Source organism: Saccharothrix sp. AJ9571 (genome assembly GCF_021725495.1).
In the GTDB taxonomy this organism is placed as follows: Bacteria; Actinomycetota; Actinomycetes; order Mycobacteriales; family Pseudonocardiaceae; genus Amycolatopsis; species Amycolatopsis magusensis.
Genome location: NZ_CP091382.1, coordinates 8,122,427 through 8,177,980 on the forward strand (window position 1 = coordinate 8,122,427; position 55,554 = coordinate 8,177,980).

Annotated in this window: 52 protein-coding genes and 1 pseudogene (2 of these 53 only partly in view); 22 read left to right on the forward strand and 31 right to left on the reverse strand. The window is 70.8% G+C overall.

All coding sequences use genetic code 11. The features are described from left to right. Together L3Q67_RS36560 and L3Q67_RS36565 are read right to left on the reverse strand one after the other, a co-directional pair. A protein-coding gene (locus L3Q67_RS36560) for a class I SAM-dependent methyltransferase (RefSeq protein ID WP_499185985.1) crosses the window boundary here: on the reverse strand, positions 1-79 show its 5' end (the start). 641 nt of this gene lie to the left of the window's left edge; the window shows 79 of its 720 coding nt (coding positions 1-79); its start codon is at positions 77-79; its stop codon lies off the left edge, out of view. Next, entirely contained in the window at positions 76-1,005 is a 930-nt protein-coding gene (locus tag L3Q67_RS36565; protein WP_499185986.1) for an alpha/beta fold hydrolase, read from the reverse strand. Before L3Q67_RS36565 ends, L3Q67_RS36560 begins: the two co-directional genes overlap by 4 nt. A gap of 55 nt (positions 1,006-1,060) precedes the next feature. Here L3Q67_RS36565 and L3Q67_RS36570 point away from each other — a divergent pair, with 55 nt between their 5' ends. The 7 genes from L3Q67_RS36570 to L3Q67_RS36600 all read left to right on the forward strand — a co-directional run bounded on the left by L3Q67_RS36570 (position 1,061) and on the right by L3Q67_RS36600 (position 8,598). Next, a complete protein-coding gene (locus tag L3Q67_RS36570; RefSeq protein ID WP_499185987.1) occupies positions 1,061-1,591 on the forward strand; it encodes a helix-turn-helix domain-containing protein in 531 nt (176 codons plus the stop codon). Then, positions 1,581-2,573, forward strand: a complete 993-nt coding sequence (locus L3Q67_RS36575) for a sigma-70 family RNA polymerase sigma factor family protein (protein ID WP_499185988.1) — start codon at positions 1,581-1,583, stop codon at positions 2,571-2,573. The genes L3Q67_RS36570 and L3Q67_RS36575 overlap by 11 nt, the downstream gene beginning before the upstream one ends. A 57-nt stretch (positions 2,574-2,630) precedes the next feature. Beyond that, a complete protein-coding gene (locus L3Q67_RS36580) occupies positions 2,631-3,158 on the forward strand; it encodes a dihydrofolate reductase family protein (RefSeq protein WP_499185989.1) in 528 nt (175 codons plus the stop codon). A gap of 36 nt (positions 3,159-3,194) precedes the next feature. Beyond that, on the forward strand, positions 3,195-4,370 hold the full coding sequence (locus tag L3Q67_RS36585; RefSeq protein ID WP_499185990.1) for a cytochrome P450 family protein: 1,176 nt from the start codon (positions 3,195-3,197) through the stop codon (positions 4,368-4,370). Between the two features lie 39 nt (positions 4,371-4,409). Next, complete coding sequence (locus L3Q67_RS36590; protein WP_499185991.1) at positions 4,410-5,156, forward strand: IclR family transcriptional regulator; 747 nt, start codon at positions 4,410-4,412, stop codon at positions 5,154-5,156. Between the two features lie 1,150 nt (positions 5,157-6,306). After that, a complete protein-coding gene (locus L3Q67_RS36595; protein WP_499185992.1) occupies positions 6,307-7,311 on the forward strand; it encodes an Ldh family oxidoreductase in 1,005 nt (334 codons plus the stop codon). A 3-nt stretch (positions 7,312-7,314) separates the two neighbouring features. Further along, complete coding sequence (locus L3Q67_RS36600; RefSeq protein ID WP_499185993.1) at positions 7,315-8,598, forward strand: MFS transporter; 1,284 nt, start codon at positions 7,315-7,317, stop codon at positions 8,596-8,598. Here L3Q67_RS36600 and L3Q67_RS36605 read toward each other — a convergent pair. Next, a complete protein-coding gene (locus L3Q67_RS36605) occupies positions 8,577-9,068 on the reverse strand; it encodes a MarR family winged helix-turn-helix transcriptional regulator (RefSeq protein ID WP_499185994.1) in 492 nt (163 codons plus the stop codon). The two genes, L3Q67_RS36600 and L3Q67_RS36605, sit on opposite strands and share 22 nt — an antisense overlap. Positions 9,069-9,146: 78 nt before the next feature. Here L3Q67_RS36605 and L3Q67_RS36610 point away from each other — a divergent pair, with 78 nt between their 5' ends. Beyond that, positions 9,147-9,554: an organic hydroperoxide resistance protein gene (locus tag L3Q67_RS36610; protein WP_499185995.1), complete on the forward strand. Its 408-nt coding sequence runs from the start codon at positions 9,147-9,149 to the stop codon at positions 9,552-9,554. 23 nt (positions 9,555-9,577) lie between these two features. Here the strand turns inward: L3Q67_RS36610 and L3Q67_RS36615 are convergent, their stop codons facing one another. Beyond that, a complete protein-coding gene (locus L3Q67_RS36615) occupies positions 9,578-10,720 on the reverse strand; it encodes a PucR family transcriptional regulator (protein WP_499185996.1) in 1,143 nt (380 codons plus the stop codon). 141 nt (positions 10,721-10,861) lie between these two features. Here L3Q67_RS36615 and L3Q67_RS36620 point away from each other — a divergent pair, with 141 nt between their 5' ends. Together L3Q67_RS36620 and L3Q67_RS36625 are read left to right on the forward strand one after the other, a co-directional pair. Continuing rightward, complete coding sequence (locus L3Q67_RS36620; RefSeq protein ID WP_499185997.1) at positions 10,862-11,500, forward strand: LysE family translocator; 639 nt, start codon at positions 10,862-10,864, stop codon at positions 11,498-11,500. A gap of 56 nt (positions 11,501-11,556) precedes the next feature. Beyond that, positions 11,557-12,378 (forward strand): intradiol ring-cleavage dioxygenase, encoded by an 822-nt coding sequence (locus L3Q67_RS36625; RefSeq protein WP_499185998.1) that lies wholly within the window; start codon positions 11,557-11,559, stop codon positions 12,376-12,378. On the opposite strand, the gene xynA is transcribed toward L3Q67_RS36625, so the two are convergent. From xynA to L3Q67_RS36655, 6 genes are all read right to left on the reverse strand, one after another. Next, complete coding sequence (gene xynA / locus L3Q67_RS36630; RefSeq protein ID WP_499185999.1) at positions 12,379-13,071, reverse strand: glycoside hydrolase family 11 protein; 693 nt, start codon at positions 13,069-13,071, stop codon at positions 12,379-12,381. A gap of 197 nt (positions 13,072-13,268) precedes the next feature. Continuing rightward, on the reverse strand, positions 13,269-14,417 hold the full coding sequence (locus L3Q67_RS36635) for a mandelate racemase/muconate lactonizing enzyme family protein (RefSeq protein ID WP_499186000.1): 1,149 nt from the start codon (positions 14,415-14,417) through the stop codon (positions 13,269-13,271). After that, a complete protein-coding gene (locus L3Q67_RS36640; protein ID WP_499186001.1) occupies positions 14,414-15,361 on the reverse strand; it encodes a hypothetical protein in 948 nt (315 codons plus the stop codon). The genes L3Q67_RS36635 and L3Q67_RS36640 overlap by 4 nt, the downstream gene beginning before the upstream one ends. A 23-nt stretch (positions 15,362-15,384) precedes the next feature. After that, on the reverse strand, positions 15,385-16,215 hold the full coding sequence (locus tag L3Q67_RS36645) for an SMP-30/gluconolactonase/LRE family protein (protein ID WP_499186002.1): 831 nt from the start codon (positions 16,213-16,215) through the stop codon (positions 15,385-15,387). After that, the gene (locus L3Q67_RS36650; RefSeq protein WP_499186003.1) at positions 16,208-17,605 is read right to left on the reverse strand and encodes an aldehyde dehydrogenase (NADP(+)); all 1,398 of its coding nucleotides are present in this window, start codon (positions 17,603-17,605) and stop codon (positions 16,208-16,210) included. The genes L3Q67_RS36645 and L3Q67_RS36650 overlap by 8 nt, the downstream gene beginning before the upstream one ends. 39 nt (positions 17,606-17,644) lie before the next feature. Then, positions 17,645-18,247, reverse strand: coding sequence for an IclR family transcriptional regulator (locus tag L3Q67_RS36655; protein ID WP_499186004.1), 603 nt, complete (start codon positions 18,245-18,247; stop codon positions 17,645-17,647). Between the two features lie 91 nt (positions 18,248-18,338). On the opposite strand from L3Q67_RS36655, the gene L3Q67_RS36660 reads away from it, so the two are divergent. After that, positions 18,339-19,262, forward strand: a complete 924-nt coding sequence (locus L3Q67_RS36660) for an aldose 1-epimerase family protein (protein WP_499186005.1) — start codon at positions 18,339-18,341, stop codon at positions 19,260-19,262. A gap of 6 nt (positions 19,263-19,268) precedes the next feature. Here the strand turns inward: L3Q67_RS36660 and L3Q67_RS36665 are convergent, their stop codons facing one another. The 8 genes from L3Q67_RS36665 to L3Q67_RS36700 form a co-directional block, all read right to left on the reverse strand. Beyond that, positions 19,269-20,342: a glycoside hydrolase family 43 protein gene (locus L3Q67_RS36665; protein WP_499186006.1), complete on the reverse strand. Its 1,074-nt coding sequence runs from the start codon at positions 20,340-20,342 to the stop codon at positions 19,269-19,271. A 99-nt stretch (positions 20,343-20,441) separates the two neighbouring features. Further along, positions 20,442-21,218 (reverse strand): IclR family transcriptional regulator, encoded by a 777-nt coding sequence (locus L3Q67_RS36670; RefSeq protein WP_499186007.1) that lies wholly within the window; start codon positions 21,216-21,218, stop codon positions 20,442-20,444. Positions 21,219-21,284: 66 nt separating this feature from the next. Further along, positions 21,285-22,295 (reverse strand): zinc-dependent alcohol dehydrogenase, encoded by a 1,011-nt coding sequence (locus L3Q67_RS36675; protein WP_499186008.1) that lies wholly within the window; start codon positions 22,293-22,295, stop codon positions 21,285-21,287. Beyond that, positions 22,292-23,281 carry an ABC transporter permease family protein gene (gene yjfF / locus L3Q67_RS36680; RefSeq protein ID WP_499186009.1) on the reverse strand — a complete coding sequence of 330 codons (990 nt, stop codon included), beginning with the start codon at positions 23,279-23,281 and terminating at the stop codon, positions 22,292-22,294. Before yjfF ends, L3Q67_RS36675 begins: the two co-directional genes overlap by 4 nt. Next, positions 23,278-24,315, reverse strand: a complete 1,038-nt coding sequence (locus L3Q67_RS36685; protein ID WP_499186010.1) for an ABC transporter permease — start codon at positions 24,313-24,315, stop codon at positions 23,278-23,280. The genes yjfF and L3Q67_RS36685 overlap by 4 nt, the downstream gene beginning before the upstream one ends. Continuing rightward, a complete protein-coding gene (locus L3Q67_RS36690; protein WP_499186011.1) occupies positions 24,312-25,826 on the reverse strand; it encodes a sugar ABC transporter ATP-binding protein in 1,515 nt (504 codons plus the stop codon). The genes L3Q67_RS36685 and L3Q67_RS36690 overlap by 4 nt, the downstream gene beginning before the upstream one ends. A gap of 64 nt (positions 25,827-25,890) precedes the next feature. Then, positions 25,891-26,859 (reverse strand): ABC transporter substrate-binding protein, encoded by a 969-nt coding sequence (locus tag L3Q67_RS36695; RefSeq protein ID WP_499191725.1) that lies wholly within the window; start codon positions 26,857-26,859, stop codon positions 25,891-25,893. 105 nt (positions 26,860-26,964) lie between these two features. After that, positions 26,965-27,903 (reverse strand): LacI family DNA-binding transcriptional regulator, encoded by a 939-nt coding sequence (locus tag L3Q67_RS36700; protein ID WP_499191726.1) that lies wholly within the window; start codon positions 27,901-27,903, stop codon positions 26,965-26,967. Between the two features lie 224 nt (positions 27,904-28,127). Here L3Q67_RS36700 and L3Q67_RS36705 point away from each other — a divergent pair, with 224 nt between their 5' ends. Then, complete coding sequence (locus L3Q67_RS36705; protein ID WP_499186012.1) at positions 28,128-29,147, forward strand: glycoside hydrolase family 43 protein; 1,020 nt, start codon at positions 28,128-28,130, stop codon at positions 29,145-29,147. Positions 29,148-29,266: 119 nt separating this feature from the next. On the opposite strand, the gene L3Q67_RS36710 is transcribed toward L3Q67_RS36705, so the two are convergent. After that, complete coding sequence (locus L3Q67_RS36710) at positions 29,267-31,765, reverse strand: alpha-L-arabinofuranosidase family protein (protein WP_499186013.1); 2,499 nt, start codon at positions 31,763-31,765, stop codon at positions 29,267-29,269. 223 nt (positions 31,766-31,988) lie between these two features. Between L3Q67_RS36710 and L3Q67_RS36715 the strand changes: the two genes are divergently transcribed. After that, positions 31,989-32,321 (forward strand): hypothetical protein, encoded by a 333-nt coding sequence (locus L3Q67_RS36715; protein ID WP_499186014.1) that lies wholly within the window; start codon positions 31,989-31,991, stop codon positions 32,319-32,321. Here the strand turns inward: L3Q67_RS36715 and L3Q67_RS36720 are convergent. After that, entirely contained in the window at positions 32,302-33,276 is a 975-nt protein-coding gene (locus L3Q67_RS36720; RefSeq protein ID WP_499186015.1) for an NAD-dependent epimerase/dehydratase family protein, read from the reverse strand. The two genes, L3Q67_RS36715 and L3Q67_RS36720, sit on opposite strands and share 20 nt — an antisense overlap. Positions 33,277-33,352: 76 nt before the next feature. Between L3Q67_RS36720 and L3Q67_RS36725 the strand changes: the two genes are divergently transcribed. From L3Q67_RS36725 to L3Q67_RS36735, 3 genes are read left to right on the forward strand one after another with little or no spacing between them, the layout of a single operon-like run. Then, positions 33,353-34,552 (forward strand): serine hydrolase domain-containing protein, encoded by a 1,200-nt coding sequence (locus L3Q67_RS36725; RefSeq protein ID WP_499186016.1) that lies wholly within the window; start codon positions 33,353-33,355, stop codon positions 34,550-34,552. A gap of 39 nt (positions 34,553-34,591) precedes the next feature. Continuing rightward, positions 34,592-35,011, forward strand: a complete 420-nt coding sequence (locus tag L3Q67_RS36730; RefSeq protein WP_499186017.1) for a DUF4326 domain-containing protein — start codon at positions 34,592-34,594, stop codon at positions 35,009-35,011. Positions 35,012-35,044: 33 nt separating this feature from the next. Further along, positions 35,045-35,515, forward strand: coding sequence for a YkvA family protein (locus tag L3Q67_RS36735; protein WP_499186018.1), 471 nt, complete (start codon positions 35,045-35,047; stop codon positions 35,513-35,515). A 5-nt stretch (positions 35,516-35,520) separates the two neighbouring features. Here the strand turns inward: L3Q67_RS36735 and clpX are convergent, their stop codons facing one another. Together clpX and L3Q67_RS36745 are read right to left on the reverse strand one after the other, a co-directional pair. Further along, positions 35,521-36,759, reverse strand: coding sequence for an ATP-dependent Clp protease ATP-binding subunit ClpX (clpX, locus tag L3Q67_RS36740; protein WP_499186019.1), 1,239 nt, complete (start codon positions 36,757-36,759; stop codon positions 35,521-35,523). 82 nt (positions 36,760-36,841) lie between these two features. Further along, positions 36,842-38,476, reverse strand: coding sequence for an LTA synthase family protein (locus tag L3Q67_RS36745; RefSeq protein ID WP_499186020.1), 1,635 nt, complete (start codon positions 38,474-38,476; stop codon positions 36,842-36,844). Positions 38,477-38,595: 119 nt separating this feature from the next. Here L3Q67_RS36745 and L3Q67_RS36750 point away from each other — a divergent pair, with 119 nt between their 5' ends. Continuing rightward, positions 38,596-39,153 (forward strand): TetR/AcrR family transcriptional regulator, encoded by a 558-nt coding sequence (locus L3Q67_RS36750; protein ID WP_499186021.1) that lies wholly within the window; start codon positions 38,596-38,598, stop codon positions 39,151-39,153. Continuing rightward, positions 39,150-40,340, forward strand: a complete 1,191-nt coding sequence (locus L3Q67_RS36755) for an MFS transporter (RefSeq protein WP_499186022.1) — start codon at positions 39,150-39,152, stop codon at positions 40,338-40,340. The genes L3Q67_RS36750 and L3Q67_RS36755 overlap by 4 nt, the downstream gene beginning before the upstream one ends. On the opposite strand, the gene L3Q67_RS36760 is transcribed toward L3Q67_RS36755, so the two are convergent. The 4 genes from L3Q67_RS36760 to L3Q67_RS36775 form a co-directional block, all read right to left on the reverse strand. Next, positions 40,309-40,950, reverse strand: a complete 642-nt coding sequence (locus L3Q67_RS36760; protein WP_499186023.1) for a DUF998 domain-containing protein — start codon at positions 40,948-40,950, stop codon at positions 40,309-40,311. The genes L3Q67_RS36755 and L3Q67_RS36760 overlap by 32 nt on opposite strands. Positions 40,951-41,029: 79 nt before the next feature. Then, a complete protein-coding gene (locus L3Q67_RS36765; RefSeq protein ID WP_499186024.1) occupies positions 41,030-41,770 on the reverse strand; it encodes a GAF and ANTAR domain-containing protein in 741 nt (246 codons plus the stop codon). An 18-nt stretch (positions 41,771-41,788) separates the two neighbouring features. After that, the gene (locus tag L3Q67_RS36770; protein ID WP_499186025.1) at positions 41,789-42,625 is read right to left on the reverse strand and encodes a patatin-like phospholipase family protein; all 837 of its coding nucleotides are present in this window, start codon (positions 42,623-42,625) and stop codon (positions 41,789-41,791) included. Positions 42,626-42,734: 109 nt separating this feature from the next. Beyond that, entirely contained in the window at positions 42,735-43,151 is a 417-nt protein-coding gene (locus tag L3Q67_RS36775; RefSeq protein WP_499186026.1) for a nuclear transport factor 2 family protein, read from the reverse strand. A gap of 70 nt (positions 43,152-43,221) precedes the next feature. On the opposite strand from L3Q67_RS36775, the pseudogene L3Q67_RS36780 reads away from it, so the two are divergent. After that, positions 43,222-44,028, forward strand: a pseudogene (locus tag L3Q67_RS36780) (LysR family transcriptional regulator); the annotation flags it as partial. A gap of 8 nt (positions 44,029-44,036) precedes the next feature. On the opposite strand, the gene L3Q67_RS36785 reads toward L3Q67_RS36780, so the two are convergent. After that, positions 44,037-45,251: an MFS transporter gene (locus tag L3Q67_RS36785; protein WP_499186027.1), complete on the reverse strand. Its 1,215-nt coding sequence runs from the start codon at positions 45,249-45,251 to the stop codon at positions 44,037-44,039. Between the two features lie 113 nt (positions 45,252-45,364). Here L3Q67_RS36785 and L3Q67_RS36790 point away from each other — a divergent pair, with 113 nt between their 5' ends. Further along, positions 45,365-45,706, forward strand: coding sequence for a winged helix-turn-helix transcriptional regulator (locus L3Q67_RS36790; RefSeq protein ID WP_499186028.1), 342 nt, complete (start codon positions 45,365-45,367; stop codon positions 45,704-45,706). A gap of 4 nt (positions 45,707-45,710) precedes the next feature. Here L3Q67_RS36790 and L3Q67_RS36795 read toward each other — a convergent pair whose 3' ends face one another. Genes L3Q67_RS36795 through L3Q67_RS36810 form a run of 4 tightly spaced genes read right to left on the reverse strand, consistent with a single transcriptional unit; the run spans position 45,711 to position 52,962 of the window. Then, positions 45,711-46,949 (reverse strand): serine/threonine-protein kinase, encoded by a 1,239-nt coding sequence (locus L3Q67_RS36795; protein WP_499186029.1) that lies wholly within the window; start codon positions 46,947-46,949, stop codon positions 45,711-45,713. A gap of 54 nt (positions 46,950-47,003) precedes the next feature. Further along, positions 47,004-48,932, reverse strand: a complete 1,929-nt coding sequence (locus L3Q67_RS36800; protein WP_499186030.1) for an enoyl-CoA hydratase — start codon at positions 48,930-48,932, stop codon at positions 47,004-47,006. Further along, on the reverse strand, positions 48,929-51,796 hold the full coding sequence (locus L3Q67_RS36805) for an FAD-binding and (Fe-S)-binding domain-containing protein (protein ID WP_499186031.1): 2,868 nt from the start codon (positions 51,794-51,796) through the stop codon (positions 48,929-48,931). The genes L3Q67_RS36800 and L3Q67_RS36805 overlap by 4 nt, the downstream gene beginning before the upstream one ends. Continuing rightward, complete coding sequence (locus L3Q67_RS36810) at positions 51,796-52,962, reverse strand: pyridoxal-phosphate-dependent aminotransferase family protein (protein WP_499186032.1); 1,167 nt, start codon at positions 52,960-52,962, stop codon at positions 51,796-51,798. Before L3Q67_RS36810 ends, L3Q67_RS36805 begins: the two co-directional genes overlap by 1 nt. 198 nt (positions 52,963-53,160) lie before the next feature. Between L3Q67_RS36810 and L3Q67_RS36815 the strand changes: the two genes are divergently transcribed. After that, entirely contained in the window at positions 53,161-54,474 is a 1,314-nt protein-coding gene (locus L3Q67_RS36815) for an SLC13 family permease (protein WP_499186033.1), read from the forward strand. Between the two features lie 36 nt (positions 54,475-54,510). Continuing rightward, a protein-coding gene (locus tag L3Q67_RS36820) for an AAA family ATPase (RefSeq protein ID WP_499186034.1) crosses the window boundary here: on the forward strand, positions 54,511-55,554 show its 5' portion. 123 nt of this gene lie beyond the right edge of the window; 1,044 of the gene's 1,167 nt are visible here — the first part of the coding sequence; its start codon is at positions 54,511-54,513; its stop codon lies beyond the right edge, outside the window.

Sequence of the window (55,554 nt, forward strand, 5' to 3'; positions counted from 1 at the left end):
GTTCGGCGGCCGCGTCCTCCCCGGCGGAGAATTGCCGGAGTTTGCGCAGGAATCGCTGCGATTCATACCATGGTGTCATACCCCCAGATTATCAATTCCTGCCCCTGTTCCTCTTCTCCTGGAATTGCCGACGAGGTCCCCGATCGCTTCGGCGAGCACGTCGGCGTGTTTCACCTGGAGGTATTGGTGGGGCGCGTCGTCGAGCGCCCGATGTTCCCCGCGTGGCACGGAAGCGGCCATCGCCGCGTGCATCGCGTGCAGTCCTTCGCGCAGCCCCCGTTCAAGCTCTTCGGAAGCGAACTGCGCCCAATAGGGGTTGCGGCCCATCGCGGTGAACACGATCAGCGGCACGTCCGGCAACGCTCCCCCGGCCCGCAGTTCGCCGTACAGTTCGCTTTCGAAGTTGGCCGTCTCGTCCAGGCCGGTGCGCCAGAGCGCCAGCCGGTTTTCGATCAACGGCTCCAGCACGGCTCGCGGCCATTCGGCGTACAGCTCGGCGAGCGCGGTCCGTGACTGCTCCAATTGCTCCGCGGTCAATTCCGGGATGTCGGCGGACATCTGCTCGTTCAGTTCCGCGGCCTCGGCAGGCAGGTAGTCGAAGATGTCCTCGTGGCCGGGATCCAGCAGCAGCAAGCCGGCCACCTCACCGGGGAACAACTGCGCGTACCGGCGGGCGTAGAAGGCACCCAGCGAGTGACCGGCCAGCACGTACGGCGCCGGGATTTCGGCCGTACGCAACAGATCGCGCAGCTCGGTCGCGACCTCTTCCGCACTGCGAGGCAGCTCCACCGCATCGCTCCAGCCGGTGCCACCGCGGTCGTAGAGCACGCTCGTGGTCAGTTCCGCGGCGCGCTCGTGCACGTTGAGGAACTCCAGCCCGACCAGTCCCGCTCCCGGCAGGAACACCACCGCGGGCCCGCCGTCCCCCGAGCGGTACACGGCGAGCTTCCGCCCGCCGACTTCGTAGTGCGGCCCGAGCGGCGGTCTTCCGGCTTCGTAGGTCACGACTCCACCTTTCGCATGGTTTGAGAACGGTAGCACGGTATGAGATCGTTCCGGCGTGGATACCTTGGAACTTCTGGTGCACCCGGTGCGGTTGCGGATCGTGCACGCCCTGACCGGGGACCGGGCGCTGACCACGGCCGAGCTGTGCGACCGCACCCCGGACGTGTCGAAGGCGACCGTCTACCGGCACGTCAGCCTGCTGGCCGACGCCGGGGTGCTCGAAGTGGACGGTGAGACGCGCGTGCGGGGCGCGGTCGAGCGGCGGTACCGGCTCAGCCGCGAGCGGGCGGTGATCGACGCCGTGGTCACGCCGGAGGAGCACCGGCGGGGGTTCGCCGTCGCGATGACGATCCTGATCGCCGAGTTCAACGCCTACCTCGATCGCGAGCACGCCGATCCGGCGGCCGACTCGGTCGGCTACCGCCAGCACGCGATCTGGCTCGACCCGGCCGAACTCGCCGAGCTCATCACCGGCCTGCGGCAGGCGATCGTGCCGCACCTGCGCCACGATCCCGCGCCGGACCGGACGCAGTACCTGCTCAGCCCGATCCTCTTCCCCATCGAGGACGCCGCCGATGAACGCTGACGAGTTCACCGCGCTGGCCGAACAGCACCGCCGTGAGCTGCGCGTGCACTGCTACCGGATGCTCGGCTCGTTCGACGAAGCCGAAGACCTGGTGCAGGAGACCTTCCTGCGCGCGTGGCGGGGTATCGACGGTTTCGAGGGCCGCTCGACCGCGCGGGCGTGGCTGTACAAGATCGCCACGAACGCCTGCCTCGACGTGCTCGCGGGCCGGTCGCGCCGGGTGCTCCCCCACCACCGCACCGGCCCGTCGGATCCGCGGGTCTCATTCGACGAGCGCCACGACATCCCTTGGCTGCAACCGTTTCCCGACCGATTGTGGGAGCCCGTCGCGCCGGTCGACGACGAACCGGACGCGGCGGTGGTCGCCGGGGAGACCATCGAACTGGCGTTCCTGGCCGCGCTGCAGCACCTGCCACCCCGCCAGCGCGCCGCGTTGCTCCTACGCGACCTGCTCGGCTGGCCTGCCAAGGAGGTGGCGGCCCAGCTGGACACCGGGGTGGCCGCGGTCAACAGCGCGCTGCAACGAGCACGGGCCACGCTGCGAGAGCACCTGCCCGAGCGGCGGTCGGAGTGGCCGCGGCCGACCGAGCGCGAACGGGCCGTGCTGCGCAAGTACGTCGACGCGGTGGAGCGCGCCGACCTGGCAGCTGTCGCCGAAATGCTGGCCGAGGACGTGCGGACCACCATGCCGCCGTGGCCGATGTGGCTGCTCGGACGCGACGCGGTGCTCGCCGCGCTGACCGAAAGCTGGGATCCCGCCTCGCCCGAGTACATCGGCCGGTTCCGGATGTTGCTGATCGGCGCCAACCACCAGCCCGCCGTCGCGGGATATCTCCGGCGCCCTGGTGCGCCCGACTTCCGGCCGTTCGCGATCTCCGTGCTGCGGATCGAGGGCGACCAGGTGACCGAGGCCGACGCCTTCCACGACGCCGGCCTCTTCCCGGCGTTCGGCCTGCCGGAGAAATTGCCCGCGGACCGATGAGTCCGGGGCGCCGCGGTCGTCTCAACGCGGGTCAGCCCACCAACGAGGAGGCAGTTCGTGAGCAAGCTCCTGTATTCGGCCACCATGTCGCTCGACGGGTTCATCGCCGGTCCCGGCGGCGACCTGTCGTGGCTGACCGCGCACGCCGGGCCGGATCCCACGGTCGACGCCCTGATCCCGCAGGTCGGCGCGCTGCTGGTGGGGAACCGGACCTACCGCGGTGACGACCCGCACCGCGACGACCCGGAGAAGGCGGGCGAGGCGTTCGGCGGCGGGTGGTCGGGTCCGCAGGTCGTGCTGACCCACCACATCCCGGCGGTCCCCGTCCCCGATGTCACCTTCGCCGACGACCTCGGCAAGGCCGTCGCGCTGGCGAAGGCGGCCGCGGACGGCAAGTACGTCAACGTGCTCGGCGCCGACGTGGCCCGGCAGTGCCTCGCCGCCGGTGAACTCGACGAGGTGCTGGTGTTCGTCGCGCCGGTGCTGCTCGGCGACGGGATCCGCCTGTTCGACCACCCCGGCGCCACGCTCGTCCGGCTGGAGCACGTCGGCCCGGCGCCCCTGTGGTTCCGCGTGGTCCGCTAGCGGAACTCGGCACGCCCGCGGAACGACCTGACCGGCATGGGCCCGACGCGCAGTTACCCGTTCCGCGATCCGCACCGGCTCGACCTCGAACCGGAGTACGCCGAACTCCGTGAGCACGAACCGCTGAGCCGCGTCCGCCTGCCCCACGGAGGGGACGCGTGGCTGGCCGTGCGCGACGAGCACGTGCGCTCGGTGCTCGCCGACCCGCGGTTCAGCCGCGCGGCCCTGCTCGGGCGGGACGTGCCGCGCACCTCGCCGCGCCGGCTGACCGATCCGACCCTGCACACCATGGACCCGCCCGAGCACAACCGGCTGCGGCGGCTGGTGGCGGCCGCGTTCACCCCGCGCCGGCTCGAACTGCTCACCGCGCAGGCGCAGCGGGTCACCGACGAGCTGATCGACCGGCTCGAGGCGGCGGGACCGCCCGCCGATCTGGTCGGCGGGCTGGCGGTGCCGTTGCCGGTCACGATGATCTGCCACCTGCTCGGCGTGCCGCTGGCCGACCGCGACCGGTTCACCGGCTGGATCGACGTCGCGCTGGCCACCACGGCGTTCAGCCCGGAGGAGATCCACGAGGCGTTCGCGCGGTTGAAGCAGTACCTGGCGTCGCTGGTCGCGCTGCGCCGCGAGGAACCGGCGGACGACCTGCTCAGCGCGCTGGTCAAGGGACCGCTCAGCCATGACGAACTGGTGGTGCTCGGGGTGACGCTGCTCTACGCGGGACTCGAGACGACGTCCAACCACATCGGCAACTTCGCCTACACGCTACTGACGCATCCGCGGCAGTTCGCCGCGCTGGTGGCCGAGCCCGGGCTGCTCGACTCCGCGATCGAGGAGCTGCTGCGGTTCACCCCTACGGTGACCTCGGGCGGCTTCACCCGCATCGCCACCGAGGACGTCGCACTGGGCGGTGTGGTCGTCCGTGCCGGCGAGGCGGTGCTGGTGCAGATCGACGCGGCGAACCGGGATCCGCACCGGCACGCGTGCCCCGATGACCTGGACCTGGCGCGGAAACCCAACCCGCACCTGGCGTTCGGGCACGGGCCGCACTTCTGCGTGGCCGCGCAGCTGGCGAAGGCGGAGCTGCGCGTGGCGATCGGCACGCTGCTGCGGCGGCTGCCCGGTCTGCGCCTGGCCGCGGACCCGGCGGAGCTGCCGTGGCGGCGGGGCCGGATGGTGCGCGGGCTCGAGCGGTTTCCCGTCACGTGGTGAGCGGCGGCGGGGTGATCGCGCCTCGCCTACATTGGTGCCATGGCAGGTGAGGTCCCGCTGTCGGCGGCGGACAAGACGCTGGGCGTGCTCGAGGCACTGGCCGACCACTCGCGCATCGCCGACATCGCCGCGGCCGCCGGGCTGCCGAAGCCGACCGTGCACCGGATCCTGCAAACCCTGGTGCGCCACGGGTTCGCGCGCCCGGACGGACACGGCAGCTACCTCGGCGGGCCGCGGATCCTCAGCCTGGCGGGGCGCTTCCTGCAACGCCTCGACCTCGCCGAACAGGTCCGGCCGACGTTGCGTGAGCTCCAGGAACGCACTGGCTGGACCGTGCACCTGGCTCTCCTGTCCGGCGACGAGGCGGTGTACGTGGCGAAACTGGAGGGCGCGAAGCCGTACCACCTGGCGTCGCGGGTGGGCATGAGCCTGCACCTGCACTGCACGTCGATCGGCAAGGCCATCCTGGCCACCCTCCCGGACGACGAGGTCCGCTCCCTCGTCCGGCGTACCGGCCTGCCCGCCCGGACCGCGCACACCCTTACCAGCGAGGACGCCCTACTCGCCGAGCTCGCCCGAGTACGCGCGCAGGGCTACGCCGAAGACCACGAGGAAAACGAACCCGGCGTACGTGCCATCGGCGCCGCCTTCCGCGACCACACGGGCCAGGTGCTCGGCGCCCTCTCCGCCGCCACCCTCACCCACCCCGCCGACCCGCACACCCACATCCCCGCCCTGGTAACCCAAGCCGCCACCCAAACCTCCACCTCCCTAGGCGCCCCCTAACCCACCCCCACCCCGCCCCACGTCCCCGCCCCCGAACCCCACACTCAGACACCCGAGTCCCACGTTCAGGCGCCCGAGTGCCACGTTCAGGCAGCCGAACCCCACACTCAGGCACCCGAGTCCCGCGTTCAGGTACCCGAGTTCTACGTTCCCGCACCCGAGCCCCACGCTGCCGCAGCCGAGTCCCACGTTCAAAAGCTCGAGTTCCACACTCACGCACCCGAGTCGCACACTCCCACAGCTGGACCCCACACTCGCGAGGCCGAGTTCCCCAATCGCGAGCCCAATCCCACGTTGGTACAGCCGAGTTCCACACTCAGGCAGCCGAGTTCCACGTGCAGGCAGGCGAGTACCACGTTGCCGCAGGCGAACTCCACACTCGGGCAGGCGAGTCCCACGTTCGCGCGGCCCAGGTCCACGCTCTCGTACCGAATCCCACGCCGCTGCAGCCGAACCCCACGTTCGCGTAGCCGAGTCCACACTCGTGCGGCCGAAGTCTGCGTTCGGGCAGCTGAGTTCAACGTTCGGATCGTTGAGGCCACCCCTCGCGGGCGGAGCCCGATCAGGCGGCCGGAGTACAGGCCCCCTCGCCGAATCCCCACGGCGGTGCCGACCGGACCCGGCAGCCGATCTGGCGAGCGGCCGGTGCCTGGCGCCCGGAAAGTCGAACTCGGCCGCGGCAACGTGGGACTCGGCTGCCCGAGTATGGAACTCGCCTGCGGAAGTGTGTGGGACTCGCCTGCCCGAGTGTGGGACTCGCCTGCCTGAACGTGGAACTCAACTGTCCGAGTGTGGGACTCGGCTACCTGAACGTGGGACTCGGCTACCTGAATGTGGGGCTCAGCTGCCCGAATGCGGGGCTCACCTGCCTGAACGTGCGGCTCGGCTGTTCGAGCGTGGGACTCAGTTGCCTGAGTGCGGGGTTCGGGTGCCTGAACGTGGACTCGGGTACCTGAACGTGGGGTTCGGCTGCCTGAACGTGGGGCTCGAGTGCGGGAACGTGGGGCTCGGATGCGGGAGTGTGGGGTTCGGGCGTCTGAGCGTGGGGGGCGGCGCCTGGATGTGAGGGGTGTGAGCTGGTTCACAGGTGGGGGGTGGGGTGGCAGTATGGGGGGATGGTGGTGAAACGGCGTTCCGTGGGGTGGAACAGATGAGGGTGGAGCGGGGAGAGCTGCACGAGGTGGCCCGCCGCGTGCTGGTGAGGGCCGGAGCGCGGAAGGAGGCGGCGGAGGAGGTGGCGCGCTCCTTGGTGCTGTCCAACCTGCTCGGCCATGATTCGCACGGGGTGCGCAGGTTGCCCCAGTACCTCCGGCAGATCCGAAGTGGACAGATAGACCCCAGGGCCGAGCCGCGCACCGAGTTCGTGCGGATCGGGGCGGTGACGGTCCACGGCCACCGCGCCTTCGGGCAGCTCGCCGCCGCTCATGCGACGAAAGAACTCCAGGGTCTCGCCAGGAAACAGGGCTCCGGGGTGGCGACCATCCGCGACTGCAACCACATCGGCAGGCTCGGCGAGTACGTGGCCACCCTCGCCGAGCACGACCTCGTCGGCATCGCCTTCGGCAACGCCGATCCCACCGTCGCACCCCACGGCGGCGCCGAGCGCAGACTCGGCACCAATCCTCTCGCCTGGGCGGTCCCCCGCCAGGAAGGCAAGCCACCCGTGGTGATGGATTGGGCGACTTCCGGGATGGCCGAAGGGAAACTCGCCGTGGCACGCGATCGCGGTGAACGCGTGCCCGAGGGATTCGTGCTCGACGGCGAAGGCCGCACCACGACCAACCCGGCGGATTTCTACGAAGGCGGCGTGCTCCTCCCCTTCGGCGGGCACAAGGGTTACGGCCTCAGCGTGCTGATCGAGATCGTCGGCGGCCTCGTTTCGGGCACCGGTATCGGCAGCATGCCCGGCTACCAAGGCGGGTTCGGCACCGTGCTGCTCGCCTTCGACATCGCGGCTTTCCTGCCACCACAACAGTTCCGCGAGCAAACCGAGGAATTCTGCGCCGAACTGCACCACACCAGGCGAGCCGAAGGGCACACCGAAGTGCTCGTCCCCGGCGAACCCGAGGAACGCGTCCGGCAGGAACGCGAACGTGACGGCATCCCGCTCACCGACGCCGTCTGGCAGGAACTGCAAGCTCTACTGAGGGAGTAGGTCATGTCCGAGTTGCGCCGGGTGGTCAGCGCCTCCGTGGTCGGCACCGCGCTCGAATGGTACGACTTCTTCATCTACGGCTTCGCCGTCACACTGGTGTTCAACGAACTGTTCTTCCGCACCGCCGACCCGGCCATGGGCACCATCATCGGCTTCGCCACCTTCGGCGTCGGCTTCGCGGTGCGCCCGCTCGGCGGTTTCGTCTTCGGCCACCTCGGCGACCGCATCGGCCGACGCTCCACTTTGGTCCTCACCACGCTGGTGATGGGCGTCTCCACCGGCCTGATCGGCCTGCTGCCGACCTACGAGAGCATCGGTATCGCCGCGCCGATCCTGCTCACCGTGCTGCGGATGTGCCAGGGACTGGGTGCGGGCGCCGAATTCGGCGGCGCCTCCACGCTGCTCGCCGAGCACGCACCGCCGAAGCGCCGCGGCTTCTTCACCTCGTTCGCGCAGACCGGTGTCCAAATCGGACTGCTCTCCGGCACGGTGGTGTTCCTGCTCGTCGAGCAACTCGGCCGTGAGACCGTGCTCGCCTGGGCCTGGCGCGTCCCGTTCCTGTTCAGCTTCGTGCTCATCGGCGTCGCGCTCTACGTCCGCCTCCGCGTCGCCGAATCCCCGGTGTTCAAGAAGATGTCGGCCAAGCGGGCCACCGTGTCCCTGCCGGTGTTCGACGCGCTGCGGCGGTACCCGCGCAACTTCGTCATCGGCATCGGCGCGCACATCTGCGACACCGCGGTGGTCTACATCTACGCCACCTACACCGTCACCTACCTGACCAGGACGCTGGGCCTCGACCGCTGGGTCGGGCTCACCGGCGTGATCGTCTTCAGCGTCTTCGTGATCGCACTCCAGCCGGTGTACGGCGCGCTGTCCGACCGGATCGGGCGCCGTCCGCTGAACCTGTTCAGCGTGGTGTTCACCGCCGCCTTCGCCTTCCCGTTCTTCCTGCTGCTCGACACCAGGGAGCCGCTGCTGATCTGGCTCGCGCTCGTGCTGGCGACCACGCTCGGCTTCGCGCCGATGATCGCCGTGCAGCCGGCCTTCTACGCGGAACTGTTCGGCGCGCGCGTGCGCTACACCGGTTTCGCCGCCTCACGCGAGATCGGCGCGGCGCTCGGCGGCTTCTCCCCGCTGATCGCCGCCGCGCTGGTGGCCCAGGCCGACGGCAAGGGCTGGCTGGTGGCGGGCTGGATGATCTTCACCGCCGCCGTCTCGTTCGTCGCCTTCTACCTGTCCAAGGAGAGCAAGGACGTCGACATCGCTCAGGGGCAGCTCTCGCCCTGAGCCTGGACGCCGTCGATCGCGGCGGTCAGCGCGGCCACCCTGGCACGCAGGTCCTTCAGTTCGGCCACCGGCATCCCGGTGGCACCGGCGATCTGCCTCGGCACGTCCAGCGCGCGCTCCCGCAACGCCTCCCCCGCCGCGGAAAGGTGGATCTCCACCGAGCGTTCGTCCTGCTCACTGCGCAGCCGCTGGATGAGTCCAGCCGCCTCGAGCCGCTTGAGCAACGGCGACAGCGTGCCGGAGTCCAGCCGCAGCCGCGCGCCGATCTCCTTGACCGGGATGCCGTCGGACTCCCACAGCACCAGCATCACCAGGTACTGCGGATAGGTCAGATCGAGCTCGCGCAACGCGGTGCGGTACACGCCGCTGAACGCGCGGGAGGCCGCGTGCAGGGCGAAGCAGATCTGGTTGTCCAGGCGCAGGAGCTCCTCCGCCCGCACGGGCGGCGCCTGGTCGTGGCTCGCGGTCATGCCGCCAGCGTACATTAGGTTGTGCACAATTCAATTGTGTGCCACAGTTGCCGGGCAGACACCGACGGAAGGAACCCCATGGCGCTCTACACCGCGGCAGCCACCGCCAACGGCCGGGACGGACGGGCGGTCAGCTCGGACGGCCAGCTCGACCTCGCGCTGGCCATGCCGCCCGCGCTCGGCGGCGACGGCAAGGGCACCAACCCCGAGCAGCTCTTCGCCGCCGGGTACGCGGCCTGCTTCGCCAGCGCGCTGGGCGCGGTCGGCAGGCAGGCGAAGGTGGACACCAAGGACATCTCGGTGACCGCCGAGGTCGGCATCGACAAGGACGACACCGGCTTCGCACTCGCGGTCACCCTGCGCGTCGAACTGCCCGCCGAGCTCGCCGAGGAGACCGGCAAGCAGCTCGTCGAGCAGGCGCACCAGATGTGCCCGTACTCGAAGGCGACCCGCGGCAACATCCCGGTCGAACTGGTCGTCGAGTAGCAGCGGTCTCCCGGGCGCTGCGCTCACCCCGGCTCGCGCAGCGCCCGCGCCACCGCACTGCTCAGGATGCGGATGCCGCGGACCGATCCGGGGTCGACCCCGGTCAGTTCGCGGACGCGCCCGAGCCGGTAGTCCAGGGTGCGCGGGTGGATGTGCAGGGCCAGCGCGGTGGTGAGCCGGTTCATGTCGTTGCGGTAGTAGACGTCCAGGGTGACCACGAGGTCCGGGCCGTTCGCCAGCCGCCGCACCAGGTCGCCGAGCCACTCGTCGACCTCCGGCACGTGGGCCACGCCCAGTTCCACGAAGACCTCGGGGATCCCGTAGATGGCACGGGGAACCCGCTCGCGCGGCGCCACCTGGGCCACCCGCCTGGCCACCGCCACCGCCTCGGCGAGCGCGGTGGACCGGCCGGGGGCGGCACCGACCGCGCACGGGCCGCCCGCCAGTTCGGCGATCGCCCGGACCACGGTCAGCGGCTCGTCCCGGCCCGCGGGAAGCAGCGCGACGAGTTCATCCGGCTCCCGCCAGAACGCCGGAACGGCGTGTTGCTTGAACGCCAGTTCCACGATTTCCTCGGCCAGCTCGCCGGATTTCTCCGGGCACCGGACCACCACCGCCACGTATTCCTCGTGCACGGTGACCCCGAGGCTGCGGGCGATTTCCCCGGCCGTGGCCGCATTCACCAGCAGCGATTCCGCCAAATTGCGTATTCGCTGCGCCAATTTGACGCGCAACGCCTGTTCGTCCAGATAGCCGCGCATGTACGCGGCCGTGCCTCGCAATCCCTGCGCGCCGAACCACGCGGTCAACTGGAGCAACTGGTTCAGGTCCTCACCGTCGCCCGCCGCGTCGTGGATCTCGTGCAGCATCAGGTTCGCGTGCAGCACCAGCACCGATTCCGCGGCCCCGGTGCTGAACCCGTTGCTCGCCCGCTCCCGGCCGATCTCGCCGATGAACGCCAACGCCGATTCGCCCAGTGGATCGTCGCCGCGCGTCATTTCGACGGTGTGGCGGCGCATCCAGATGGCGTAGTCGAGCATCGCCGCGTGCCCTCGTGGATCGGCGGCTTCACGCCGGTAATCCGGGATTTCCCTGGCGTAGGCGACCACCTCGGCCCGCGCATTCGCTTCCGCACGTTTTTCCAGTAGCCCGAACAGATCGCTCACACCGGCTCCCCTCGAATTGAGGTACCGCCGGATCGTAGTGAACCGGCGGGGTGGGGCGGAAGGCTCGGTTCCGCTCGTCAGCAACGGCGGGGCGGGGAAAACCGGTTCCCGGCCCGGCCCTCGGTGTGGTCGGATGGCCCGGTGGATCTTTCCGTACTGCTGGCCTTCGTCGTCGCCGCGCTGGTGATCAGCCTGGTGCCGGGCCCCGACATGCTGTTCATCGTCGCCAACGGCATCGCCAAGGGGCGCCGCGCCGGGGTGGTGGCCGCGCTCGGCATGTCCACCGGGCTCGCCGTGCACACCGCGGCCGCCGCGCTCGGCCTCGGCACCCTGCTCCAGGCGGCCCCGGCCGTGCTGGACGCCGTCCGCATCGCCGGCGCGGCCTTCCTGGTCTACCTGGCGGTGACCACGCTGCGCTCGTCGAAGCAGGCGCTGGCGAACACCGATCCCGAGCCGGTGCCGGACCGGAGCCTGCGGCGCACCTACGTGCTCGCGGTGCTGACCAACCTGGCCAATCCGAAGGTGATCCTGTTCTTCCTGGCCTTCTTCCCGCAGTTCCTGCACCCCGAAGCGAGCTGGCCGATGGGCGTGCAGTTCCTGGTGCTCGGCGCGGTGTTCATCGCGGTGGGCCTGTCGGTGGACGGCTCGGTCGGCCTGACCGCGGGCGCGCTCGCGGCGCTGCTCCTGCGCCGGCCCTCGATCCGGCGCTGGCTCGACCGGGTGTCCGCGGCCATCTTCGGGGCGCTGGCCGTGCGCCTGGTCGCCGACCGCGGCGCATAGGGAACGCACAGCTCGCCCACAGGCCGCGCCCACGCCCGCTGCCTAGCGTGAACGGTATGACCGACCACCACGAAGGGCAGCGGGTCAGCCGCCGTCGCCTGCTCGCCGGGATCAGCTCGCTCAGCCTGACCGGGCTGCTCGCCGCGTGCACCACCGGTGAGCAGCAGCCGTCCGCCGCCGCGACGGCGGCCACCGCCGAGGACGTGTTCAGCGAGGCGGGTACCTGCACGCTGACCCCGGAGACCACGCAGGGCCCGTACTACTTCGACGCGGACAAGGTGCGGGCCGACATCCGCGAGGACCGGCAGGGCACCACGCTGCGGCTGGCGTTGAAGGTGCAGGACAGCGAAACCTGCGCGCCGCTGCCGAACGCGGTGGTGGAGATCTGGCACTGCGACGCGAACGGGCTGTACTCCGGCGCGGAGGCGCAGTCCACCGGGGGAACCGGCGGGCCGCCCGCGGGTGCCCCTCCCGCGGGCGGCCCGCCATCGGGCGGCACGGGAGCCAGTGACGGCATGGCCGACCTGACCCCGACCGATGACCGGCGCTACCTCCGCGGCGCACAGGTGACCAGCGCGGAGGGGGTCGTCGAGTTCACCACCGTCTGGCCCGGCTGGTACCGCGGCCGCACCGTGCACATCCACGTGATGGTGCACGTGAGCAACGAGCGGGTGCTGACCAGCCAGCTCATGTTCGACGAGGCGCTGAACTCGGCGGTGTTCGCGGACGCGCCCTACGCCGCGCACACCGGCCGGGACACCTTCAACGACGGCGACACCATCTTCGAGGACAGCATGCTGCTGAAGGTGACCCGGCAGGCGGACGGCTATCTCGGCGCCATCGTGCTGGCCGCCGATCCCGACTGGAACGGCCGGTGATCAGCTCACGTAGATGTTCGAGTTGCCGCTGCTCTGGAAGCCCTCGGTGGCCATGATCATGTAGTAGTTGAAGTTGCCGAGGTTCATGCCCTTGCTCCGCCAGGCGTCGAAGTGGGTACCGGTGTTGATCGTGCCACCGACCTTCTTCTGCTGGCGCGTGCTCCAGAACTGCGGGAAGGTCTTGTTGTCGCCTTCGATCGACGGCGCGTTGTACCGCATGGTCTGGTAGATGTCGTAGGTGCCGCCGTCGCTGTTGACGGTGCCCCGGTGCGTGCCGGTCGGGCGGTAGTTGCCCCAGCTTTCGACGATGTAGTACTCGACGAGCGGGTTCGACGTCCAGCCGTAGAGGCACAGGTAGCCGTTGCCCGAGGGGTTGAAGCTGCCCGAGTAGTTGACCGATCTGCGCGAGCCGTTGCTCCAGCCCTTGCCGCAGACGAAGTTGCCGGTGTTGCTCCAGTTGGTCCGGTAGTTGCCGCCGTTGCTCAGGGTCATCGAAACGGAACCGCCGCCGTCGGTCCAGAACGAGAAGAAGTACCCGTTGTGCGTACCGGTCTGGTTGGTGGTGATGGTGGTGTCCGCGCCCGCGGTCCCGGGCAGCACCAGTGCGGACGTGGTGGCCAGCGCCAGCGCGCCGGTGCCGCCGAGGAACAACCGGCGGTTGATCGGGCTGGGCTGGACGTCGTCCATCGACATGTTTCCTCCTCGTTGAGGCCGGCGGGGGACACACCGAGTGTTCGTCCAGCCACACGAGACTGTCAACAAGTTTCGAACAGTTTTCGGAAACATACCGAAACGCATTGGGCCTGGCCCCGGCCGACTAGCGGGGCGATCGACCAGCGGATTCGCTCTTCCGCACCCTCGGTCGGGGCCAGGCATGTCGAAAGTTTCGACTACGACGTACCCCGCCGTTCCCAGCCTTCCTTGAACAGGTCGAAGAAGGCGCCGGTCGACGGGTGTTCGCCGATGAAATCGGGATCCAGTTCCACGCCGAGGCCGGGCGCGTCCGGCAGCGCGAAGTAGCCGTCGACCACCTCCGGCAGGCCGGGCGCGGCCTGCTTCACGTGCTCGTCGGCGAAGTCGTTGAAGTGCTCCTGGATCTTGAAGTTCGGCGTGCACGCCGCCAGGTGCAGGTTGGCCGCGGTGAGCACCGGGCCGCCGACGTTGTGCGGCGCGATCAGCGTGTAGTGCGCCTCGGCCGTGGCCGCCAGCTTGCGGGTCTCGGCGATGCCGCCGAGGTGCCCGATGTCGGGCTGGATCACGTCCACCGCACCGGATTCGAACAGTTCGCGGAACTCGACCCGGTCGTGGATGCGCTCGCCGGTGGCCACCGGGATGGTGACCTTGCCCGCCACCGTCGCCAGCGCCTTGAGGTTGGCCGGTGGCACCGGTTCCTCGATCCACGCGGGATCGTACGGTTCGAGCATCCGCGCGATCCGGATGGCTTCGGCCGGCGCGAACCGCCCGTGCATCTCCACCAGCAGTTCGACGTCCGGGCCGACCGCGTCGCGCACCGCCTCGACCAGCGATACACACCGCCGCCGTTCGGCCGGTTCCAGTTCCCACTGCCCGGGGCCGAACGGGTCGAACTTCATCGCGAGGTACCCGCGCTCGACGACCTTCTTCGCCGCCGCCGCGAATTCTTCCGGCGTGCGCTCCACTGTGTACCAGCCGTTGGCGTAGGCCTTGACGCGATCGCGGACCTTGCCGCCGAGCAGCCGCCACACCGGCTGGCCCAGCGCCTTGCCGATGATGTCCCAGCAGGCCATCTCCACGCACGCGATGCCGGACATCACGATCTCGCCGGCGCGCCCGTAGTCGCCGTACTTCATCCGCTGCACGAGTGCTTCGGTGTCGAACGGGTCGTGCCCGACCACGTGCCGCGGTGCCGCTTCGGCGAGGTAACCCAGCAGCGCCCTGGTGTGCCCGAGCATGCGGGTCTCGCCGACCCCGGTCAGCCCGTCGTCGGTGGTGACGCGGACGAAGGTGAGGTCACGCCACGGCGTGCCGAGCACGAAGGTGTCGACCGCGGTGATCTTCATCGGGCAGCTCCCTGGTTCAGCGGTTCCGGCAGTGCGATTCCTTCGGCTCCCAGCTCGGACATCACCGCGTCCGGCAGGTGCTCGGCCAGCAACGCCAAGCCGATTTCCGCGCGCCGCACCCGTTCGCGGGCCAGCCGGATGGCCACGTCGGTCAGGTGCGTGCCGCTGGGGTAGATGTTCGGCGAGTTCCGCAGGCCGAACTTGAGGTACACGGGTGCGGCCACCCGCACGATTTCGGCGATCTCGAAGTGCCGGATGAACCCGCCCTGGTCGTCCGGTGCCTCGAGGTAGATGTCCAGCGGCAGGTCGACCGCGGCCCGCACGGCCGCCAGCTGGCCGAGGCTCAGGTCGGTGGGCACGTTGTAGGTGTCCGCGCCGACCCGCTCCGCCAGCCGGATGGAGACCGGATTGGACAGTCCCATCTGGACACTGATCTTGAACTGCAGGCTCGCCGGGAGCAGCCCGCGTTCCCGGGCGGCGGCGGCCACCTCCAGCGTGCCCAGATCGGTGATCAGCACGCTGCGGATCCCCGCGGCCGCGGACCGCGCGATGTCGGCCAGGTTGTGCACGACCTGCTCGGTGCCCCTGGCCTGCGCGGCGAGCGCGCCCGCGCCGGAGGCCAGTGCGGCGGCGCCGGTCGACCAGCCCGCGAGCGGCCGGGCGAACAGGCTGACCTCGGTCCGGGCGCCCACCCCGGTCTCCGCCATCCGCGTCAGCTCGTCCCCGGTCAGCAGCATTCCGCCGCTGCCCTGGGAAACGCGGTGCACCGGCACCCCGCGCGCGGCCGCCTCGGCGAGCACGGCGTCGAACACCTCCGGCCCCTCGACACTGGGGAGCTCCACCCGGTACTGGGCGCCGTCCGGGAAGCGTTTGGTGCTGTCGGGCAGGGCGTGGTCGGACTCGGCGAACCCGAGTTCGCCGAGCAACTCGCGGAATCTCTGCACGTGGCGCGCCTTTCTGGGAAGTTTCAGCCGGCGAAGGTGAGCGCGGGCAGCCCCGCGACACCGGGGTCCACGGCGAACACGGCCCCGGCCCGGTGGTCGGGCGCCGCGTCCTGCTGGGAAGTGGTGATGTAGAGCCGGGTCAACCCGGGTCCGCCGAAGGTGCAAGCGGTCACCTGGCTCACCGGCAGTTCGACGACCGCGTCGAGCACCCCGTCCGGGCCGTAGCGGCGCACCGCCGAGCCACCCCACAGCGCCACCCACACGCCGCCCTCGGCGTCCACGGTGAGGCCGTCCGGCTCGCCGGGGGGCTCGACCTTCGCGAACAGCCGGCGGCCGGTGAGCCCGTCAGGGCCGTAGTCGAACGCGTCGATCCGCCCGGTCGGGGTGTCCACGTAGTACGCCGTGGTGCCATCGGGGCTGAACGCGAAACCGTTGGAGATGGTGACACCGGCGAGCACCCGCTCGACGCCGTGGTCCGGGTCGAGCCGGAACAACGCGCCCGCGCCCTTCCTGGTGTCGTAGGCCATCGAGCCGCAGTAGAACCGGCCGTCGGGGTCGCAGCCGCCGTCGTTCATCCGGATGCCCTCGTCGATCCACAGTGGACCGAGTGCGGTGACCGGCCCGGTCAGGTCCTCGGCGAGGGCGAACCCGCGTTCGGTGGCCAGCACCCAGCCCCCGGACCGGCGCGGCCGCAGTGCCGCCGCGACCGAACCGACGTGCGTACGCGTCACCTGCCCGGAAGGGGCGAGGCTCAGCACGTCTCCGGCGAGCATGTCCACCCACACCAGGTGGTCCTCCCACCACACCGGCCCTTCCCCGTGCCAGGCCAGTGCTTCGGTCACCGCCTCAGCCATGGTCGTGGTCCCGCAACGGCGGCGGCAGCAACTCACCGGGCAGGTTCTGGTAGGCGACCGGGCGCAGGAACCGCCGGATCGCCGCGGTGCCCACCGAGGTGAAGGTGCCGGTGGCGGCCGGAGCGGGCCCGCCGTGGTGCTGGGCGTGGGTGACCGCGACGCCGGTCGGCCAGCCGTTCCACACCACCCGCCCGGCGAACTCGGCGAGCCTGCGCACCAGTGGCCGGGCGACCTGCTCCCCCGCTTCGCCGTGCACGGTCGCGGTCAGCTCACCGGTGAACAACCGCGCCGCGGCGAGGAGTTCGTGTTCGCCGTCGTAGGCGACGAGCAGCGAGGTCGGGCCGAAGCACTCGGCCAGCAGCACCTCACCGGCCGCCCGGAGGTCCGGCAGGGTCGTGGCGAGCAGGGCCGCCCGCGTGCCGTCCGGGGTGTCCGCGCCGGATACGACGACGCGGACCGCCGGGTGCGCGGCGAGTTCCGCGCGCCGGTGCGCATGCGCCTCGGCGATCCGTTCGTTGAGCAGGGTCGCGGCGGCCTGCCCGCGGACCCGGTCGGCCACGGCCGCTTCGAACTCGGGCAGCGCGGCCGCGGGGTAGAACAGGATGCCGGGCTTGGTGCAGAACTGGCCCGCGCCGAGCAGGTAGGAATCGGTGTACCCGGCGGCGATCTCCGCGTGCCTCGCGGCCGCCGCGGCCGGCGTCACGAAGACCGGGTTCACGCTGCCCATCTCGGCGTAGAACGGGATGGGGTCCGGCCGTGAGGCAGCGAGGGCGTACAGCGCCCGGCCCCCGGCGGGCGAACCGGTGAACGCGGCGGCCTTCACCTCGGGTGCCTGCAACGCCGATCGGGCCGCCTCTTCCCCGCGCAGCAAGGAGAACGTGCCGTCCGGGGCTCCGGCGCGACCCAGCGCGGCGGAGACCACGGCGGCCGTCGCTTCGGCGAGTTCCGGGTGGCCGGGGTGTCCTTTGTGGATCACCGGGCACCCGGCGGCCAGCGCCGACGCGGTGTCCCCGCCCGCGACGCTGAACGCGAACGGGAAGTTGCTCGCGCCGAACACCAGCACCGGGCCGATCGGCCGCAGCAGGCGGCGCAGGTCCGGGCGGCCACCGGCGGGCCAGCCGGGATCCGCCCGGTCGACCACCGGTTCGCGGTACCGCTCGCCGGTCACCTCCCCGGCGAGCAACCGGAGTTGGAACACCGTGCGCCCGAGTTCGCCCTCCAGCCGGGCCACCGGCAGATTGCTCTCCCTGGCCGCGATCGGCACCAGTTTGTCCCCGGCGGCGGCCAGCGCGTCGGCGACCAGGTGCAGTGCCTTGGCCAGCCGATCCGGCGGCCAGTCGGCCAGTTCCCTGGCGGCCACCGTGGCGGCGCGGAGCGTGTCGGCGGGCATTCCGCCTCCTGTTCGATATTTCGGATGCTGTTCGAAACTCTAGACAGCCGTGGTCGCGCCCGTCAACACACGCCCGAGCCGGCGGGCACCGGCGGCCACCCGGGCGTCCCACTGCGGCGCCGGAACCCGGAGCCAGCAGTCGCGCGGGACCCGCAGGCCGAGCGCCGCCACCGGTCCCCACGCCCCCAGCACACCGGCCGCCAGGTGCACCGCCTCCTCGGCGATTTCCCGTTCCACCCCGGTACTTCCGGCCAGCACGCGGCCGAGCACCCCGACCTCGGTGACCGGTGGGCCGGAGCAGGCGACCACCCGCACCCGCTCCCCGGCGGGCACCGCGATCGCCACGTCGTGGCCGTACCACGCCGCCAGTGCCTTGGCGAGCGGTTCACCCTCGCTTTCCAGCCGCCGCCGGACGGCCCACGACTCCCCCAGCTTGCCGACGCCCGGGCCGAGTGTGTACGCGGCGCGCTTGGCCGGCCGGGCCAGGTAACCGCGCTCGGCCAGCGTGGCGAGCAGCTCGTGCGCGGTGGTTCTGGGCACGCCCAGCCGCGCGGTCACTTCGCCCGCACTCACCCGGCCCTCGGCGAGGGCGTACTCCAGCACGTCGAGCGCGCGTGCCACCGCAGGAATCTCACGGACCACAGCCGTCTCCCTTTGACCCGGCGGGGCGGCGCCGGATAGCGTTCGGACATCGAAATACCGGCACCTGTTCGAAATACCACGAGGAGATCCGATGCCCGCTGTTTCGCCCGACGCCGCCGGAGCACTCGCCGAGATCGGCTGGGGCGAGGACCGGGCCGTGATCGGCGCGGTGGCGGCCACCCTGCTGTCGTGGCGGACCGGTGACACGGAACTGCTGCTCACCCACGACCCGGCCGAACTCGGCGACAGCCACCAGGGCAAGGCCATCGCGCCGTGGCCCAACCGGATCGCGGCGGGGCGCTACACCTTCGAGGGCCACGAGTACCAGGTCGCCCTCACCGAACCGGCGCGCGACGCCGCCCTGCACGGCCTGCTCACCTGGGTCGAATGGGACATCACCGAGCGGCACGAGCACGCGGTCACTCTCGAACACCGCTTGCGCCCGCAATACGGCTACCCGTTCAGCCTCCACTTGCGACTGACCTACGCCCTCGGTGACGACGGCCTGCGCTGCACGCTCCAGGCGACGAACACCGGCACCGGGCCCGCACCCTTCGGCGCCGCCTACCACCCGTACGTCCGGCTCACCGACACCGTCGACGAACTGATCGTCGACCTGCCCGCGGACACCTACTACCCGACCGACGCGAACCTCATCCCGACCGGGCGCGAATCGGTCGAGGGCACCGAGTACGACTTCCGCGGCGGCCGCAAGCTCGGCACGACCGCGCTCGACACCGCGTACACCGGGCTGGCCGCCGACGCCGACGGCACCACCTCCGTGCGGCTGACCGCGCCGTCCGGGCGCACGGTCACCGTGTGGGCCGACGCCGGTCACCGGTACCTGCAGGTCTACACCGACGACGTGCCGGGCACCGGGCGCCCGGCCCGCCTCGGCATCACCGTGGAGCCGATGACCTGCGCGCCCAACGCCTTCAACACCGGCGACGGCCTGCTCACGCTGGCTCCCGGCGAGACCTTCACCGGCAGCTGGGGACTGTCGCATTCGGACTGATCCGGCTCAGGCGTGCCGGGACAGCTCGACCGGGCCGTCGGCCACCGGCACGCCGAAGTCCGGTGAACCGTCCGCGTGGAAGCGCAGCCGCTGCACGCGGGTGTGGCGGTTGGGGTCGTACAGCGGGTCGCCGGTGATCTGCTCGTACTGGCGCGCGTGGTAGACGAGCACGTCGGCGCCGTCCTCCGCGGTGGTGAAGCTGTTGTGGCCGGGGCCGAACTGGCTGTTCGCCCGGTTCGTGGCGAACACCGGCTGCGGTGACTTGTGCCAGGACGCCGGGTCGAGCAGGTTCGCCGACTCGTTCGCCGTCAGCAGGCCCATGCAGTAGTTCGCGTCGGTGGCGCTGGCCGAGAAGGTGAGGAACACGCGGCCGTTGCGGATGAGCGCGGCGGCGCCTTCGTTGACCCGGTGCCCGCGTGTTTCCCAGTCGTAGGTGGGCGTGGACAGCTTGGTGGGCGTGCCGGTGATGGCCACCGGCGAGGACATCTCGGCCAGGTACAGGCTGGTGCCGGGACCGAGTGCCGGGTCGTGCTGGGCCCAGCTCAGGTACCGCTTGCCGCGGTGGGCGAAGGTGGTGGCGTCCAGGGAGAACGTGTTCAACGGCAGGCTGATGCGCCCGGCCACCGTCCACGGCCCCACGCGCGGGTCCTCGCTGGCGGTGGTGAGCACGTACGGGCGGATGTGGAAGACGTCGTCGGAGTTGCCCGCGGCGAAGTAGATGTACCAGCGACCGTCGATGCGGTGCAGTTCCGGCGCCCAGATGTGCCCGCCCATCACGCCACTGGCCGGGCGCCGCCACACGGTGACCTCCTGGGCACCCGCCAGGCCGCCGATGGTGGGCGAGGCGCGGATGATCACGCGGTCGTACTCGGGAACGGAAGCGGTGAAGTAGTACTGGCCGCGGTGGCGCGTGATGAACGGGTCGGCACGCTGCCGGATCAGCGGGTTCACCACCTGCCGGGTGTTGCCCGCGGCGAACGCGGGGGTGACGCCGGCGAACGCGCCGGCGGTGGCCAGTGCCGCCCCGGCGCGCAGGGCGCCACGGCGGGTGAAAGCGGCGGAGCGATGGGGGTTCGGCATTGAACTGTCCCTTCGACAGCGACGACGCCCTCAACTGTGAGCGCTAACACTCGCAGCGTCAAGAGCCGATCGGACGCCGTTCGGTATCCCGGATGGTGTTCACCGGGCGGGTTTCGCCGGAGCCCCCAGTGAAAGCGAGAGGTGGGCGGCGCCTTCGCGGGCCCACTCGTCCCACTGGCTGCCGGGCACGGAGGTCCAGCGGTGCACCGGAACCGACAGGCTGAGCGCGGCCACCATCGCGCCGGTGCGGTCGTGGACCGGCGCGGCCACGCAGCTGACCGCGTCATTCGATTCGCAGAACTCGTGCGCCAGTTCGTCGGTGCGCACCCGGTCGAGCGCCTGCCACAGCTCCGCGGGCGTGCCCAGGCTGCGCGCGGTCATCTTGGCCAGCTGCCGTCCCGGCGGGTACAGCACGTCGAATTCGGTGCGGGACAAGGAAGACAGCAGCATCTTGCCGACCGCGGTGCAGTGTGCCGGGAGCCGCCTGCCGACCGCCGAAACCATGCGCACGGAATGCGTGCTGTCGGTCTTGGCCACGTAGAGCACCTCGTCGCCGTCACGCACGGCCACGTGCACGGTTTCCTGGCTGCGCGCGGAAACCACCGCCGCCGCGACGGTTCCTTCGCGCGCCAGGTCCAAACGCGACTCGTACGCCCCACCGAGCTCGAACAACCGCACGCCGAGCCGGTACCGCGTCCCCTCGTCCCCGAGCCGGTTGAGGTAGCCGCGGTCGGCCAGGGTGTTCAGCAGCTCGTGCACCGTGGTGCGCGGCAACCCCAGCCGCGTCACGATCTGCGGCGCGCTCAGTTCCTCCTCGGCGCGGAACAGTTCGAGGATGTCCAGTGCACGGCTGACCGCCGGGACCGCACGGCTCATGGGACCTCCTGGGCAGGTGATCCCGTCACTCTACCCGCCCGTCCGAAATCTCGAACAGCCCACGAGTCACGGAGCGAGCAGCACCTTCACCGCCTTGTGCCGTTCCTCGGCGAGGATCCGGAACGCCTCGGGGGCGTCGTCCAGGGAGACCTCGTGGGTGACCAGCAGGCCCGGGTCGAGTGCGCCCGAGGCGAAGGCCCGGACGGCGTGGGTCCAGGCACGCGGAGGCGCGCCGAAGACGGTGTGCACGGTGATCTCGTTCAGCACCAAGGTCACCGGGTCCAGTGGCTGGTCCTCGGCGCCGGGGATGCCGGTCAGTGCCACGCGGCCACCTCGCCGGGACAAGGCCACCGCGTTGAAGGCCGTGCCCGGCGCGCCCGCGGCTTCCAGGACCGCGTCGAACGAACCCGCCAGCGAGTCCAGCTCCGCGGGCAGCACCAGCGAATCGGCACCGCACTGGGTCGCCAATGCGGCCCGGTCGCGGCGCGTGTGGACCACGACGATCTCCCCCGCGCCCGCCGCCCGCAGCAACTGCACGGCGAGCAGGCCGAGCATGCCCGCCCCGACCACGGCACACCGCTCCCCCGGCTGCACGGCGAGCTTCAGGCACGCCGCGGCCACGCAGGCCGCGGGTTCGAGGCCCGCCGCCGCACGCAGGTCCGCGGTCTCCGGCAGCCGGTGCAGCAGCCGCGCGGGCACCACCAGGTGGTCGGCCCAGGCACCCGGCTGGGTGAACCCGGTCTCCTCGTACGGGCCGTCGCAGAGGTTGGTGTCGCCGCGACGGCACGCCGGGCACACCTGGCACGACCGGATGCCCTCACCGACCACCGGCGCACCGACCAGGTCCGCGCCGACCCCGTCGCCGACCGCCGCCACCCGGCCCGACCACTCGTGCCCCGGCACCACCGGGTACCGCACGTACTCCGCGGGCCGCGTGCCCTGCATGATCTCGCGGTCGGACCCGCAGATGCCGGACCACGCGACCCGGACCAGCGCCTCCCCCGGCCCCGGCGAGGGCACCTCGCCCGAGCGCACCACCAGCTCACCCGGCCGGTCGATCCACACCGACCGGTTCACCGGGCACGACCCACGATGAGCCGCTGCAACAGGATGAACACCAGCAACAGCGCCCCGATCACGATCTTCGTCCACCACGAGCTCAGTGTGCCCTCGAAGGTGATCAGCGTCTGGATGACACCCAGCACGAGCACGCCGAGCACGGTGCCTGCCAGGTACCCCGAGCCGCCGGTGAGGATGGTGCCGCCGATGACCACCGCGGCGATCGCGTCGAGTTCCATGCCGACCGCGTGCGAGGAATTGCCCGACAGCGTGTAGAAGGTGAGCAGGATCCCGCCGAGCGCCGAGCAGAACCCGCTGATTGTGTAGACGCCGACCCGCGTGCGCGCCACCGGCAACCCCATCAGCAGCGCCGACCGGTTGCTGCCGCCGATCGCGTAGACCGTGCGCCCGAGCCGCGTGTAGTGCAGCACGTACCCGGCGACCAGCAGCACGGCCACCGCGATCAGCACGCTGACCGAGACGCGCAGCCCACCCGGCAGTTCCACCGGTGTCTGCGCGATCGCGACGAACAGCGGGTCGTCCAGCGAGACCGACTCCGTGCTCAGCGTGTAGCTGATCCCCCTGGCCAGGAACATGCCCGCCAGCGTGACGATGAACGGCTGGATCTCGAAGTAGTGGATGATCGACCCCATGCCGAGGCCGAGCACCGCGCCCGCGGCGAGCACCGCGAGCATCACCACCGGCGCGGGCAGCCCGGCCCGCAGCAGTTCCGCGCAGAGCACGGTGGACAGCGCCACCACCGAGCCGACGGACAGGTCGATGCCACCGGTTAGGATCACGAAGGTCATCCCGGCGGCGACCACCAGCAGGAAGGCGTTGTCGATCAGGATGTTCAGCACGACCTGGCCGTCCCCGAAGGCCGGGTAACGGGTCGCGCCGAAGGTGTAGGCCGCGATCAGCAGGGCCAGCGAGGCGGCGATCGGCAGGTACCGCGCCTGCCGCCAGCCACCGCGCACCGGGGCGGGGGTGGTGACCGTGCTCATGCCGGCACCTCGACCTTCGCCTCGCGGTCCGCGGGAGCCGGCGCGGGTGGCTTCTTCCGCCGCCGCAACCGGGCCCGGAACGCCGGGGACTGCACCAGGCAGACGACGGTGACCACGAGCGCCTTGACCAGCAGGGTCGACTCCGGCGGCACGCCGACGGTGTAGACGGTGGTGGACAGGGTCTGGATGAGCAGCGCGCCGAGCACCGTGCCGCCGAGCGAGAACCGCCCGCCGGAGAGCAGCGTGCCGCCGATGACCACGGCCAGGATCGCGTCCAGCTCGATCCACAGCCCGGCGTTGTTGCCGTCGGCGCTGGAGACGTTCGAGCTGATCATCAACCCGGCCAGGCCCGCGCAGAGCCCGCAGAACACGTAGACCAGGGTGAGCAGGCCGCGGGCGCGGACGCCGGCCAGCCTGCTCGCCTCCGGGTTGCCGCCGACCGATTCGACCAGCAGGCCGAGCGCGGACCGGCGGACCACCAGCGCGGTCGCGGCGACCATGCCGAGCGCGATCAGGATCGGCGCGGGCAGGCCGAACCAGTAGCCGCCGCCGAGCACCCGGAACGGGTCGGAGTCCACGGTGATGATCTGGCCGCCGGTGACCAGCTGCGCGAGCCCTCGCCCGGCGACCATCAGGATCAGCGTGGCGATGATCGGCTGGATCCCGATCACCGAGACCAGGAAACCGTTGCACAGCCCCAGTACCAGGCACAGCGCCAGGGAGATGCCGAGCGCGCCGAACATCCCGCCCGCCGCGTTCTGGTCGGGCAGTGTGCTGATCTGCGAGCAGGCGACCGCGGCGCCGATGGCGACCACCGAGCCCACCGAGAGGTCGATGCCGCCGGTGGCCACCACCAGCGTCATGCCGAGCGCGACCAGGATCAGCGGCGCGCCGAAGCGCAGGATGTCGATCAGGGTGCCGTAGAGGTGGCCGTCGCGGATCTGGATGGCGAAGAACGACGGCGAGAGCCAGAGGTTGACCAGCAGCAGCGCCACCAGCGCGGCCGCGGGCCAGAACAGCCGGTACTTGCTCATGACGGCGCTCCTTCGGCGATCGTGCGCATGATGGCCTCCGGCGTCAGCCCGGAGTTCGGCAGGCAGTCGACCATCCGGTGGTCGCGCAGCACCGCCACCTGGTGGCTCAGCCGCAGCACCTCCTCCAGTTCGGCGGAGATGAACAACACCGCCATGCCGCCGTCGGCCAGTTCGGCCACCAGCTTCTGGATCTCGGCCTTCGCGCCGACGTCGATGCCGCGCGTGGGCTCGTCCAGGATGAGCAGCCGCGGTTCGGTGATCAGCCAGCGGGCGAGCAGCACCTTCTGCTGGTTGCCGCCCGACAGCGTGCCCACCGGCGCGTCCGGATCGGCCGGGCGGATGCCCAGCGCGGAGATGTACTTCTTGGCCAGTTCGTCCTGGCGGCGTCGCGAGATCGGGCGGGTCCAGCCGCGGCTCGCCTGCAGCGCCAGGATGATGTTCTCGCGCACGGTGAGGTCTTCGATGAGGCCCTCGGCCTTGCGGTTCTCCGAGCAGAACGCCACTCCGGCGGACATCGCGGCCCGCGGGGTGCGCAGCGTGGTCTTCCGGCCCGCCAGTTCGAGCGTGCCTTCGTCACTGTGGTCGGCCCCGAAGAACAACCGCGCGAGTTCGGTGCGCCCGGAACCGAGCAGCCCGGCCAGGCCGACGACCTCACCTTCGCGGATGGTCAGCGAAAACGGCTCGATCGCGCCCTTGCGCCCCAGTCCGGTCGCCGTGGCGAACGGTTTTTTCTCCGCCGGGTCCCAGTCACGGCGCGGCTCCTCGAGTTCCTCCAGGGTGCCCAGCTCACGCCCGATCATCTTGGTCACCAGCGCCACCGGGGTGATCTCGCCCGCGACGTACTCCCCGACCAGCTTCCCGTTGCGCAGCACGGTCATCCGGTCGGCGATGGCGAAGACCTGGTCGATGAAGTGGGAGACGAACAGGATGGCCATGCCGTCCGCGCGCAGCCCGCGGAGCACGCCGAGCAGCTTGTCCACCTCGCCGGTGTCCAAACTGGACGTCGGCTCGTCGAGCACCAGCACCCGCGCGGAGACCTCCATCGCCCTGGCGATCGCCACCAGCTGCTGCACCGCGAGCGAGTGCCCGCCCAGTTCGCTGGTCACGTCGAGGTCCAGGTCCAGCCGTCGCACCAGTTCCGCCGCGCGCCTGCGCATCGGCTTCCACTGGATGCGGCCGAACCGCCGCGGTTCCCGGCCCAGGAAGATGTTCTCCGCCACCGAAAGGTTCGGGCAGAGGTTGACCTCCTGGTACACCGTGCTGATGCCGTGGCGCTGGGCCTGCGCGGGGCCGCTGAAGGCGACCGGTTCGCCGCCCAGCTCGATCCCGCCGGCGTCGATGTCGTACACGCCGGTGAGCACCTTGATCAGCGTGGACTTGCCCGCGCCGTTCTCGCCCATCAGCGCGTGCACCTCGCCGGGGTACAGGCGGAAACCGACGTCGTCGAGCGCGACGACCCCGGGGAACTGCTTGCGGATGCCGGTCATGGTCAGGATCGGCGGACCAGTCATGCTGCCCCTCGTTTCGGGAGTGGGATCCCGGCGCCGGACGGCGGCCGGCGCCGGGAGGCCTGCCTCAGTACTTGCGCTCGGGCAGCGCGGCCTTCGCCGCCGCCTGGTCGAACACGGTTTCCTGGGTCTCCACCCGCGGCGGCACCGCTTCGCCGGCGGCCACCTTCTTGGCCAGGTCCATCAACTGGGTGCCGAGCAGCGGGTTGCACTCGACCACGAAGTTGATCTTGCCGTCGGCCAGCGCCTGCAGCGCGTCGCGCACGCCGTCCACCGAGACGATCTTGACGTCGGTGCCCGGCTTGAGCCCGGCGCCCTCGATGGCCTCGATCGCGCCGAGCGCCATGTCGTCGTTGTGCGCGTAGAGCACGTCGATCTTGCCCTGCGACTTCAGGAAGGCTTCCATCACTTCCTTGCCCTTGGACCGGGTGAACTCCCCGGTCTGCGAGGCGACCACCTGGAACTTCGGGTCCTTGCCGATCACCTCGGCGAACCCGGCCTTGCGGTCGTTCGCCGGGGCGGAGCCGGTGGTGCCCTGCAGTTCCACGATGCGCACCGGACCGGTGGCCGCGCCGAACTCCTTGGTCAGCCACTCACCGGACTTGCGGCCCTCGGCGACGAAGTCGGACCCCAGGAAGGTCTTGTAGAGCGTGGTGTCGGGCGAGTCCACCGCGCGGTCGGTGAGGATGACCGGGATGTTGGCCGTCTTGGCCTCCTTGAGCACGGTGTCCCAGCCGGATTCCACCACCGGCGAGAAGGCGATCACGTCCACCCGCTGCTGGATGAACGAGCGGATCGCCTTGATCTGGTTCTCCTGCTTCTGCTGCGCGTCGGAGAACTTCAGGTCCACCCCGGCCGCCGCGGCGGCCTCCTGGATCGACTGGGTGTTGGCCGTTCGCCAGCCGCTCTCCGCGCCCACCTGGGAGAAGCCGATGGTCAGCGGTCCGTCGCCGCCCGCCTGGGTGCCGCCACCCCCACCCCCGCACCCGGCCAGCACGCTCAGCCCCACGATCGCCGCCGACCACACGGCCCACATCCTTCGCTTCACGGCTCTCACTCCTCGATCCACACTGATCCGGAATACTGTTATCGCTAACATTCGGCTGCGAGCCGGTCGGGGCAAGGCACTGCCCCGGACGGCCTACGCGCCGGTGCTCTCGCGGACGACCAGTTCCGCCGGCACCAGGGAGCGCGCCGGCGCGGCCGCCCCCTCGATCTGTTCCTGCAGCAGGCCGAACGTGCGCCTGCCCACCTCGATGAAGTCCTGCCGCACGGTGGTCAGCGGCGGGGAGAAGAACGCGGCCTCCGGCACGTCGTCGAACCCGGCGACGTGCACCTCGCCCGGCACCGACCGGCCCCCTTCGGAGAACGCCCGCAGCAGGCCCAGCGCCATCTGGTCGTTGGCGACGAACACCGCGGTGAGGTCGCGTTCGCCCAGCAACCGCTTGCCCGCTTCGTAACCCGATCGGGGACTCCAGTCACCCCGCAGCACCGGCGGTGGTTCCGCGTCGTGCCGCTTGAGCGTGCGCCGCCAGCCCTGTTCCCGCGCCCGTGCCTCCAGCCAGTCCGCCGGGCCCGCGACGTGCCAGACCGTGCGGTGGCCGAGACCCAGCAGGTGCTCGGTGACCTGACGGGCCCCGTCGCGCTGGTCCACCGACACCACCGGGATGGAGGCCCGGTCGGTGTCGGCCACGGCGACCAGCGGGATGCCCGCCGGAGCCGCCCGCAGCGCCGGTTTGGCCGCCACGTGCGGGGCGATCACCACCACGCCTTCGACGGCCTGGCGGCGCAGGCTGTCCACCGCCTGCGCGATGGCGTCCCGCCGCGGGTCGCTGACACTGGCGATGGCGATGCCGTAACCGGCTTCACGGGCCGCGAGCTCCACCCCGAACAGGGTGCTGGCCGGGCCGAACAGGGTGGAGTCCAGCGCGACCACGCCGAGGTTGCGCGACCGGCCGGTGGCCAGCGCGCGAGCGGTGGAGTTGGGCCGGTAGCCCAGTTCCTCGATGGCCGCCAGCACCTTTTCCCGGGTTTCCGCGCGGACCGGACCGGTCTCGTTGATCACGCGGGAGACGGTCATGTGCGAGACGCCGGCCAGCGAGGCCACGTCGGTGAGCGCGGGCAATCGCACGGCGGGCGCGGGTTCCCGCGCTTCGATCCGCTTGGCCACCGACGCCACCTCCAGTTCCCGGGCTGTTCCGTCCGGGAGAACCCTACTCGACACGGGCCAGTGTTAGCGATAACACTAAGCGCGTCAAGTCTCGGATCCATCACCGTGCGAAGCTGCCGAAAGGATCACCGAAGATGCCGGCCCGCCTGCTGCTCAGCCTGATTGTCCTCTTCGGACTCGTCGTGGGACCGCCCGCCGCCGCGGCCACGCCGTATTCCGGTTACCTGTTCGCCTATTTCACCGGCGAAGGCACCCCCGACGGCGAGCAGATCTACTTCGCCGCCAGCCGCGGTGACGACCCGCTGGCCTGGGACGAGCTCAACGGCGGGCGGCCCGTGCTCACCTCGGCACTGGGTGATCGCGGGGTGCGCGACCCGTTCCTGCTGCGCTCGCCGGACGGCCGGAAGTTCTACCTGCTGGCGACCGACCTTCGCATGCACGGAAACGGCGACTGGGACCAGGTGCAGCGCACCGGCAGCCGGTCGATCATGGTGTGGGAGTCGGCCGATCTGGTGCACTGGTCGGCGCAGCGCTCGGCGCTGGTCTCGCCGCCGACGGCCGGGAACACCTGGGCGCCGGAGGCCTACTGGAACGCGGCGACCGGTTCGTACGTGGTTTTCTGGGCGTCGAAGCTGTACGCGGAAAACGACCCGCAGCACCTCGGCGACAGCTACAACCGGATGATGTACGCGACCACCACGGACTTCGTGCACTTCAGCGAAGCACGGGTGTGGAACGACCCGGGGTACTCGGTGATCGACTCGACGGTGATCGCCGCGGACGGGGTGTACCACCGGTTCACCAAGGACGAGCGGAACCCGTCGTCGTCCACGCCGTGCAGCAAGTTCGTGCTGCAGGAGAGTTCGGCGGACCTGCTGGCGCCGTCGTGGGACTTCGTCGCCGACTGCATCGGGAAGGGCGCCATCAGCCGGGGTGAGGGCCCGACGGTGTTCAAGGCGAACACCGGGGACAAGTGGTACCTGTTCATCGACGAGTTCGGCGGCCGGGGTTACGTCCCCTTCGAAACCACCGACCTCACCTCCGGCACCTGGACGATGTCCCCCGCCTTCGACCTGCCCACCTCCCCGCGCCACGGCATCGTCCTCCCCCTGAACCCAGCCGAACACCACCGCGTCCAACGGACCCTGCGCTGAGCCATCGGGACCGTCCCCAGCCAGCAACGTGGGGGGAGCCGAACGCTATGAGTGGGGCATTACTTGCATTCAACGCAAGTAATGCCCCACTCATGGCATTCACCCGTCGCGCGGGACGCCTACGGCTGCGGGTGCAGGCGGAGGAAGGTGATCGAGTGCGGCGGGAAGGTGTGGTCGAAGGTGGACGACAGCTTGTCCACAGTGGATTCGACCGGCTGGATGGGGGTGGCGGTTTCGGTGTTCACCGCGTCCGGGGCGCCGGTCAGGGTGGTGATCCGGCCCTGCGGTGCGATCCGCGTGCCGCCGAGGTCGATCCGGGTGGGGGCGGGCGCGGACTGGGCGTTGACCACCTTCACGATCAGCTCACCGGTCGCCGCGTCGCGGGTGACGACCTGGCGGAACGGTTCGGCCACCTTGTCGTCGGTGAACTCGCCCCACTTCTGGCCGTCCAGGAACAGGGTCACGTGGCGGTCCCGCACCTCGACGCGGAGGTCGTAGGTCCGTCCCTGTTCGATCCGCGTGCCGTTCTCCAGCAGGGTCTGCTTGCCCCCGCCGGTCGCCTTCTCCACGGCTGACCGCGTGTTGGCCCAGCCACCGAGGTTCCACCAGTAGTAGTCACCGGAACCCCGCACGCCGAAGCCGACCAGGAAGCCTTCCGCGCCGGCCTCCTTGGTGGCCTTGACGCTCAGGTCGTAGTTCTGCCACCCCGGGTCCCCGGCGGTCACCATGGTGTTCTCGGCCGCCACATCGGATTGCAGGTACGAGCCGCCGTCCACGGTCCAGTTCCCGCGCCCGCTGATGTTCGTCCACTTCCCGGCGCCCGCGGAGAAGTCGTCGGCGAACAGGCCGGTGCCGTCGGCCGCGGTCACCGTGACGTCGTCGTACCGCGCGCTCGTCGCCCACGTCGAAAGGCCCACCGCGCCGGTGATCGGGCCGTTCACGATGGGCGTGGTCGACGCTTCGCTCGGCACCACGCGGTCACCGACGTTGGTCATGAACAGCTTCTGCGTCTCGTAGCTGGTCGAGCCCCACGAAGCCGAGTTGGTGAACCAGATCATGTCCGGGCGCCACTGGTTGTTGTCCCGGTCGGCGAGCAGCGGCGCGTAGGAAGCCAGCCGCACCACGTCGGCGTTGCGTTCCAACCCGGTCATGAACGCGGCCTCGGCGAGCGAGTTCGCGAACCGGTTGTCCTGCGAGGCGTACTCCCCCAGGAACACCTTCGGCCCCTGCCGATCGTAGGTGTCGTACCGGTTGTTGTTCTCCAGGAACCACTGTGGACTGTTGTAGTAGTGCTCGTCCACCATGTCCACATCGGCCGCCCGGTTCAGTTCCCAAGCGCGGTCGAAGGTGGCCCCGGCGTCGTCCGGGCCGGAGTTGCTGATCACGGTGATCTCCGGGTACCGCTCGTTGATCGCCTTGCGGAATTCGGTGAAGCGCGCGAAGAACTCGTCCGGCAGGTTCTCCTCGTTGCCGACACCCAGGTGCGTGAGCCCGAACGGTTCCGGGTGACCCATCTGCGCCCGCCGCGCGCCCCACGGCGAATCGGCAGGGCCGTTGGCGAACTCGATCAGGTCGAGCGTGTCCTGCACGTGCCGCCGCAGCAGTTCCGGGTCGTCGGTGGCCTGGTTCTGCCCGCACCCGGTGACCAGCGCGGGCACCACCGGCAGCGCCATCGCGCCGATGTCCTCGGCGAACTGGAAGTACTCGAAGTAGCCGAGCCCGTAGGACTGGTTGTAGCCCCAGAAGTTCGCATTGGTGGCGCGTTCCTCGACCGGGCCGATGGTGTCCTTCCACTGGTAGGACCGCCGCCGCTGGAAGTCCGGTGCCTCGTAGGCTTCGTGGCTGCCGGTGTTGACCAGGCAGCCGCCGGGGAACCGCACGAAACCCGGCTCCAGCGCGGCGATCTTCTCGGCGAGGTCGCGGCGCAACCCGTTGGGCCGGTTCTTGTAGGTGTCACGCGGGAAGAGCGAAACCATGTCCAGGCTGACCGACGCGCCGGCGGTCACGGTGAGCCGCCCGGTGGTGCTGGATTCGCGCGCGGTGAAGCTGCCGGTGTACTTCACCCACCGGCCCGCCTGGGCGGTGACCACCACCGGCCGCGCCAGCACGGCACCGGCGGCATCGGTGAGGTTCGCGGTGAGCGGGGCGGCCGAGTCGCCGCGCGCCCACACCGAGAAGTCGTACTGCTTCCCGCGCTCGATCGCGAAGCCCGCGTTGTAGCCGCCGTTGGTGATGCCGAACGAGCCGCCGGTCACCTCGAGCTTCAGGTAACGCCGGTTGCGTTCGTTGAGCCTGCCCGCGTCGTCGAGCACGCGGGCGGTACCGCCATTCGTGGCCGCGGTCCACGCGGTCAGTCCGGTGAACGAGGAGTTGTCGGCGGGATCGAATTCGAAGGACCGGTTCCGCACCAGTTCGCCGTACAGCCCGCCGTCGGCCGCGTGGTTGATGTCCTCGAAGAAAACGCCGTACATGCTGCGCGGCAGGTCGGGCCCGGCGGCGGCCGGATCGATGTCGAGTGTGTAGGCGGGCGCGGCCTGCGCGGCCACCGGAAGGGGCGCGACCGTCAACGCGGTCAGCGCGGCGAAGGTGAGTACGAGCCTGGATGATCGTCTGGACACCGCTGTCCTCTCTCGAGATCACGGGGCATGTGAGCGCTAACATTCAGCTGGCCGCCCGCGCGCGGTGTCAACCGAGCTCCGGCCGGCCGCACATGCCGCTCCACATCACAGCGGTGCATCGGCTCGGCGCTGACCGGGTTCATTTCCTGGTCGACGGCCCACAACCGGGCATACTGGGCCCCTTCGCCCTGCGCCGAAGGCATGGCCTGACCACGGAGGCGTGATGGCGCTCCACTACTACGACTCGTCCGGTTTGTGGATCGCTTTCCGCCGCAAGCCGGACGATCGTTATCTGTTCAATTCCCACGCGGCGTGGATCGGCTGGTTTCCCTGGCGTGATGCCGACGCGGTCACCACCACCGGCGATTACCTCGGCACCATCGTCGGGGACCGGTTCCTGCACCGGCACCGCCAGCCGTATCGCGGTTATCCCGGATTCCCCGGTTTTCCGGGATATCCGGGACATCCCGCGTATCCGGGCCACTGGGGGCCGCGGTCGCTGCCCGCCGGGTTCGCCGACGTGCCGCTGAAGTTGCTCAAGGCGAATTCGGATTGAGCGCGGGAAGGTCGCCTCGGGCCGCGAGCCATTCGAGTGCTTCGTGGATCGCTTCGAGTGAGCTGTACCGCGGCTGGAATTCCAGCAGCCGCCGAGCTTTTCCGATGGCGGCGTTCGGGCTGTGCGCGATGTGGTCCCAGGTCAGCGCGGCGGAGTCCGTGTCGACCGTCTCGCGCCACTGTTCCCAGCCGAGGTAGGACAGCCGGGCCTCGCGCCCGTACCAGCCCGCGACGGCTTCGGCGTATCCACGCAGGGTCAGCGCCGCCGGGGACACCACGTGGAAGCTCTCGCCGAGCGCGACACTGCGGTGGGTCATCGCGGCGGTGAAGGACTGGGCCACGTCGTCGGCGTGCACGTGGTGCAGCGTCTCCATGCCCAGGTTCGGCAGCACCAGTTCCTCACCGGCGGCCAGCTTGCGGAACACGTCGAGGTCCAGGTTCCCGGCGGGGTTCACCGGCGGCCAGCCGGGACCGCAGATGTGGCCGGGGTGCAGCAGGGTCACCGGGAAGCCGTGCCGCCGCGCCTGGTCCAGCAGATAGCTTTCGATCTCGGCCTTCGCGACGCCGTATTCGCCGAACGGCCGCCGCGGCAGGTCCTCGGTGGCCGGCACCTGGGTGCTCGCGCCGTGCACCCAGATCGTGCCGCAGTGCAGGAAGTGCTGGATCCGGCCGTGCAGCGCCTCGACCAGCTGCCGCGCGCTGTCCGGCCGGAAGCAGATCAGGTCGATCACCACGTCCGGCGCGAGCTGGCGGAGGCGGGCGCCGAACGCGCCGGTGCGTTCCTCCTCGTCGCGGTCGGCGCTGACCGCGGTGACCGCGCGCCAGGCCGCGTGCGGCCGGTAGGGCTCGGCCTTGCCGCGGCTCAGCACCACCACCTCGTGTCCGGCCGCGACCAGCCGCGGGATCAGGTAACCGCCGATGTGCCCGGTGCCGCCCAGCACCACCACCCGTGTCATACCGCCATCGTAGGGAGGTACGCCGATGAGTTCGCGGTTCGCCGCCGGTCTGTCCTGATGAAGGAAGGACGGATTGATGGATGACGAGTTGCAGGAACTGCTGGACACCCACGTCGCGAAGGGTGCGGTGCCCGGCGCGGTGGCGCTGGTGGCGCGCGGGGACCACGTGGAGGTACGGACCGCGGGCCACGCCGACGTCGAGACCGCCACGCCGATGGCGGAGGACTCGCTCTTCCGGATCGCCTCGATCACCAAGCCGATCGTCGCCGCCGCCGTGCTGGTGCTCATCGAAGAAGGTGTGCTCGCGCTCCAGGACCCGATCGCCCAGTGGCTGCCGGAGCTCGAAGCGCCGATGGTCGTGCGCACCCCGCGTGGTCCGGTCGACGACGTGGTGCCCGCGGTCCGGCCGATCACCGTGGAGCACCTGCTCACCTCGACCGCCGGATACGGCTTCTCCTCCGACTTCTCCGTGCCCGCCGTGCAGGCGCTGTTCCAGGTGCAGCGGGACGGCCGCGAACCCCAGCACGTCCCGCCGCCCGGCGAGTGGCTGACCGCGCTGGCCGGTGTTCCGCTGGTGCACCAGCCGGGCGAGGCGTGGCTCTACCACACCTGCTCCGACCTGCAGGGTGTGCTGATCGCCCGCGCGAGCGGCCGGTCGCTGCCCGAGTTCCTGGCCGAGCGGATCTTCGCACCGCTGGGCATGACCGACACCGGCTTCGTGGTGCCCGAGTCCCAGCGGCACCGGTTCACCACTTACTACCGTGCCGCGGCGGCAGGCGGCTTCGAGCGGGCCGATGGTCCCGACGGGCAGTGGAGCCGCATGCCCGCGTTCCCCTCCGGCGCGGGCGGGCTCGTCTCCACCGCCCGGGACTGGCTGCGTTTCGCACGCATGTTGTTGGCCGACGGGGAGGACGTGCTCTCGGCGGACTCCGTGCGGCGACTGCGCACCGACCAGCTCACCCCGGCCCAACGCGAGGGCAGCGAGCTGTTCCTGGAGGGTCAGAGCTGGGGCTACGGCGGCTCGGTCGACGTCGAGCCGCTGCACCCGTGGGCCGCGCCGGGCCGCTACGGCTGGGTCGGCGGCACCGGGACTGCGGCCCACCTGGTCCCTTCGACCGGCCTGGTGACCATCCTGCTCACCCAGATCGCCATGGACGGGCCGTCTTCGCCGACGCTCATGCAGGATTTCTGGGCGTCGACGCGGAGCGAACCCGGCGATGGAGGCCCCGGAGCTGCTGACCGGGGATTTGCGGCGGTTCTTCGCGGCTCCGCTTGATCAAGTTGCTCCGCCCGGCCGCGGCCCTAGGGTGGGGCCATGACGTGCAGCGGACTGCCGGAGCAGGCGTCACGGTGGACCGAGGACGAGCAGGAACGTGCCGCCCGCGTGCTGGGCGGGCAGGCGACCGTGGTCAACGTGCGGAAGAACGGGCCGCACCGGCGGCTCGTGCCGTGGCTGACCGAAGCCGGGCTGCTGGTCTACATCGGTCACGCGGGCACCCGGCACGACTGGCCCGAGTCGGATTTCGCCAGCCCCTTCGTCGCCGAGGCGAGGACCGACCGGTCGCGGTCGGTGTTGTTGTACGAGGAATGGCTGGACGCCCAGCCGCACCTGCTGCGGCGGCTGGGCCTCGGTGAACTGCGCGGCCGGGCGCTCGGCTGCTGGTGCGCGCCCCAGCAGTGCCACGGCGACGTACTGGCCGGACGGCACCGGGGCCCGCTGATCTCACTCAGGTAACGCGTTCGGGCACGAGCGCCTAACATTGGCCTCGTGGCCCTACTGGGAGTTCTGCTCGTCTTGCTGGGCGTGTCGACCCTGCTGTTCCGCGACGCCGACGTGCTCGGCCTGCCGGCCACCGGGTTCGGCATCGGGCTGGCGGTCGCCGGTGTGGCGCTGTTCGCGGGTGGCCTGGCCTGGCGGTCCGCGAAACGGCGGCGCAAGATCGCCGCCGGTGAGCCGGTGCCGGTCGGGAACGTGGTAGACCGGGCGAAGGCGCTGCCCCGGTTGCTCCGGTCCCGGCGCGAGGGCTATGACGGGCTGCCGAAGAGCCGTCTGGCGCTGTGGGGTTTCGCGCTGGTGTACCTGGTCTCGCCGATCGACATCCTGCCCGAGCTGCTGCCGATCATCGGCGTCACGGACGACGCCGGGGTGCTGGTCTGGCTGCTCACCAGCGTTTCCGCGGCTTCCGGGATGTTCCTGCGCTGGGAACGGGACCGCGTGCGCCCCAAACCCAAGCCCTGACCCCCTCAGGCCGACCGGCTGTGCCGCGCGCGTGGCACCAGCGCCGGGCGCACCCGGTCCAGCACGGTGTCGCGGCCGATGATCACCTCGGCGATGTCGTCACGGCTCGGCACCTCGTACATCACCGGTAGCAGGACTTCTTCGAGCACCGCCCGCGTCGCCCGCGCACCGGTGCCGCGCAACAGCGCCTGCTCGGCGATCGCGTCGACCGCGTCGTCGGTGAACCGCAGTTCGACGCCGTCGAGCGCGAGCAACCTGCGGTACTGCTTGAGCAGGGCGTCGCGTGGTTCGGTGAGGATGCGGGCCAGCGTCGGGCGGTCGAGCGGCTCCACCTTCGTCACGATCGGCAGCCTGCCGACGAACTCGGGGATCAGGCCGAAGCGCATCAGATCCTCGGGCAGCACGTGGGCCGAGGCCTCGGGCGCCTGCCGGACCTCCGCGCCGAACCCCAGGCCGCGCCTGCCCGTCCGCTCGCCGACGACGCGCTCGAGGCCGTCGAACGCCCCGGCCGCGATGAACAGCACGTTCGTCGTGTCGATCCGGAGGTTCTCCTGGTGCGGGTGCTTGCGCCCGCCCTGCGGCGGCACCGAGACCGTGCTGCCTTCGAGGATCTTCAGCAGCGCCTGCTGCACGCCCTCACCGGAGACGTCCCTGGTGATCGACCGGTTCTCCGACTTGCGGGCGATCTTGTCGATCTCGTCGAGGTAGATGATGCCGGTCTCGGCCCGCGCGATGTCGTAGTCGGCGGCCTGGATCAGCTTGAGCAGGATGTTCTCCACGTCCTCACCCACGTACCCCGCTTCGGTGAGCGCGGTGGCGTCGGCGCTGGCGAACGGCACGTTCAGCAGTTTCGCCAGCGTGCGGGCCAGGTGGGTCTTGCCGCAGCCGGTCGGCCCGAGCAGCAGCACGTTGGACTTGCCGAGCTCGACCGGCTCCTCCTTGGCGTGCTTCCCGGCGGGCGCAGCCCCGCGTTCGATCCGCTTGTAGTGGTTGTAGACCGCCACCGCCAGCGCGCGTTTGGCGTTCTCCTGCCCGACCACGTACCGGTCGAGGTACTCGCGGATCTCCTGCGGGCGGGGCGCTTCCGCCGGTTCGGGGGCCACGGTCTCCTCGCCGACCAGCTCGGTGCACTCGCCGACGCACTCGTCGCAGATGTGCACGCCGGACGGACCGGCGATCAGCCGCCGCACCAGTTGCTGCGCCCGCCCGCAGAAGGAGCACCTCGGTGCCTGCTCGGCTGCCATCCGGAAGAACTCCCCGCATTTCAAATGTTCACACCATCTCGATGTTGAGAGTATGCCGATTCGGCCGCCCTCGGCAAGGTGCTCACCTCGCGAAGGCGGTCAGGAAGTGGTCGCGGAACTCGTCCATCGGCCACACCGGCGCCTGCGGACCCGGCCGCAGACCGTCGTGCCAGCCCCACCCGGCCACGCGGTCGAGCACGGCGGGATCGCGCGCCACGATGGTGATCGGCACGTCCCAGTCGGCCCCTTCCCCGGTGACCATGGTCGACGGCTGGTGGTCGCCGAGGAAGACCAGCACCAGGTCGTCGCCGCCGTGGGTCTCCACATAGGACAGCAGGGAGGTCAGCGAGTACTCGATGGTCTCGGTGTAGGCACCGCGGATCAGCGCCGGGTCGGACCACAGGCCCTCGACCGGCGGGCGCATCAGCGAGTGGTAGACCGAGCCGTCGCCGACGGCGTTCCAGTCGAGCACCGGCGGCGGTGGCGACCACGGCCAGTGGCTCGACACCAGGTCGATCTCGGCCATCAGCGGCGCGTGCGGGGCCGCGCGTTCGGCGCGGTGGAAGGCCGAAAGCGTGAACTGGTCGGGCATCGTCACGTAGGACTCGGACGGGCCCTGGTAGCCGACGTTGCGTGCGTCGTAGTACTGGTCGTAGCCGTAGAACTCGCCTTCCGGCCAGTCCCGCGTGTGCGCCGGGACGTCACCGACCGTGCGCCAGCCCGCTCGCTGGAACGCGCCGCCGAGGGTGAGCCGGTCGGTGGCGAACAGGCTGTCGTAGCGCTGCTCGTTCTTGATCCAGAGCCCGGACTGCAGCGTCGAGTGCGCGAGCCAGCTTCCGCCGCCGGTGGTCGGCGAGGTGAGGAACGCGCTGCGGGACCCGAACCCGGCCGCGCGCAGGCGGTTCGTGCCTTCGTCGAGCAGCGGGCCGATCCGGGCCGCGACATCCGAATCCTGCACGGCGAACCGGCCGTAGCTCTCGACGAAGGTGAGCACGACGTCCTTGCCGCGCAACGCGGTCAGCAACTGCTCGCCGGGGACCGCGCCGAACGGGTCGGGTGCGGCGGACTCCTCGGCGAAGGCCCCCTGGTCCAGCAGATCCGCGCGCACCTGGCGCAGGTCGTCGTAGGCGAAGGCGACCGCGCTGTTGGCGGCCACCGGTTCCCCGGGCACCAGCTGCACGCCGAACACCGCGCAGAAGATCCAGATCACGCCGAGCACGGACACCGCCCTGGTCGAGGCCGTGCGGTGCCCGGCGACCAGCCGGGCCAGCCGCACCGCCGACAGGGTCAGCCCGGCGACCAGCGCGAGCGCGAGCAGCACGAGCCCGCAGACCGCCACGGCCGCCGCCGTCTCGCCCAGCGAGGCGATGAGCAGGTCCATCGCGGGGCCGAAGAGGTTCCAGTCGAACACCGGGTTGAACGGGCGGTCCAGCGCGACGAGGAAGCCCATGTTGATCAGCTTCACGACGGTGAGCAGCCCGAGGAACGCCCCGGCCAGCACGGCGAGCACCCGGCGCGGGCGCACCGGCAGCACGAGCACCAGCGCGACCCCGGCCAGCGCCTCCACCGGCAGCCGCGCGAACGCGCCCGGGGTCAGCCGGTCCGGTTCGCCGGGCACCACCAGCGCGACGAGCACCAGCAGGGCGGCCAGCGCCAGGCCGGCCCGCGCCAGCACCTGGCGCACCGGGCCGCGGTCCACGGCGGTTTCCTCGCTCACGAGCCGGAGATCCTCTCTGCAGGGAGTAGCTACTGACGGGTTACACGGGCGCGGGGAGCCGGTGGTTCACGGCCGACCCGATGTGTACAGTCGTACGCATCGACCGGACTGGAGCACTGGTGACCCCTCAGCCCGCCCGCCGCAGGCGGTTCGACCCCGAACGCCGCGAGCGCCTCATCGAAGCGGCGATCGACGTGATCGCCGAACGCGGGGTCGCCGGCACCTCCCACCGCGCGGTGGCCGAGGCCGCCGACGTGCCGCTCGGTTCGCTCACCTACCACTTCACGAACCTGGACGAACTGCTCCGGCTCGCCTTCACCAGGCTGGCCGAGCGGATGCACGGCCGGTTCGACGCCGCGCTCGCCGCGATCCCGCCCGGCGGCGACGGCCGCGAAGGCGTGGTCCGGATCATCTGCGACGAGGGCCTCGGGTTCGACCGCGATCTGCTCCTGATGGTCGAGTTGTACGTGCTCGCCATCCGCAAGCCGGTGTTCCGCGAGCTGATCCAGGACTGGATGAACGCCAGCCGCCGGTCGCTGGCGCGGCACTTCCCCGAGGACTCGGCGCCCGAGATCGACGCGCTGATCGAGGGCATGGTGCTGCACAGCCACCTGTCCACCGAGCCGTTCGACCCCGAGCGGGTGCGGCGCGCGGTCCACCGGATCACTGAGCGATGACCGCACAGACCACACCGATCGCCCCCGAGGTACGCCGTTGGCGGGCCGCCCTGTTCGCGATGTTCCTGCTCACCGGCATCACCTTCGCCTCGTGGGTGACCAGGACCCCGGCGATCCGCGACTCGGTCGGCGCGTCGACCGCGCAGATGGGCGTGATCATCGCCGGGTTGTCGGTCGGTTCGCTGCTGGGCATCGCGGTCGCCGGGCGGCTGGTGGTGGCCAGGGGCGGGCGGTTCGTGATCGCGCTCGGCTCGGTCGCCATGGTGGCCGGGCTGTTGCTCATCGCGCTCGGCGCGGCACTCGGGGCGGGCTGGCTGGTCTGCGGCGGGCTGGCGTTCTTCGGCCTGGGCATGGGTGCTTCCGAAGTCGCGCAGAACGTCGAAGGCGCGGAGGTCGAGCGGGCGCTGGACGCCTCGGTTCTGCCCGCCATGCACGGCTGTTTCAGCATCGGCACCTTCGCCGGCGCGCTCGCCGGGATCGCGCTCAACGCTCTGGCCGTGCCGGTGGCGCCGCACGTCGGCACCTCCGCCGCGTTGATGGCCGTGGTGGCGGTCTGGGCCGTGCGCGGCATCCCGGCGCACTCCCCCGCCGACGAGGCCGGTGAGCGGACGCGGGCACCGAAGGTCTGGCGCGAGCCGCGCGTGGTGCTGATCGGCGTGATCGTGCTCGGCATGGCGCTGGCCGAGGGCTCGGCGAACGACTGGCTGCCGCTGATCACCGTCGACGGTTTCGGTGCCACGGCGACGATCGGCTCGGTCGCCTACGCGTTGTTCGGCCTGGCGATGGCGGCCGGGCGGTTCAGCGGGAGCCGGGTGCTCGACCGGTTCGGCCGCACCGCGGCGATGCGCGGCAGCGCGGTGATCGCCACCGCGGGCGTCGCGCTGGTCGTCCTCGCTCCGGGCATCGAACTCGCGGCGGCCGGCGTGGTGCTCTGGGGGCTCGGCACGTCGCTGGGCTTCCCGGTCGCGCTTTCGGCGGCGGGCGACGATCCCGAGCACGCCGCCGCGCGGGTCAGCGCCGTGGCGACGATCGGCTACCTGGCCTTCCTGGTCGGGCCACCGCTGCTCGGCCTGCTCGGCGAATTCGCCGGGCTGCGCAACGCACTCGTCGTGGTGGTGGTGATGCTGGTGGTCGCCGGGGCCTGCGCGCCGGCGGTCAGTGATCGCGCAACAGCGTCTCGCCCTTGACCATCCAGGCCACCCCGAACGCGAAGATGGCGCCGGATTCCAGCCACAGCACGGGTTTCAGCGGCGCGAGGACGTCGGCGAGCCACAGCCCTTCGAGCGCGATGAGCGCCAGGCACACCAGCATCACCCCGCCACAGACGCGGTAGACGCGGTTGCGCGAGGCCTTGCGCCGCGTGGGCGCCCCGGTGCTCCTGGTGAACAGGAACAGGCAGAACACCGACAGCGTCAAGAAGAACACCGCCGCGCAGACGACGTGCACGGTCTCCACCAGTCGTGCGGTGGCCGAGGGATCGGGCCCCACGGCCACCGGGAACAGGCCCACGCCGATCGCCGCCACCGCGGCGACGTTCCCGCACAGGTCGTCGAGCCGGTCGTGCCCGCGGTAGGACAGCAGGAAGGTGCCGACCGCGCACATGCTGCCGACGAAGACCCCGCTCATCACCGTGTGGTAGTAGCCGCTGATCGATTCCTGCAGGCCACCGCCCTCGAGCAGCAGCTTGCCCAGTACCAGCACCACCGGCAGCGCCAGGCCGATCACCCCCACCGCCCGGCGCAGGTACAGGTAGGAATGCACCAATCCCGTCTGAGGCGTCTGGACCACTGGCTGCATGCGAACAGTGAAACACCCCGAAGCCGGCCACCCGGCCAGGCGAACACCAATTGTTACCGAACGACTACCCTGAGTGCAATCAGGGACCGGTGGGTGGCCGGGCGGTCAGCGCTTCGGCCACATCCGTCAGCTTGACGTTGAGCCGCTGGGAAGTCCGGCGCAGGATGGCGAACGCCTCGTCGGCGGTGAGCCCGCGACGCTGCATCAGGATGCCTTTCGCCTGGCCGATCACGTCGCGGCTGTCGATCGCCTGGCGCAGCTGGGCGGCCTGGAGTTCGGCACGGCTGAACGTTTCGGTGCGCGCCAGCGCCAGTGACGCGTGGGTCGACAGCAGCAGCGCGATGTCCTGCGCGTCCTCGCTGAACCCGCCCGGCTGGGTGCTGTAGAGGTTGAGCGCGCCGGACAGCTGCGGCGGCCGGGCGTCGGGCAGCACGGCGGTGGACAGCACCGAGTGGTAGCCGTGCCGGGCGGCGGCGGGACCGAACCGCGGCCAGGCCGGATCGGCGCCGAGGTCCCCGCTCCGCACGTAGGCGGGCCCATCCGGCCGCGCCGCCGACACACAGGGACCCTCGCCGGTGTCGTACTGCACCTTGTCGAGTTCGAGCGCCACCGGCGCCGTCTCGACCGGGGTGTGGAAGCGGCCGTCCGGCGAGCGCAGGGTGATCGACACCAGCTCGGTGCCCGGCACCAGCCGGTAGGCCGCGTCGACCACCTGCTGCAGCACCCCGGCGGTGGTCCGCGCGTTGATCAGCAGGAACGTCAGGCGGGCGAATTCCCGCGCCAGCGCCCGGACCGGCTGCTGTCCCTCGGTTTCAGTCATCAGGACCGACTGTAACGCCTATGACCAGACCGGGCGGACCTCCTCGAGCACCGCCGCGGCCTGCGCGTAACCGGCACGCGCGGCCGCCGCGCGGTTCGCCGGGTCGAGCACGTTGCGCCCGAAAGCAGCCAAAGCCGCCTGGTCAGGGGTCACCAGCACCACGGACGCGTGCGCGCGCAGCGCTTCGACCTGTTTGCCGACGCCCGTCATCGGCCCGATCCCGCGCGGCAGCGGCGCGAGCACGACCACCCGATCGGCACCGGCGGCCAGGTCCGCGTTGGACCCCGAACGGATGCCGCCGTCGATGTAGCGGCGGCCGTCGATGGTCACCGGCGGCCACACCCCGGGCACCGCGCAGCTCGCCGCGACCGCGTGCACCAGCGGTACGCCGTCGTGGCGGTCGAAGGTGCGGAAGCGGCCGGTCTCCGCGTCCACCGCGGTGAGCAGCAGCCGTCGCTCCGGCCACTCGCGCACCGGCAGCCGCGACTCGATCACCGCGATCCGGTCGGCCTCGGAAGCCTCGGTGCGGGCACGCAGGGCGATCCGGCCGACACGGGCGCGGAAGCGCTGGGCGTCGGCCGGGCCGAGCATCGCCAGCGCGAACCGCAGCATCATGCCGCGCCCGAGCGCCGCCGCGAGTTCCCCGTCCGGTGGGGCGAGCTGGGCCTGGTAGCGGGTCTCGGCCTCGATGCCGGACGCGACCTGCGCGCCCACCACCGAACCGGCCGAGGTGCCCACCACCAGGTCGGCGCCGGTGAGGTCCACCCCGGCTTCGGCCAACCCGGCCAGGATCCCCCACTCCCAGGCGATCCCGGTGATGCCTCCGCCGCCGAGAACCAGTGCGCGCTGCGTCATCGGGCCATTCTGCCGGGCGCCGAGGACTTCCGCTTCTCCCGGTGCCCACGACGGCCTCCGGATGCTATGAGTGCGGCATTACTAGCGTTGAATGCAAGTAATGCCCCACTCATAGCGTTCGGCTGGTGACGTTGATGAGCACTCGTTCGGCCAGTGCGGTGTCGCAGTGCTCGATGACCTCGGTCAGCTTCCCGTCCTCGACGGTGAAGACGAAGCAGTAGGTCTGGTGGTACGACTCGCCCGCCGTGGTGGTGGCCTGGGCGCGTGCCTGCACCACGACCCGGTTGCCGTCGGCGAGCACGAAATCGGCCTCACTGCGGTAGCCGCCGGGGAACTGGGCCATCAGCGGGCGCAGCAGTCCGGTCAGGGTTTCGGCTTTCGACGGCCAGGTCCCGCTCCACGACCAGGCGCCGGGGATGACCCAGCGGAAGTCGTCCGCCATCGCGTCGCTCATCGCCCGCGGGTTCCCGGCGGCCATCTCCGCGAAGATTCCTTCGACCATTGCTTTGTTTTCGGCAGTTCCCATGGCGTTCAACCTACGTACGCCCAGCTATGCGTCAAACGAAAGTCTCGCATGTGTGGTATCAGTATCGCGCATGAGTGAGTTCACCGTGCTGGGCTTGGCCGTGGTCCGCGAAGCGGCCAGGCACGGCTCGTTCTCCGTCGCCGCCGACCGCCTCGGTTACACGCAGTCGGCCGTCTCGCGGCAGATCGCGCTGATGGAACAGGCGGCCGGGCAGTCGCTGTTCGAGCGCCGGTCCCGCGGGGTGAAGCCGACCGAGGCGGGCCGGTTGCTGCTCCGCCGGGCGGACGCCGTGCTCGGGGAACTCGACGCCGCCCGCCAGGACCTCCGCGAACTGGAGGCCCGGCCCGGTGGGCGGTTGCGGGTCGGGGCGTTCTCCACCGCGCTCGCGGCGCTGGTGCCACGGGCGATCGCCACGGTTTCCCGCCGTGCGCCCGGATTGCGGGTGCCGTTGCGCGAAGGGCTGAGCCCGTCGCTGCTGACCGCGGTCGCCCGGCGGCGGCTCGATCTGGCCGTCGTCACTCCGCCCGGCAAGACGCCGGACGGAGTGGAATTGTTGCCACTGCTGGAAGATCCGCTCTTCGTCGCGGTGCCCGCGGGACATCCGCTCACCACCCGGCCGAGCGCGACGCCCGCGGCACTGCGAGCCGAACGCTGGATCGCCGGCAGCGCCGAGCCGGGTTCCTCCCTGCTCGGCGCCTGGACGGACTCGTCGTGGCAGCCGGAGATCGCGTTCGTGGCCAAGGACTGGACCGCGAAGCTCGGCCTGGTCGCGGCCGGGCTCGGGGTCACCGTGGTGCCGGGACTGGCCGTCCCGTCGCTCCCGCCGACCGTCGAGGCCGTGCGCATCGACCACCCCGCCGCGATCCGTCCCGCGGCCATCGCGCGTCATTCCGGTGGCGAACCGGCGGACGCCTTCGTCGAAGCACTGCTGGACACTGCGGCCGAACTGGCGGTGGAACTGCGCCGTTCGCGCCGGAGTGCGAGCAGGGCCATGCCCAGCCCCGCCACCGTGAGCCCGGCGCCGACGAGGTAGAGCGAACCCAGACCGGGGCCGTCTTCGATTACCCAGCCGCCCAGCCAGCCCGCGAACGCCGAAGCCAACTGGAAGCCGGAGGCGTTGACCGCCACGGCCAGCGTGGGCGCGGCACCGGCGGTGGTCACCACGCGCGTCTGCATGCCGGGGATGATCGCGAAAGCCAGCAGCCCCAGCACGAACGTCAGCACCAGCGCGGCGGGGCGGTTCGCGCTCAACACCCAGAACGCCGCCAGCACCCCGGCGAGCACGGCGAGCAACGCGGCCACCGAACGCAGCAGCGCCTTGTCCGCCAGCCAGCCACCGAGGAAGTTGCCCGCGATCGCGCCCGCGCCGTAGATCAGCAGCAGCCACGGCACGGCTTCGGCGCCGAACCCGCTGAGCCCGGTGAGCAACGGGGTGATGTAGACGAAGACCGTGACCACGCCGAGGTTCCCGACGGCGGTCAGCAGGATCGCCCAGCGCAGCGCGGGATTGCCGAACACCCGCAGCTCACCGAAGACCGAGCCGGTGGCGGCGGCGGGCTGCGCGGGGACGAAGCGCAACACCAGCGGCAGGGCGATCAGCGGTATCGCGGCGACGGCGGCGAAGGTGGCCCGCCAGCCCAGGTTGTGCCCGACGAAGGTGCCCAGCGGCGTGCCCAGCACGATGCCGAGGTTCAGGCCCAGCGTCAGCTTCGCCACGGCGGCACCCTGCTTGCCCTCCTGGGCCAGCGACACCGCGATCGCGATGCCCACCGCGAAGAAGGTGGCCACCACCAGCCCGGAAACGAACCGGGAAAGCAGGACCAGGACGTAGCCGGGCGCCACCGCGGAGCCCAGGTTCCCGACCACGGCGACCAGGATCAGACCGGCGATCAGCGGTCTGCGGGCCACGCGCGCGGTCAGCACGGTGACCACCGGCCCGCCGACGATCATGCCCAGTGCGTAGGCGCTGACCAGCAGGCCGGCCGACGGGATGGACACCGACAGCCCGGCGGCCACGTCGGGCAGGATGCCGGCGATGACGAATTCGCCGGTGGTCAGGCCGAAAACGACCAGCATCAGGGAGAACAGGGAAAGGCGCATGGCTCAACTCGGTCCGGGATCGGGGGAATACGAACAACCCGATCGTGGTTTCCCCCTTACCGATGATCAAGTACCCACTAAATAGTGGGGTACTTACCGAAAGGTGTGTGCCGGTGCCCCAGTGCCAGAAGTTCGTCTCCGGACTCGACGCCGGCATCGACGTGGTGGGCGGCAAGTGGAAGGTGCTCATCCTGTGGGCGCTGGGCCAGCGCCCGAAGCGGTTCGGCGAGCTGAAACGGGAACTGGCCGGGGTCAGCGAGAAGATGCTGATCCAGCACCTGCGCGAACTCGAACGCGACGAGGTGGTGCACCGCGAAGTGCACCACGCCGTCCCGCCGAAGGTCGAATACTCGCTCACCGGCTCGGGCGCCACGCTCATCGAAGCGCTGCGCCCGCTCGGCGCCTGGGGTTGTGACCGCAAGGAACGCCTCGAAGAGATCCGCGGCGCGGGCTGAACCGTCAGGCTTTGCAGGTCACCGCGGGCAGCACCGGGTTGTCGTTGAGCACCCCGGCGATGAGCCCGAAGTTCGCGCTGCCGTCCGCCACCACCACGGAGTTCCAGTCCTCGCTGGTCACCGTGACGGTGTCGCCGTACTGGGAAAGCTCGCCGTGCCACAGGTTGTTGATGTTGTGCCCGTCCGGCTGGGACCAGCGCACGGTCCAGCCCTTCAGCGGCGCGGCGTCGAGGTTGCGCACGGTCACCACGCCCTCGTACCCGCCCGGCCACGAATTCGTCACCTCGAACCGTGCGTCGCATGCGCTGGGCGCTGCCGTGTGCACCGTGCCGACGACCTCCTCGCCGCCCGCCGCGTAGCCGACGAGCGCTCCCGCACCGGCCAGCGTGGCCGCGGCGAAGCCGGACACCACCCCGGCACGCAGCCTCGATCGGCGTCCCGGTGGCACGACCACCGGAGCGGGACGGCGGTCGGCGGACAGCTCGGCGTGCACCTGCGCCATCACCGGGCGGTCCGCCGGGTTCCGGCTCAGCATGCGCAGCAGGATCCCGGTGAGCGGCCCGCTGCGGCGCGGCGGATCGATCTCCCCGCCGACGATCCGCATCAGCATCGCCAGTGTGCTGCGCTCCTTGCCGTACGGCGGTTTGCCTTCCAGCGCCGCGTAAAGCGTGGCGCCCAAGGAGAACACGTCGGACGCCGGCGTGGCCTGCGCACCGCCGGCGACCTCCGGCGCGAGGTAGGCGGGCGTGCCCGCGATGAACCCCGCCGCGGTCACCGTCGCCTCGCCCGGCGCTCGCGAAATGCCGAAGTCGGCGATCTTCGCGTGCCCGCCGGCGCCGAGCAGGATGTTGCCCGGCGTGACATCGCGGTGCACGATGCCCAGTTCGTGTGCCGCCGCGAGGGCGGAGGCCACCTGCGCGCCCAGCCTCGCCACCCGCGCCGGTGGGAGGGTCCGCCCACCAAGGAGCAGTGCCGACAGGCTCGACGGCATGAACTCCATGATCAAATAGGTCCCGTCGCGGCTGTCCACGACGTCGTGCACGGTCACCGCGTGGGGGTGCCGCAGCCTGGCGGCGACGCGTGCCTCACGCATCGCCCGGGGATCGGCCATCCCCAGTTGCTTGACGGCGACCACCCGGCCCAGCCGCTCGTCCCTGGCGCGCCACACCGCGCCCATCGCACCTTCACCCGCACGGTCCGCCAGCCGGTAGCGCCCCGCGATCACCACTCCGCTGTCCGTCACGCGAGGCACACGGATGGGAAAGGGCAATAGTTCAAATCGATTTCAACCCGACTTTCAGCGACCGGACCAGTCCGGCCGTTCTCCGGCCAGGAAGGAGCGCACCCCGGTGGCGAAGTCCTCGCTGCCGAACACGGTGGAGACCACGTCCTCGTCCGGCACCAGCAGGCGGCGGCGCATCCGGCGGGCGATCTCCTTGGCCGCCCACTGGGTCAGCGGCGCGCCGCGGCGGAGGTCGCCGACCACCCGGTCCACCGCCTCCTCCAGTTCCTCCGGTGGCACGAGTTCGCTGAGCAGTCCCGCGCGTTCGGCCCCGGCCGCGTCCAGCAACCGCCCGCGCAGCAGAAGATCGAGTGCCGGTCCCGGGCCCGTGTGCTGGACCAGCAGGGAGATCGTGTTGGCGGACAAGCAGTTCCCGAGCGTCCTGGCGATCGGCACGCCGAACCGGGCGCCGGTGTCCGCCACCCGCAGATCGCAGGCGGCCACCAGCGCGAGCCCGGCGCCGGTGCACGCCCCGCGCACCACGGCCACGGTCGGTTTGCGCACCGCCTCCAGCCGGTCGACCACCCGCGCGATCGACGCCTCGTAGCCGACCCCGTCCTGGCCGGTGCGGAAGTCGGCGAACTGCCGGATGTCGGTGCCCGCGACGAACGCCTTGTCCCCCGCGCCCCGCAGCACCAGCACCCGCACGGCCGGATCGGCGTCCGCCCGTTCGCAGGCGGCGTGCAGCCCTTCGTACATCGCGAAGGTGAGGGCGTTGCGGGAATCCGGCCGGTTGAACGTCACCGTCAGGACGTCGTCATCCAGTTCGACGAGCAGGTCGTCACCGGCATCGGGAACGGCCGGGGGCGCGAACTCGGCGAGCACTTTCTCGGTGTGCTCGCCCAGATCCGGGCCCGCCGTATCCCGTCGCGCGGGCGTGCGGGAGAACCGCATCGGCGAGCCGACCTGCCGCACCCGCCCGGCGACCGGGTGCTCGGCGTCCCAGAAGAATCCGCGCTGGGTCAGGTGCTCGTCGGTGAACACCTCGCCGTAGTCCGAGATCGGGGCGCACGGCACCCCGGCGGCGGTCAGCGTGGCCACCAGCTCCGCCGTGGTGTGCTGCCGGGTGGTCCGCTCGATCTCCGGGATCAGTTCGCCGCGCAGCGCCAGCCGCGCGGAACTGCTTTCGTAGCGCGGATCTTCGAGCAGGTCCTCGCGGCCGAGCGCCTGGGTGAACGCGGCCCAGGTGTTCGGCGTGATCGCGCCGACGGTGACCCAGCCGTCCGCCGCCTCGACCGCCTGGTACGGCGCCTGCGACTGGTGCGCGGTGCCGTGGCGCTCCCCCACCTCGCCGGTGGCGAAGTACCGCCCGGCTTCCCAGACCGCGAGCGAAACGCCGGACTCCATCAGGGAAACGTCCACGTGCTGGCCCTCGCCGGTCCGGTCCCGGTGACGCAGGGCCGCGGTGACCGCGAGTGCCACGTACAGGCCGCAGGTCAGGTCGCAGACCGGCACCCCGACCTTCGCCGGTCCGGCGCCGGGATCGCCGGTGACCGACATCAGGCCCGAGCGCGCCTGCGCCATGATGTCCAGCCCCGGCTGGCCTGCCAGCGGACCGTCCTGGCCCCAGCCGGACGCCGAGGCGTAGACCAGTCCGGGGTTCGCCGCGAGCAGTTCGTCCGGTCCGAGGCCCAGCCGCCGCATCGCTCCCGGGCGCAGGTTCTCCACCACCACGTCCGCCGCGGTGGCCAGCCGGACGAACGCCGCCCGGCCCGCATCGGACTTCAGATCGAGTTCGACGGCTTCCTTGTTCCGGTTCAACCGCAGGAAGGTGCTGCTGACCCCGCCGACGAAGGGCCCGGTCGAGCGCACCGGGTCGTGTGCCTCCCGCGACTCGACCTTGATCACCCTGGCGCCCAGATCGGCCAGTTGCGCGGTGGCGAACGGCGCCGCCATGAACACGCCGACCTCGATCACGGTGACGCCGTGCAGCGGGCCGGTCATCGCGCTTGTCCGATCAGTTCCACAGGGTGCCAGGCCGTCCTGTTCGAGCCGTGGAAGATCTGCTGGCGACACGAAACCCCGGTGGCGGCGATGACGGTGTCCTCGGGCTCCGCGGCCAGAGCGGGGAACAGCCGGTCACCGCCGACCGTCATCGACATCCCGTAGTGCTCGGCCTCGAACCCGAACGACCCGGCCATGCCGCAGCACCCGGCGTCCAGTTCGACCACCTCGGCACCGGGGATGCGGCGCAGCAACTCAAGGGTCGCCGCGGTGCCGACCTCGGCCTTCTGGTGGCAGTGCCCGTGGTAGAGGATCCGGCGACCGGCAAGCCAGGAATCCTCGCGCAGCAACAACCTGCCGTCGTCGATCGCTTCGGTGAGCAGTTCCTCGACCTGCCGCACGCGCCCGGCGACCTCAGCGGCGGGCGCGTCCCCCGGGAACAGCGACAGGTGCTCGTCGCGCAAGGTGAACAGGCACGACGGCTCGCAGCCGACGATCGGGCCGCGCTGCCCGGCGAGCGCGGTGATCAGCTTGCGCGACTTCCGCTTCGCGTCGTCGACCAGTCCCTTGGACAGGCTCGACCGGCCACAGCAGCCACCGCCGGCCAGCCCGACCTCCCAGCCCGCGTGCTCCAGCAACCGGATCGCCGCCTGGCCGATGCCCGGTTCGGTGTAGGTGGTGAAGGAATCGGCGAGGAAGGTCAGCGGTCCCTGCCCACCGGTTCCGCCGAGGTCCCGGCTGCCGAACCACCGGACCAGGTTGCGGCGCGCGAACTTCGGCAACGGCCGGGCCGCGGTGATCCCCACCCGCCGTTCCATCAGCTTCCGCAGCGGGCCGATCCTGCCGGGCAGGTTCGACAGCGGCGCGGTCGCCGAGCCCAGCCGGTTCAGCGTCCTGATCGCGCCGAAGATCCGCGACCGCAGCGGCACCCCGTGCAGGTCGTGTTCGTGTGACAGGGTTTCCGTCTTCAGCGCGGCCATGTCCACACCCATCGGGCATTCGCTCTTGCACGCCTTGCACATCAGGCGCAGGTCGAGGATCTCGTGCAGCCGCTCGTCGCCCAGCGCGGCCTTCGGGTCCGGTTCGGACAATGCCCGCACCAGTGCGTTGGCCCGGCCGCGGGTGGAGTGCTCCTCGTCCTTGGTGGCGATGTAGGACGGGCACATCGCGCCGGGACTGCTCTTGCGGCACAGCCCGATGTTCATGCACCGGTCGGCGGCGCCGCGCATGCCGCCGACCACCTCGAAGTCCAGCCGCGTGCGCAACGCCGGGGCGGGCGGCAGCGAGCTGTCCCGCAGGTGGTCGGTCATCGGCGGGGCGTCGACGATCTTGCCCGGATTGAGCACCCCGTCCGGGTCGAACAGCGCCTTGACCCGCCGCATGGTCTCGTACAGCTCGTCGCCGAAGATCTCGCGGTTGAACTCCGACCGGGCCAGGCCGTCGCCGTGCTCGCTGGAGTTGACCCCGCCGTACTCGGCGACCAGGTCCTTGATCTTCTCCGCGACCGCGCGCATCGTCGCGACCTGCGCGGGGTCGGCGAGGTCGACGAACGGGCGGATGTGCAGGCAGCCCACCGAGCAGTGCCCGTAGAACCCGGCAGTCAGCCCGTGCTCGTCGAGGACCTCCTTGAACCGCCGGGTGTATTCGGGCAGGTACTTCGGCTCGACGGCGGTGTCCTCGACGAAGGCCAGCGGACGTTTGGTGCCTTCACTCGCCGCCATCAGCAGGCCGAGACTCGACTTGCGCACCTTCAGCAACGCGGTCTGCTGCGCCGGGGTGATCGCGCGCAAGGTGTGGTAGCCGTGCGAATTGCGCTGCCACAACGCGCTCAGCTCGTCGAGTTTGGCGATCAGCTCGGCCTCGTCGTCACCGGTGAACGAGACGAACAGCAGCGCGTCCGGATCGCCCTGCAGGATCGAGCCCAGCCCGGCGTACTCGATCTTCTGCCGGGACAGGTCCAGGATGGTCCGGTCCATCAGCTCGACCTGCGCGGGCGAGCAGGACAACGCGTCCTCGGTGGCCGCGATCGCGCCCGCGGTGGTGGTGAAGTGGCCGACCGCGTAGACCGTGCGGCGGGGCTTGGGCACCAGGTCCACCAGTGCCGCGGTCGTGATGGCCAGCGTGCCTTCCGCGCCCACCACGAACTTCGCCAAGTCGAAGGGCGTGTCCCCGAGCAGGCGGTCGAGCCGGTAGCCGCAGGCACGGCGCCAGAACGGCGGGAAGCCGGTTTCGATGGCTTCGCGGTTGTCCCGCACCAGTTCCGGCAGACCGGCGTGGATCCGGCCCTCCAAAGTGGACTGCCCGGCGCGGCGAGTGCGCTCAGCCTCGACCACCGGTTCGAACCGGGCCGTCGACCCGTCCGACAGCACCACATCGAGCGCGCGCACGTGGTCGATCGTCATGCCGAAGGTCAGCGAACCGCTGCCCGCGGAGTTGTTGCCGATCATGCCGCCGATGGTGGCGCGGTTGCTGGTCGAGGTGTCCGGCCCGAACATCAGGCCGTGCGCCGCGGCGGCCTGGTTCAGCTGGTCCTGCACCACGCCCGGCTCGACGAGTACGGTCCGCGCTTCGGGGTCGAGCGCCAGGATCCGGTTCATGTGGCGGGAAAAGTCGACCACCACGCCGGGGCCGACGGTCTGCCCGGCCAGGCTGGTGCCCGCGCCCCTCGGCACGATCGGCACGCCCGCGGCCCGCGCCGCCCGGACCACGGCCACCACGTCCCCGGTGTGCTTCGGGAACACCACCGCGCGGGGCGTGATCGAGTACATGCTCGCGTCCCGGGAGAACAGGTGCCGGGTGTACTCGTCGACCCGGACCTCGCCTTCGACGCCGTCCCGCAGCGCCTCTTCGAGCCCGGCCGTCATCACGACACCGAAAGGCGGTCGAGTGCGGCGTTGACCCCGTCGGGCCGGATCGGCACCCCGGAGAGCGCCAGCCCCATCTGCACGCCGGACAACGTGCCCGCCAGGCTGAGGTCGTTGAACGAGCCCAGGTGCCCGATCCGGAAGATCCGCCCGGCCAGCTTGCCCAGCCCGGCACCGAGCGACATGTCGAAGCGGTCCAGGATGAGCGCGCGGATCTTGTCCGCGTCATGGCCTTCGGGCACGAGCACCGCGGTCAGCGCCGCGGAGTGCTCACGCTCGTCCGCGCACAACACCTCCAGTCCCCACCCGGCCACCGCCGCACGCGTGGCTTCGGCGTGCCGGCTGTGCCGGGCGAAGACATTGGGCAGGCCCTCTTCGTCCAGCAACCGCAACGCTTCCCGCAGTCCGTAGAGCAGGTTGGTCGCCGGGGTGTAGGGGAAGTAGCCGCGTTCAGCCGCCGCGAGCATCGGCCGCCAGTCCCAAAAGGACCGTGGCAGCTTCGCGTTCTCCGCTGCGGCAAGGGCTTTGTCACCGATGGCGTTGAAGCTCAGTCCGGGCGGCAGCATCAAGCCCTTCTGCGACCCGGCGACCGTGACGTCGACACCCCATTCGTCGTGCCGGTAGTCGATCGAGCCGAGCGAGGAAATGGTGTCCACGAGCAGCAACGCCGGGTGGTCCGCGGCGTCGATCGCCGCCCGGATCTCGGCGATCCGGCTGGTGACCCCGGTGGAGGTTTCGTTGTGCACCACGCAAACCGCTTTGATCTCGTGCGCGGAGTCCCGGCCGAGCCGGTCGGCCACCCGCGCCGGATCGACGCCGTGGCGCCAGTCCCCCGGCACGAAGTCGACGGTGAGCCCGAGCTTGCCCGCCATCTCCTGCCACAGCGTGGCGAAGTGCCCGGTTTCGAAGCAGAGCACGCGATCGCCGGGGCTGAGGGTGTTGACCAGCGCGGCTTCCCAGGCGCCGGTGCCCGAAGCCGGGTAGATCACCACCGGCCGCGTGGTGCCGAACACCGGCTTCAGGCCGGCCAGAACCGACCGGCCGAGTTCGCCGAACTCCGGTCCTCTGTGGTCGATGGTCGGCGCGGCCATGGCCCGCAGCACCGAATCGGGCACGTTGGTCGGGCCGGGGATCTGCAGGAAGTGCCTGCCGCCCGCGTAACTCATGGCAGTCCTCTCGCCCGTGTCCGCAATACGGAATCCTGTTACCGCCAGGTGAACTGTAGCCCGCCGCGGCCAGTGGGTCGAGTGGACGGTTCAACCCTTGACGACCTGTGTGACCCCGGCCATACTCGCACTCAACGGAAGCACGATTCCGTAATGCGGAACCCGACCCGGATGTCATCGCCGACCCTGGGAGTACGCATGTCGGTGCAAATCATCATGATCGCCACGCTGGTGGCGGTGTTCCTGATCGCCACCGTGCTCCCGGTGCACATGGGCGCGCTCGCCTTCGTCGCCGCGTTCGCGGTGGGCACGCTGGTGCTCGGCGAGTCCAGCGACGACATCGTCGGCGGCTTCCCCGGCGACCTGTTCGTCATCCTGGTCGGGGTCACCTACCTCTTCGCCATCGCCACCAACAACGGCACCGTCACCTGGCTGGTGCACCAGGCCGTGCGCGTGGTGCGGGGCCGGATCGCACTGGTGCCGTGGATGATGTTCCTGGTGACCGGAGCGCTGACCGCGGTCGGCGCGGTGGTGCCCGCGGCGGTCGCGATCATCGCGCCGATCGGCATGGGATTCGCGCTGCGCTACCGGATCAACCCGGCGCTGATGGGCTTGTTCATCATCAACGGCGCCAGCGCGGGCGGTTTCTCGCCGATGAGCATCTTCGGCGGCATCGTCAACGGCGTGGTCACGCGGAACAACCTGCCGGGCAACCCGGTGCTGCTGTTCGTCAGCTCGTTCGTCTTCAACGTGGCGCTGAGCGTGGTGGTGTTCTTCCTCTTCGGCGGGCGCAAGCTGCTGGCCCGCGGCCGGGAACCGGTGGCGGAACTGGCCGCGGTCGGCGGCCGGACCGAAGGTGACGACCCAGCCCCGGTCAGCGGCGGCACGGATTCCACCGACGCCGGCCCCGGCGACTCGGAGAAGCTCACCCTGGACCGCGCGCTCACCCTCGCCGGCCTGCTCGGGCTCACCATCGGCGTGCTGTTCTTCGACCTGGACGTGGGCTTCACCGCGATCAGCGTGGCCGTGCTGCTTTCACTGGTGTCGCCGAAGAGCGCCAAGGGCGCGGTCTCGCAGGTCGCCTGGCCGACCGTGCTGCTGATCTGCGGCATCGTCACCTTCGTCAGCATGATGGAACGGGCGGGCACCATCACCTTCCTCGGTGACCAGGTGGCGGGCATCGGCGTGCCGCTGCTGGCCGCCGCGATCATCTGCCTGATCGGCGCCGCGGTCTCCGCTTTCGCTTCCACCACCGGGATCCTCGGTGCGTTGATCCCCCTCGCCGTGCCCTTCCTGCTGGCCGGGGAGGTGGGCGCGGTCGGCCTGATCATCGCGCTGTCGATCTCGTCCTCGGTGGTCGACTCGAGCCCGTTCTCCACCAGTGGCGCGCTCGTGGTCGCCAACGCCACGGAGGAGACCAGGGAAGAGGTCTTCGGCAAGCTCATGCGCTGGGGCTTCAGCATGGTGCTGGTCGCCCCGGCGGTCAGCTGGCTCGTCTTCGTGGTGTTGTGACGCGAATCTGTCGGTGCCGCGGGTTAGCGTGTGCGGGTGCTGACCACCTTGGCCGTCGAGAACTACCGGTCGCTGCGAGATCTGGTGCTGCCGCTGTCCCGGTTGACCGTGGTCACCGGGGCCAACGGCAGCGGTAAGTCCAGTTTGTACCGTGCGCTGCGCCTGCTCGCCGACGCGGCGCGCAATGGTGCCGTGGCGGCGCTGGCGCGCGAGGGTGGACTGCCGTCGACCTTGTGGGCCGGACCCGAGGTGCACGGCAGAGCCGTCCGCGAGGGTCGCTCGCCGGTGCAGGGCACGCGCCGCGACAAAGCTGTCGGGCTGCGGCTCGGCTTCGCCGGGGACGAATTCGGCTACGCGCTCGACCTCGGCCTGCCGGTGCCCGGCGAGACGGCGTTCAACCTCGACCCGGAGTTCAAGCGCGAAGCCGTCTGGCACGGTCCGGTGCTCCGCACGGCCACGCTGCTCGCCGATCGTGCCGGGCCGATGGTGCGCACACGTGATCAGACCGGCGCCTGGGCCGAGGACAGGCACCGCATCGGGCTGACCGACAGCATGCTCAGCGAGTTCGCCGATCCCCGTGCCTGCCCCGAATTGCTGGTGGTGCGCGAGCGCATCCGGTCGTGGCGCTTCTACGACCACTTCCGCACCGACGCCGGCGCTCCGGCGCGGCAGCCGCGCATCGGCACGCGGACGCCGGTGCTCGACCACGACGGCGGCGACCTCGCCGCCGCGCTGCGCACCATCCAGGAGTCCGGTGACGCCGACGCGCTGGCCACCGCGATCGACGACGCGTTCCCGGGCTCGGAGCTGACCGTGGCCAACACCGACGGTCGGTTCGAGGTGCGCTTCCACCAGGACGGCCTGCTGCGCCCGCTCAGCGCCGCCGAACTGTCCGACGGCACGCTGCGCTACCTGCTCTGGGTGGCCGCGCTGCTCAGCCCGCGGCCGCCGGAACTGCTGGTGCTCAACGAACCCGAGACCAGCCTGCACCCCGAACTGCTGCCCGCGCTGGCCGCGTTGATCGCCATCGCCGCGAAGAAGGCGCAGATCGTGGTCGTCTCGCACGCCCAGCCGCTGGTT

Coding starts and splice junctions, on each gene's coding strand:
- L3Q67_RS36700 (WP_499191726.1), bottom strand. CDS start 27,903: ATGACCGTCTCCCGCGTGATCAACGAGACCGGTCCGGTCCGCGCGGAA.
- L3Q67_RS36720 (WP_499186015.1), bottom strand. CDS start 33,276: ATGACACGGGTGGTGGTGCTGGGCGGCACCGGGCACATCGGCGGTTAC.
- L3Q67_RS36660 (WP_499186005.1), top strand. CDS start 18,339: ATGCCCGCTGTTTCGCCCGACGCCGCCGGAGCACTCGCCGAGATCGGC.
- L3Q67_RS36765 (WP_499186024.1), bottom strand. CDS start 41,770: ATGACTGAAACCGAGGGACAGCAGCCGGTCCGGGCGCTGGCGCGGGAA.
- L3Q67_RS36815 (WP_499186033.1), top strand. CDS start 53,161: ATGTCGGTGCAAATCATCATGATCGCCACGCTGGTGGCGGTGTTCCTG.
- L3Q67_RS36685 (WP_499186010.1), bottom strand. CDS start 24,315: ATGAGCAAGTACCGGCTGTTCTGGCCCGCGGCCGCGCTGGTGGCGCTG.
- L3Q67_RS36595 (WP_499185992.1), top strand. CDS start 6,307: ATGAGGGTGGAGCGGGGAGAGCTGCACGAGGTGGCCCGCCGCGTGCTG.
- L3Q67_RS36600 (WP_499185993.1), top strand. CDS start 7,315: ATGTCCGAGTTGCGCCGGGTGGTCAGCGCCTCCGTGGTCGGCACCGCG.
- L3Q67_RS36725 (WP_499186016.1), top strand. CDS start 33,353: ATGGATGACGAGTTGCAGGAACTGCTGGACACCCACGTCGCGAAGGGT.
- L3Q67_RS36635 (WP_499186000.1), bottom strand. CDS start 14,417: ATGAAGATCACCGCGGTCGACACCTTCGTGCTCGGCACGCCGTGGCGT.
- L3Q67_RS36730 (WP_499186017.1), top strand. CDS start 34,592: ATGACGTGCAGCGGACTGCCGGAGCAGGCGTCACGGTGGACCGAGGAC.
- L3Q67_RS36590 (WP_499185991.1), top strand. CDS start 4,410: ATGGCAGGTGAGGTCCCGCTGTCGGCGGCGGACAAGACGCTGGGCGTG.
- xynA (WP_499185999.1), bottom strand. CDS start 13,071: ATGTCGATGGACGACGTCCAGCCCAGCCCGATCAACCGCCGGTTGTTC.
- L3Q67_RS36785 (WP_499186027.1), bottom strand. CDS start 45,251: ATGCGCCTTTCCCTGTTCTCCCTGATGCTGGTCGTTTTCGGCCTGACC.
- L3Q67_RS36800 (WP_499186030.1), bottom strand. CDS start 48,932: ATGACCGGCCCGCTGCACGGCGTCACCGTGATCGAGGTCGGCGTGTTC.
- L3Q67_RS36670 (WP_499186007.1), bottom strand. CDS start 21,218: ATGAGCCGTGCGGTCCCGGCGGTCAGCCGTGCACTGGACATCCTCGAA.
- L3Q67_RS36810 (WP_499186032.1), bottom strand. CDS start 52,962: ATGAGTTACGCGGGCGGCAGGCACTTCCTGCAGATCCCCGGCCCGACC.
- L3Q67_RS36650 (WP_499186003.1), bottom strand. CDS start 17,605: ATGCCCGCCGACACGCTCCGCGCCGCCACGGTGGCCGCCAGGGAACTG.
- L3Q67_RS36760 (WP_499186023.1), bottom strand. CDS start 40,950: ATGCAGCCAGTGGTCCAGACGCCTCAGACGGGATTGGTGCATTCCTAC.
- yjfF (WP_499186009.1), bottom strand. CDS start 23,281: ATGAGCACGGTCACCACCCCCGCCCCGGTGCGCGGTGGCTGGCGGCAG.
- L3Q67_RS36705 (WP_499186012.1), top strand. CDS start 28,128: ATGCCGGCCCGCCTGCTGCTCAGCCTGATTGTCCTCTTCGGACTCGTC.
- L3Q67_RS36585 (WP_499185990.1), top strand. CDS start 3,195: ATGGGCCCGACGCGCAGTTACCCGTTCCGCGATCCGCACCGGCTCGAC.
- L3Q67_RS36755 (WP_499186022.1), top strand. CDS start 39,150: ATGACCGCACAGACCACACCGATCGCCCCCGAGGTACGCCGTTGGCGG.
- L3Q67_RS36775 (WP_499186026.1), bottom strand. CDS start 43,151: ATGGGAACTGCCGAAAACAAAGCAATGGTCGAAGGAATCTTCGCGGAG.
- L3Q67_RS36690 (WP_499186011.1), bottom strand. CDS start 25,826: ATGACTGGTCCGCCGATCCTGACCATGACCGGCATCCGCAAGCAGTTC.
- L3Q67_RS36715 (WP_499186014.1), top strand. CDS start 31,989: ATGGCGCTCCACTACTACGACTCGTCCGGTTTGTGGATCGCTTTCCGC.
- L3Q67_RS36665 (WP_499186006.1), bottom strand. CDS start 20,342: ATGCCGAACCCCCATCGCTCCGCCGCTTTCACCCGCCGTGGCGCCCTG.
- L3Q67_RS36695 (WP_499191725.1), bottom strand. CDS start 26,859: ATGTGGGCCGTGTGGTCGGCGGCGATCGTGGGGCTGAGCGTGCTGGCC.
- L3Q67_RS36625 (WP_499185998.1), top strand. CDS start 11,557: ATGACCGACCACCACGAAGGGCAGCGGGTCAGCCGCCGTCGCCTGCTC.
- clpX (WP_499186019.1), bottom strand. CDS start 36,759: ATGGCAGCCGAGCAGGCACCGAGGTGCTCCTTCTGCGGGCGGGCGCAG.
- L3Q67_RS36805 (WP_499186031.1), bottom strand. CDS start 51,796: ATGACGGCCGGGCTCGAAGAGGCGCTGCGGGACGGCGTCGAAGGCGAG.
- L3Q67_RS36770 (WP_499186025.1), bottom strand. CDS start 42,625: ATGACGCAGCGCGCACTGGTTCTCGGCGGCGGAGGCATCACCGGGATC.
- L3Q67_RS36575 (WP_499185988.1), top strand. CDS start 1,581: ATGAACGCTGACGAGTTCACCGCGCTGGCCGAACAGCACCGCCGTGAG.
- L3Q67_RS36610 (WP_499185995.1), top strand. CDS start 9,147: ATGGCGCTCTACACCGCGGCAGCCACCGCCAACGGCCGGGACGGACGG.
- L3Q67_RS36645 (WP_499186002.1), bottom strand. CDS start 16,215: ATGGCTGAGGCGGTGACCGAAGCACTGGCCTGGCACGGGGAAGGGCCG.
- L3Q67_RS36605 (WP_499185994.1), bottom strand. CDS start 9,068: ATGACCGCGAGCCACGACCAGGCGCCGCCCGTGCGGGCGGAGGAGCTC.